Source organism: Pseudomonas sp. PDM01 (assembly GCF_014852325.1).
Classification (GTDB): Bacteria; Pseudomonadota; Gammaproteobacteria; order Pseudomonadales; family Pseudomonadaceae; genus Aquipseudomonas; species Aquipseudomonas migulae.
Map to the genome: position 1 here is coordinate 344,911 of NZ_JACVBK010000004.1, position 57,344 is coordinate 402,254.

The 57,344-nt window shown below is 58.8% G+C and carries 53 protein-coding genes (1 of these 53 running past the window's edge); 34 read left to right on the forward strand and 19 right to left on the reverse strand.

Translation table 11 applies throughout. The features are described from left to right. The first annotated feature begins 488 nt into the window (after nucleotides 1–488). From IB246_RS12360 to IB246_RS12390, 7 genes are all read left to right on the forward strand, one after another. On the forward strand, nucleotides 489–2,540 hold the full coding sequence (locus IB246_RS12360) for a putative bifunctional diguanylate cyclase/phosphodiesterase (RefSeq protein ID WP_008036514.1): 2,052 nt from the start codon (nucleotides 489–491) through the stop codon (nucleotides 2,538–2,540). Nucleotides 2,541–2,783: 243 nt separating this feature from the next. Then, complete coding sequence (locus IB246_RS12365; RefSeq protein ID WP_008032101.1) at nucleotides 2,784–4,133, forward strand: imelysin family protein; 1,350 nt, start codon at nucleotides 2,784–2,786, stop codon at nucleotides 4,131–4,133. Nucleotides 4,134–4,442: 309 nt separating this feature from the next. After that, complete coding sequence (locus tag IB246_RS12370) at nucleotides 4,443–5,870, forward strand: di-heme oxidoredictase family protein (RefSeq protein WP_008036513.1); 1,428 nt, start codon at nucleotides 4,443–4,445, stop codon at nucleotides 5,868–5,870. Between the two features lie 25 nt (nucleotides 5,871–5,895). Continuing rightward, nucleotides 5,896–6,960 (forward strand): imelysin family protein, encoded by a 1,065-nt coding sequence (locus IB246_RS12375; RefSeq protein WP_008036511.1) that lies wholly within the window; start codon nucleotides 5,896–5,898, stop codon nucleotides 6,958–6,960. 14 nt (nucleotides 6,961–6,974) lie between these two features. Next, nucleotides 6,975–8,072 carry a DUF1513 domain-containing protein gene (locus IB246_RS12380; protein ID WP_008036485.1) on the forward strand — a complete coding sequence of 366 codons (1,098 nt, stop codon included), beginning with the start codon at nucleotides 6,975–6,977 and terminating at the stop codon, nucleotides 8,070–8,072. A gap of 204 nt (nucleotides 8,073–8,276) precedes the next feature. Then, nucleotides 8,277–9,425 (forward strand): efflux RND transporter periplasmic adaptor subunit, encoded by a 1,149-nt coding sequence (locus IB246_RS12385; protein ID WP_008036476.1) that lies wholly within the window; start codon nucleotides 8,277–8,279, stop codon nucleotides 9,423–9,425. Nucleotides 9,426–9,439: 14 nt separating this feature from the next. Next, entirely contained in the window at nucleotides 9,440–12,466 is a 3,027-nt protein-coding gene (locus tag IB246_RS12390) for a multidrug efflux RND transporter permease subunit (RefSeq protein WP_008036474.1), read from the forward strand. A gap of 139 nt (nucleotides 12,467–12,605) precedes the next feature. Here the strand turns inward: IB246_RS12390 and IB246_RS12395 are convergent, their stop codons facing one another. The 5 genes from IB246_RS12395 to colR all read right to left on the reverse strand — a co-directional run bounded on the left by IB246_RS12395 (nucleotide 12,606) and on the right by colR (nucleotide 16,328). Next, nucleotides 12,606–12,833, reverse strand: a complete 228-nt coding sequence (locus IB246_RS12395; protein WP_032832295.1) for a hypothetical protein — start codon at nucleotides 12,831–12,833, stop codon at nucleotides 12,606–12,608. A gap of 2 nt (nucleotides 12,834–12,835) precedes the next feature. Then, nucleotides 12,836–13,549, reverse strand: coding sequence for a lipopolysaccharide kinase InaA family protein (locus tag IB246_RS12400; protein ID WP_008036472.1), 714 nt, complete (start codon nucleotides 13,547–13,549; stop codon nucleotides 12,836–12,838). 4 nt (nucleotides 13,550–13,553) lie between these two features. After that, nucleotides 13,554–14,222 carry a class I SAM-dependent methyltransferase gene (locus tag IB246_RS12405; protein ID WP_008036471.1) on the reverse strand — a complete coding sequence of 223 codons (669 nt, stop codon included), beginning with the start codon at nucleotides 14,220–14,222 and terminating at the stop codon, nucleotides 13,554–13,556. 152 nt (nucleotides 14,223–14,374) lie between these two features. Beyond that, the gene (locus IB246_RS12410; protein ID WP_008036469.1) at nucleotides 14,375–15,655 is read right to left on the reverse strand and encodes a sensor histidine kinase; all 1,281 of its coding nucleotides are present in this window, start codon (nucleotides 15,653–15,655) and stop codon (nucleotides 14,375–14,377) included. After that, entirely contained in the window at nucleotides 15,645–16,328 is a 684-nt protein-coding gene (gene colR / locus IB246_RS12415; protein ID WP_008032118.1) for a two-component system response regulator ColR, read from the reverse strand. Before colR ends, IB246_RS12410 begins: the two co-directional genes overlap by 11 nt. A gap of 219 nt (nucleotides 16,329–16,547) precedes the next feature. Here colR and IB246_RS12420 point away from each other — a divergent pair, with 219 nt between their 5' ends. Further along, on the forward strand, nucleotides 16,548–17,291 hold the full coding sequence (locus IB246_RS12420) for a phosphatase PAP2 family protein (protein WP_008036466.1): 744 nt from the start codon (nucleotides 16,548–16,550) through the stop codon (nucleotides 17,289–17,291). Between the two features lie 168 nt (nucleotides 17,292–17,459). Here IB246_RS12420 and groL read toward each other — a convergent pair whose 3' ends face one another. From groL to IB246_RS12440, 4 genes are all read right to left on the reverse strand, one after another. After that, nucleotides 17,460–19,103, reverse strand: coding sequence for a chaperonin GroEL (gene groL, locus IB246_RS12425; protein WP_008032122.1), 1,644 nt, complete (start codon nucleotides 19,101–19,103; stop codon nucleotides 17,460–17,462). Nucleotides 19,104–19,152: 49 nt separating this feature from the next. Beyond that, nucleotides 19,153–19,446, reverse strand: coding sequence for a co-chaperone GroES (locus tag IB246_RS12430; RefSeq protein WP_008032125.1), 294 nt, complete (start codon nucleotides 19,444–19,446; stop codon nucleotides 19,153–19,155). Nucleotides 19,447–19,693: 247 nt separating this feature from the next. After that, nucleotides 19,694–20,170, reverse strand: coding sequence for an FxsA family protein (locus IB246_RS12435; RefSeq protein WP_008032127.1), 477 nt, complete (start codon nucleotides 20,168–20,170; stop codon nucleotides 19,694–19,696). Nucleotides 20,171–20,236: 66 nt separating this feature from the next. Further along, a complete protein-coding gene (locus tag IB246_RS12440; RefSeq protein ID WP_032832293.1) occupies nucleotides 20,237–20,968 on the reverse strand; it encodes a HugZ family protein in 732 nt (243 codons plus the stop codon). A 164-nt stretch (nucleotides 20,969–21,132) separates the two neighbouring features. Between IB246_RS12440 and IB246_RS12445 the strand changes: the two genes are divergently transcribed. Next, on the forward strand, nucleotides 21,133–21,891 hold the full coding sequence (locus tag IB246_RS12445; protein ID WP_032832292.1) for an SDR family oxidoreductase: 759 nt from the start codon (nucleotides 21,133–21,135) through the stop codon (nucleotides 21,889–21,891). Between the two features lie 120 nt (nucleotides 21,892–22,011). Here IB246_RS12445 and apbC read toward each other — a convergent pair whose 3' ends face one another. Continuing rightward, nucleotides 22,012–23,106: an iron-sulfur cluster carrier protein ApbC gene (apbC, locus tag IB246_RS12450; RefSeq protein WP_008036460.1), complete on the reverse strand. Its 1,095-nt coding sequence runs from the start codon at nucleotides 23,104–23,106 to the stop codon at nucleotides 22,012–22,014. A gap of 267 nt (nucleotides 23,107–23,373) precedes the next feature. Between apbC and metG the strand changes: the two genes are divergently transcribed. The 8 genes from metG to IB246_RS12490 all read left to right on the forward strand — a co-directional run bounded on the left by metG (nucleotide 23,374) and on the right by IB246_RS12490 (nucleotide 30,378). After that, entirely contained in the window at nucleotides 23,374–25,425 is a 2,052-nt protein-coding gene (gene metG, locus IB246_RS12455; RefSeq protein WP_008036458.1) for a methionine--tRNA ligase, read from the forward strand. A gap of 129 nt (nucleotides 25,426–25,554) precedes the next feature. After that, on the forward strand, nucleotides 25,555–26,124 hold the full coding sequence (locus IB246_RS12460) for an electron transport complex protein RnfA (protein ID WP_008036456.1): 570 nt from the start codon (nucleotides 25,555–25,557) through the stop codon (nucleotides 26,122–26,124). Continuing rightward, nucleotides 26,121–27,341 (forward strand): electron transport complex subunit RsxB, encoded by a 1,221-nt coding sequence (gene rsxB, locus IB246_RS12465; protein WP_008036454.1) that lies wholly within the window; start codon nucleotides 26,121–26,123, stop codon nucleotides 27,339–27,341. Before IB246_RS12460 ends, rsxB begins: the two co-directional genes overlap by 4 nt. Beyond that, nucleotides 27,328–28,317, forward strand: a complete 990-nt coding sequence (locus IB246_RS12470) for an RnfABCDGE type electron transport complex subunit D (RefSeq protein WP_008036452.1) — start codon at nucleotides 27,328–27,330, stop codon at nucleotides 28,315–28,317. The genes rsxB and IB246_RS12470 overlap by 14 nt, the downstream gene beginning before the upstream one ends. Beyond that, entirely contained in the window at nucleotides 28,314–28,925 is a 612-nt protein-coding gene (locus tag IB246_RS12475; RefSeq protein WP_008036450.1) for an RnfABCDGE type electron transport complex subunit G, read from the forward strand. The genes IB246_RS12470 and IB246_RS12475 overlap by 4 nt, the downstream gene beginning before the upstream one ends. Further along, nucleotides 28,918–29,427, forward strand: coding sequence for an Rnf-Nqr domain containing protein (locus IB246_RS12480; protein ID WP_008036447.1), 510 nt, complete (start codon nucleotides 28,918–28,920; stop codon nucleotides 29,425–29,427). Before IB246_RS12475 ends, IB246_RS12480 begins: the two co-directional genes overlap by 8 nt. 25 nt (nucleotides 29,428–29,452) lie before the next feature. Next, on the forward strand, nucleotides 29,453–30,091 hold the full coding sequence (gene nth / locus IB246_RS12485; RefSeq protein ID WP_008032146.1) for an endonuclease III: 639 nt from the start codon (nucleotides 29,453–29,455) through the stop codon (nucleotides 30,089–30,091). Between the two features lie 107 nt (nucleotides 30,092–30,198). Beyond that, a complete protein-coding gene (locus IB246_RS12490) occupies nucleotides 30,199–30,378 on the forward strand; it encodes a PA3496 family putative envelope integrity protein (protein WP_007898493.1) in 180 nt (59 codons plus the stop codon). A 90-nt stretch (nucleotides 30,379–30,468) separates the two neighbouring features. Here the strand turns inward: IB246_RS12490 and IB246_RS12495 are convergent, their stop codons facing one another. Further along, the gene (locus IB246_RS12495) at nucleotides 30,469–31,095 is read right to left on the reverse strand and encodes a response regulator transcription factor (RefSeq protein WP_008032148.1); all 627 of its coding nucleotides are present in this window, start codon (nucleotides 31,093–31,095) and stop codon (nucleotides 30,469–30,471) included. 487 nt (nucleotides 31,096–31,582) lie between these two features. On the opposite strand from IB246_RS12495, the gene IB246_RS12500 reads away from it, so the two are divergent. Continuing rightward, entirely contained in the window at nucleotides 31,583–32,218 is a 636-nt protein-coding gene (locus IB246_RS12500) for a hypothetical protein (protein WP_008036444.1), read from the forward strand. A 137-nt stretch (nucleotides 32,219–32,355) separates the two neighbouring features. Here the strand turns inward: IB246_RS12500 and IB246_RS12505 are convergent, their stop codons facing one another. Together IB246_RS12505 and IB246_RS12510 are read right to left on the reverse strand one after the other, a co-directional pair. Next, entirely contained in the window at nucleotides 32,356–33,573 is a 1,218-nt protein-coding gene (locus IB246_RS12505) for an argininosuccinate synthase (protein WP_008032151.1), read from the reverse strand. 129 nt (nucleotides 33,574–33,702) lie between these two features. Continuing rightward, complete coding sequence (locus IB246_RS12510) at nucleotides 33,703–34,611, reverse strand: flagellar protein MotY (RefSeq protein WP_008036440.1); 909 nt, start codon at nucleotides 34,609–34,611, stop codon at nucleotides 33,703–33,705. Between the two features lie 159 nt (nucleotides 34,612–34,770). Here IB246_RS12510 and pyrC point away from each other — a divergent pair, with 159 nt between their 5' ends. After that, nucleotides 34,771–35,817: a dihydroorotase gene (gene pyrC, locus IB246_RS12515; RefSeq protein WP_008036439.1), complete on the forward strand. Its 1,047-nt coding sequence runs from the start codon at nucleotides 34,771–34,773 to the stop codon at nucleotides 35,815–35,817. Beyond that, nucleotides 35,814–36,491: a ribonuclease T gene (gene rnt / locus IB246_RS12520; RefSeq protein WP_008036438.1), complete on the forward strand. Its 678-nt coding sequence runs from the start codon at nucleotides 35,814–35,816 to the stop codon at nucleotides 36,489–36,491. The genes pyrC and rnt overlap by 4 nt, the downstream gene beginning before the upstream one ends. Nucleotides 36,492–36,656: 165 nt before the next feature. Here rnt and IB246_RS12525 read toward each other — a convergent pair whose 3' ends face one another. Next, nucleotides 36,657–37,259 carry a peroxiredoxin gene (locus IB246_RS12525; RefSeq protein ID WP_008032158.1) on the reverse strand — a complete coding sequence of 201 codons (603 nt, stop codon included), beginning with the start codon at nucleotides 37,257–37,259 and terminating at the stop codon, nucleotides 36,657–36,659. Between the two features lie 312 nt (nucleotides 37,260–37,571). Here IB246_RS12525 and IB246_RS12530 point away from each other — a divergent pair, with 312 nt between their 5' ends. The 5 genes from IB246_RS12530 (at nucleotide 37,572) to bfr (ending at nucleotide 41,994) form a co-directional block, all read left to right on the forward strand. Further along, nucleotides 37,572–37,790 carry a bacterioferritin-associated ferredoxin gene (locus tag IB246_RS12530; protein WP_008032160.1) on the forward strand — a complete coding sequence of 73 codons (219 nt, stop codon included), beginning with the start codon at nucleotides 37,572–37,574 and terminating at the stop codon, nucleotides 37,788–37,790. A 527-nt stretch (nucleotides 37,791–38,317) separates the two neighbouring features. Then, on the forward strand, nucleotides 38,318–38,713 hold the full coding sequence (locus IB246_RS12535; protein ID WP_008036437.1) for an EamA family transporter: 396 nt from the start codon (nucleotides 38,318–38,320) through the stop codon (nucleotides 38,711–38,713). 4 nt (nucleotides 38,714–38,717) lie between these two features. After that, a complete protein-coding gene (locus tag IB246_RS12540; RefSeq protein WP_008036436.1) occupies nucleotides 38,718–40,175 on the forward strand; it encodes a UbiA family prenyltransferase in 1,458 nt (485 codons plus the stop codon). Next, nucleotides 40,169–41,410 (forward strand): ArnT family glycosyltransferase, encoded by a 1,242-nt coding sequence (locus tag IB246_RS12545; RefSeq protein ID WP_032832290.1) that lies wholly within the window; start codon nucleotides 40,169–40,171, stop codon nucleotides 41,408–41,410. The genes IB246_RS12540 and IB246_RS12545 overlap by 7 nt, the downstream gene beginning before the upstream one ends. Before the next feature lie 107 nt (nucleotides 41,411–41,517). Next, nucleotides 41,518–41,994: a bacterioferritin gene (gene bfr / locus IB246_RS12550; RefSeq protein ID WP_008032161.1), complete on the forward strand. Its 477-nt coding sequence runs from the start codon at nucleotides 41,518–41,520 to the stop codon at nucleotides 41,992–41,994. A gap of 177 nt (nucleotides 41,995–42,171) precedes the next feature. Here the strand turns inward: bfr and grxD are convergent, their stop codons facing one another. From grxD to IB246_RS12565, 3 genes are all read right to left on the reverse strand, one after another. After that, nucleotides 42,172–42,513, reverse strand: a complete 342-nt coding sequence (gene grxD / locus IB246_RS12555; protein ID WP_008032163.1) for a Grx4 family monothiol glutaredoxin — start codon at nucleotides 42,511–42,513, stop codon at nucleotides 42,172–42,174. Nucleotides 42,514–42,610: 97 nt separating this feature from the next. Beyond that, on the reverse strand, nucleotides 42,611–44,716 hold the full coding sequence (locus IB246_RS12560) for a molybdopterin oxidoreductase family protein (RefSeq protein ID WP_192230044.1): 2,106 nt from the start codon (nucleotides 44,714–44,716) through the stop codon (nucleotides 42,611–42,613). A gap of 134 nt (nucleotides 44,717–44,850) precedes the next feature. Further along, complete coding sequence (locus IB246_RS12565) at nucleotides 44,851–45,141, reverse strand: hypothetical protein (RefSeq protein WP_008040858.1); 291 nt, start codon at nucleotides 45,139–45,141, stop codon at nucleotides 44,851–44,853. A gap of 407 nt (nucleotides 45,142–45,548) precedes the next feature. Here IB246_RS12565 and argF point away from each other — a divergent pair, with 407 nt between their 5' ends. Then, nucleotides 45,549–46,469, forward strand: coding sequence for an ornithine carbamoyltransferase (gene argF / locus IB246_RS12570; RefSeq protein WP_032832563.1), 921 nt, complete (start codon nucleotides 45,549–45,551; stop codon nucleotides 46,467–46,469). Continuing rightward, nucleotides 46,466–47,575 carry an ABC transporter ATP-binding protein gene (locus IB246_RS12575; protein WP_008040856.1) on the forward strand — a complete coding sequence of 370 codons (1,110 nt, stop codon included), beginning with the start codon at nucleotides 46,466–46,468 and terminating at the stop codon, nucleotides 47,573–47,575. The genes argF and IB246_RS12575 overlap by 4 nt, the downstream gene beginning before the upstream one ends. Nucleotides 47,576–47,701: 126 nt before the next feature. Here the strand turns inward: IB246_RS12575 and IB246_RS12580 are convergent, their stop codons facing one another. Further along, the gene (locus tag IB246_RS12580; protein WP_008032170.1) at nucleotides 47,702–48,484 is read right to left on the reverse strand and encodes a PhzF family phenazine biosynthesis protein; all 783 of its coding nucleotides are present in this window, start codon (nucleotides 48,482–48,484) and stop codon (nucleotides 47,702–47,704) included. Between the two features lie 15 nt (nucleotides 48,485–48,499). Beyond that, nucleotides 48,500–48,970, reverse strand: coding sequence for a Cys-tRNA(Pro) deacylase (gene ybaK, locus IB246_RS12585; protein WP_007971306.1), 471 nt, complete (start codon nucleotides 48,968–48,970; stop codon nucleotides 48,500–48,502). Between the two features lie 368 nt (nucleotides 48,971–49,338). Between ybaK and IB246_RS12590 the strand changes: the two genes are divergently transcribed. From IB246_RS12590 to IB246_RS12620, 7 genes are all read left to right on the forward strand, one after another. Beyond that, nucleotides 49,339–50,190 (forward strand): MIP/aquaporin family protein, encoded by an 852-nt coding sequence (locus IB246_RS12590; RefSeq protein ID WP_008032171.1) that lies wholly within the window; start codon nucleotides 49,339–49,341, stop codon nucleotides 50,188–50,190. A 75-nt stretch (nucleotides 50,191–50,265) separates the two neighbouring features. Next, nucleotides 50,266–51,771 (forward strand): glycerol kinase GlpK, encoded by a 1,506-nt coding sequence (gene glpK / locus IB246_RS12595; protein WP_008032172.1) that lies wholly within the window; start codon nucleotides 50,266–50,268, stop codon nucleotides 51,769–51,771. 239 nt (nucleotides 51,772–52,010) lie between these two features. Further along, complete coding sequence (locus IB246_RS12600; protein WP_008032173.1) at nucleotides 52,011–52,766, forward strand: DeoR/GlpR family transcriptional regulator; 756 nt, start codon at nucleotides 52,011–52,013, stop codon at nucleotides 52,764–52,766. Between the two features lie 295 nt (nucleotides 52,767–53,061). Beyond that, nucleotides 53,062–54,600, forward strand: coding sequence for a glycerol-3-phosphate dehydrogenase (gene glpD, locus IB246_RS12605; protein ID WP_008032174.1), 1,539 nt, complete (start codon nucleotides 53,062–53,064; stop codon nucleotides 54,598–54,600). A 435-nt stretch (nucleotides 54,601–55,035) separates the two neighbouring features. After that, nucleotides 55,036–55,950 (forward strand): glutamate/aspartate ABC transporter substrate-binding protein, encoded by a 915-nt coding sequence (locus IB246_RS12610; protein WP_008032176.1) that lies wholly within the window; start codon nucleotides 55,036–55,038, stop codon nucleotides 55,948–55,950. 195 nt (nucleotides 55,951–56,145) lie between these two features. Beyond that, nucleotides 56,146–56,892 carry an amino acid ABC transporter permease gene (locus IB246_RS12615; RefSeq protein WP_008032179.1) on the forward strand — a complete coding sequence of 249 codons (747 nt, stop codon included), beginning with the start codon at nucleotides 56,146–56,148 and terminating at the stop codon, nucleotides 56,890–56,892. Beyond that, nucleotides 56,892–57,344: the 5' portion of an amino acid ABC transporter permease gene (locus tag IB246_RS12620; RefSeq protein WP_032832562.1), read on the forward strand. It continues 219 nt past the right edge of the window; only the first 453 of its 672 coding nucleotides appear in the window; its start codon is at nucleotides 56,892–56,894; its stop codon lies off the right edge, out of view. Before IB246_RS12615 ends, IB246_RS12620 begins: the two co-directional genes overlap by 1 nt.

Genomic DNA, 57,344 nt, shown 5'->3' on the forward strand with positions numbered 1-57,344 from the left:
GCCTAAGCGAGGGGCCGGACGCTGGGGCAAGACTTTTTGGTTCCTTTTGTGGCGTTTGACAAAAGGGACTCGCCGTAAGGGCGAAACCATAAGCGGCCGTTACCGCAGGAATGGATATGTACACCCGAAAGAAAATGGTCCGCCATGAGGCCGCCATCGTCGGAACGCCGCCCGCAGCAAGCCGGCTCCTACAGGAGATCGAGGTGTTGCAGACAGGTGATTTCAGACAATAAAACAAGCGTTAAGCCCCTTGCCCCAACGCCACAGACGTCTACCATCAACCAAATGGAAAATAAGTCCAAATCCCCCTCAAGTTGAAGGACTCGACTACCGACACAGTACTAATAGGGCAAATACTCCAGGCAACAGCATTTCGGCCAACCCACAGGCAAATCCCCCTGTGTTTGATTGTCCCTTTGACTGCCATCACCGGATTGCCAATACTCATGGCAACTTGATGCTACCTGCACGGAACAAGGAATGACTCTTTGAAGCTGGAACTCAAGAACAGCTTGTCGGTGAAGTTGCTCCGGGTCGTGCTCCTGTCGGCATTGATCGTCGGCGTGGTCTTGAGCTGCGCGCAGATCGTTTTCGATGCCTATAAAACACGCCAGGCCGTGGCAGGCGATGCCCAGCGCATCCTCGACATGTTCCGCGACCCCTCGACCCAGGCCGTCTACAGCCTGGACCGGGAGATGGGTATGCAAGTGATCGAAGGCCTGTTTCAGGACGACGCCGTCCGCCAGGCCTCCATCGGCCACCCCAATGAAGCCATGCTGGCGCAAAAATCCCGCGAGTTGCAGCAATCCAACAGCCGCTGGCTGACCGACCTGATCCTCGGCAAGGAACGCACCTTCACCACTCAACTGGTGGGTCGCGGCCCGTACAGCGAGTACTACGGCGACCTGAGCATCACCCTCGACACCGCCACCTACGGACAAGGGTTCATCGTCAGCTCGGTGATCATCTTCATTTCCGGGGTATTGCGCGCCCTCGCCATGGGGCTGGTGCTGTATCTGGTCTACCACTGGCTGCTGACCAAACCGCTGTCGCGGATCATCGAGCACCTGACCGAAATCAACCCGGACCGCCCCAGCGAGCACAAGATTCCACAGCTCAGAGGTCACGAGAAAAACGAACTGGGCATCTGGATCAACACCGCCAACCAGTTGCTCGAGTCCATCGAGCGCAACACCCACCTGCGCCACGAAGCGGAAAACAGCCTGCTGCGCATGGCCCAGTACGATTTCCTCACCGGCCTGCCGAACCGCCAGCAATTGCAACAGCAACTGGACAAGATCCTCGTCGACGCCGGCAAACTGCAACGCCGGGTCGCGGTGTTGTGTGTCGGCCTCGATGACTTCAAGGGCATCAACGAACAATTCAGCTATCAGACCGGTGACCAACTGCTGCTGGCGCTGGCTGATCGCCTGCGGGGCCACAGCGGTCGCCTTGGCGCCCTCGCCCGACTGGGCGGCGATCAGTTCGCCCTGGTTCAGGCCGATATCGAACAACCCTACGAAGCCGCCGAACTGGCGCAAAGCATTCTCGATGACCTGGAAGCGGCATTCGCCCTCGATCATCAAGAGATTCGCCTGCGCGCCACCATCGGCATCACCCTGTTCCCCGAGGATGGCGACAGCACCGAGAAGCTGCTGCAAAAAGCCGAGCAGACCATGACCCTGGCCAAGACTCGCTCGCGCAACCGCTACCAGTTCTATATCGCCAGTGTCGACACCGAGATGCGTCGCCGTCGCGAACTGGAGAAGGACCTGCGCGACGCGTTGATCCGCGACCAGTTCTACCTCGTCTACCAGCCGCAGATCAGCTACCGCGATCATCGGGTGGTGGGCGTCGAAGCATTGATTCGCTGGCAACATCCCGAACACGGACTGGTGCCGCCGGACCTGTTCATCCCGCTGGCCGAGCAGAACGGCACCATCATTGCCATTGGCGAATGGGTGCTGGATCAGGCCTGTAAACAATTGCGCGACTGGCATGACCAGGGCTTCACCGACCTGCGCATGGCGGTGAACCTGTCCACGGTGCAATTGCACCACGCCGAGCTGCCGCGGGTGGTCAATAACCTGCTGCAAATGTACCGCCTGCCACCGCGCAGCCTGGAGCTGGAAGTCACCGAAACCGGCCTGATGGAAGACATCAGCACCGCCGCCCAGCACCTGCTGAGCCTGCGTCGCTCCGGTGCGTTGATCGCCATCGACGACTTCGGCACCGGTTACTCATCGCTGAGTTACCTGAAAAGCCTGCCGCTGGACAAGATCAAGATCGACAAGAGCTTCGTACAAGACCTGCTCGATGACGACGACGATGCAACCATCGTTCGGGCCATCATCCAGTTGGGCAAGAGCCTTGGCATGCAGGTCATTGCAGAGGGGGTGGAAACCATCGAGCAAGAGGCCTACATCATTTCCGAAGGCTGCCACGAAGGTCAGGGCTACTTTTACAGCAAGCCACTGCCGGCGCGAGAACTGGGCGCCTATCTCAAGCAGGCCCAGCGCAGCAACGCGGCTATTTTGTAGGGTTCCTGTAGGAGCGAGCCTGCTCGCGATGAACTCCAAGGCGACGCATTCTTTCAGTCTGCACGCGTTATCGTTCACGTTCATCGCGAGCAGGCTCGCTCCTACAAAGTGCAACATCCGCTATCTGAATAAGAAATATTTCCAAGAACAACTCTTTACACATAATGCGAAAGATTTGCATTATGTCGCAGTTTTGCGCGCTAGCTGCGCCATTCCACCCCCTCTCGAAGCAGGATGTTCGCCATGATTCGTATGCCTCTGGCTACCGCCAGTCTGTTGGCCATCGCTATTTCCCTCGCCGGTTGTGGCGAAGGCAAAGACAAAGCTGCCGCCCCAGCGCCTACGCCAGCCGCCACTACCACGGCCCCGGCCGCTGCGCCTGCGCCAGCTGCTGCCGGCAAAGTCGACGAAGCCGCTGCCAAAGCCGTTGTCGCGCATTACGCCGACATCGTCTTCGCCGTTTACAGCGATGCCGAATCCACCGCGAAAACCCTGCAAACCGCCGTCGACGCCTTCCTCGCGAAGCCGAACGCCGACACCCTGAAAGCCGCCAAGGCTGCCTGGATCGCTGCTCGCGTTCCTTACCTGCAGAGCGAAGTGTTCCGCTTCGGCAACACCATCATCGACGACTGGGAAGGTCAGGTGAACGCCTGGCCACTGGACGAAGGCCTGATCGACTACGTCGACAAATCCTACGAGCACGCACTGGGTAACCCGGGCGCGACCGCCAACATCATCGCCAACACTCAAGTTCAGGTCGGCGAAGACAAGATCGACGTGAAAGACATCACCCCGGAAAAACTCGCCAGCCTGAACGAGCTGGGTGGTTCCGAGGCCAACGTCGCGACCGGCTACCACGCCATCGAATTCCTGCTCTGGGGCCAGGACCTGAACGGCACCGGCCCTGGCGCCGGCAACCGTCCAGCCTCCGACTACCTGGAAGGCAAAGGCGCCACCGGCGGTCACAACGATCGTCGTCGCGCTTACCTGAAGTCCGTGACCCAACTGCTGGTCAGCGACCTGGAAGAAATGGTCGGTAACTGGAAGCCGAACGTGGCCGACAACTACCGCGCCACCCTGGAAGCGGAACCGGTGGATTCCGGCCTGCGCAAAATGCTGTTCGGCATGGGCAGCCTGTCCCTGGGCGAACTGGCGGGCGAGCGCATGAAGGTTTCCCTGGAAGCCAACTCCCCTGAAGACGAACACGACTGCTTCAGCGACAACACCCACAACTCGCAGTTCTACGATGCCAAAGGCATTCGTAACGTGTACCTGGGCGAATACACCCGTGTCGACGGCACCAAGATGACCGGCGCCAGCCTGTCGTCCCTGGTGGCCAAGGCTGACCCGGCGGCCGACACCGCGCTGAAAGCCGACCTGGCTGCGACCGAAGCCAAGATGCAGGTCATTGTCGATCACGCCAACAAGGGTGAGCACTACGACCAGTTGATCGCTGCCGGCAACACCGCTGGCAACCAGATTGTTCGTGACGCCATCGCTTCGCTGGTCAAGCAGACCGGTTCGATCGAAGCTGCCGCTGGCAAGCTGGGCATCAGCGACCTGAACCCGGACAACGCTGATCACGAATTCTGATCAACGCTGGCTGAGTGATTCAAAGAGGCGACCTTCGGGTCGCCTTTTTCATGCCAGCCCAACACAGATCATTGTAGGAGCGAGCGATGCGGCGACCCGACTTGCCCGCGAAGACGGCATCACACACGATATCCTCGTTGACTGACAAACCGCTTTCGCGGGCAAGCCTCGCTCCTACAACGATCGCATCCAACCAATGGACGCCCACCAAACCTGCGCCACATCAACCAAACGATAATTCCTCTTATTCAATCTCCCCTGCCCTGTTAGACTTTGCGCCCTTGTTTTGCTCGTCTTGCAGGATGTCTGATGCCCTCGCTGCCTCTTCGCTTGTCCGCACTGTTTCTGGCCCTGGGCCTGAGTGCCTGCGATGACGCCCCGCGTTTTACCCAGGCCGAACCCGGTGAAGCCAGGTCCGGTGGCAGCGCGACCGTGCGCAAGACTGATCAGAACGCCTTTTCCCTGCCCTCCGCCAACCTGCCGCCGTCACGGCGCGTGGATTTCAGCGTCGGCAACAGCTTCTTCCGCAACCCCTGGGTGATCGCCCCGTCGACCACCACGGCCCGCGACGGCCTCGGCCCACTGTTCAACACCAATGCTTGTCAGGGCTGCCATATCAAGGACGGTCGCGGTCACCCGCCTGCACCTGATGCGGTGAATGCCGTTTCGATGCTGGTGCGCCTGTCGATACCCGATTCACCGACCTACGCCAAAATCATCGAGCAGCAAGGTGTCGTGCCCGAGCCGGTCTACGGCGGCCAGTTCCAGGACATGTCGGTGCCCGGCGTGGTTCCCGAAGGCAAGGTTCGGGTTGATTACACGCCGGTGCCGGTGCGTTTCAAGGACGGCACCGAAGTCGAGTTGCGCAAGCCGACATTGCAGATCACCCAACTCGGCTACGGCCCGATGCACCCGGACACGCGTTTCTCGGCGCGCGTCGCCCCGCCGATGATTGGCCTTGGGCTGCTCGAGGCGATCCCGGAAGAAGCGATCCTCGCCAATGCCGCCGCGCAGGCCAAAGAGAAAAAAGGCATCAATGGCCGACCGAACCAGGTCTGGGATGACGCCCTGCAGAAAACTGTCCTCGGCCGATTCGGCTGGAAGGCCGGGCAGCCGAACCTCAATCAACAGAATGTTCACGCGTTTTCTGGTGATATGGGCCTCACGACCAGCCTGAGACCCTTTGATGACTGCACCGAGGCGCAAACCGCCTGCAAACAGGCGCCGAACGGCAACGGCCCGGACGGCGAACCGGAAGTCAGCGATAACATTCTGCGTCTGGTGCTGTTCTACAGCCGTAACCTTGCCGTACCGGCTCGCCGCGATGTCGGCACACCGCAAGTGCTGGCCGGCAAGACCCTGTTTTTCCAGGCTGGCTGCCAGTCCTGCCACACACCGAAATACACCACCGCCGCCAACGCGGCAGAACCTGAACTGGCCAATCAAGTGATTCGCCCTTACAGCGATCTGCTGCTGCACGACATGGGCGACGGCCTGGCCGACAACCGCAGCGAATTCCAGGCCAGTGGCCGCGACTGGCGCACGCCGCCGTTGTGGGGCATCGGCCTGACGCAGGCAGTCAGTGGCCACACCCAGTTCTTGCATGACGGCCGCGCCCGCAATCTGCTCGAAGCCGTGCTCTGGCATGGCGGCGAAGCAAAAGCGGCCCAGCAACAGGTTTTGTCTTTCAATGCCGAGCAGCGCGCGGCGTTGCTGGCGTTTTTGAATTCCCTTTAAACGTATTCCTTAGCGGGAGCCCTAAATGTTCCGTCCCAAGTTGTTGTTCACCAGCCTTGCCGCACTCGCCCTCGGCGCCTGCTCACCGCAGGATCCGCAGGCTGTCACGTCGGCGGCCATCGCCAAGTCGGTGATCCTGCCGACCTACACGCGCTGGGTTGAAGCCGACCGCCAGTTGGCCGTCAGCGCGCTGGCCTATTGCGAAGGCAAGGAAAACCTCGACACCGCCCGCGCCGATTTCCTGCATGCGCAGAAAGCCTGGGCCGAGCTGCAACCGTTGCTGATCGGGCCGCTGGCCGAAGGCAATCGCGCCTGGCAGGTGCAATTCTGGCCGGACAAGAAAAACCTGGTGGGCCGTCAGGTCGAGCAACTGGTGACCGCGCAACCGCAGATCGATGCCACCGCCCTGGCCAAATCCAGCGTTGTGGTGCAAGGCCTCTCGGCCTACGAATACATCCTGTTCGACAGCAAACCTGACGTGGCCAACGAGGCGCAAAAAGCCAAGTATTGCCCTCTGCTGAAAGCCATCGGCGAGCGTCAGAAACAGCTGGCCGAAGAGATTCTGCAAACCTGGAACAACACCGACGGCATGCTCGCGCAGTTGAGCAAATTCCCGAACCAGCGTTACGCCGACTCCCACGAAGCGATTGCCGATCTGTTGCGTGTACAGGTCACCGCTCTCGACAGCCTGAAGAAAAAACTCGGCACGCCGATGGGCCGCCAGACCAAGGGTGTGCCGCAACCATTCCAGGCTGACCAGTGGCGCAGCCAGTCGTCCCTGACGAGTATGGAAGCGAGCCTCGCCGCCGCCAAAACCGTGTGGGAAGGCGTCGACAACAAAGGCCTGCGCGGCTTGCTGCCAAGCGAGCAGAAACCCTTGGCCGACAAGATCGACGCCGCCTACGCCGCGTCCCTGAAACTGTTCGCCAGCAACCAGCGTTCGCTGACTGAAATGCTCAACGACGACGCCGGTCGCCAGCAGCTCAACGACATCTACGACAGCCTCAACGTCGTCCACCGCCTGCACGAAGGCGAACTGGCCAAGGCGCTGGGCATCCAACTGGGCTTCAACGCCAACGACGGTGACTGATGAGGGCGAGTGCCATGCTGCGACGACAGGCTCTGACGTTAGGTAGTTTGCTGCTGGGAGCAGTGACACTGGGCGGCTGGACGCTGTTCAAGCAAAAGGACAAGAGCCCGCTGCTGCTCTCGGCGCGGGACGATGGCGACGGCAAGCACTACGCCGTCGGTTATCGGCTGGACGGTACGCGGGTGTTCGCCACCCAGGTCGGCCAGCGCTGCCACGACATCATCAACCACCCGACGCTGCCGATCGCGCTGTTCGTCGCCCGGCGTCCAGGCACCGAAAGTTACCTGATCGATCTGCGCGACGGCACGCTGCTGCAAACCGTGGCCTCGCAACCGAACCGGCACTTCTACGGTCACGCGGTGATTCACCAGAGCGGCGACTGGCTGTACGCCACCGAGAACGACACGTCCGATCCCGGTCGCGGCTTGCTCGGTGTGTACAAGTTCGAAGGCGAGCGTCTGGTGCACAGCGGCGAGATTTCGACCCATGGCATCGGCCCGCATCAGGTGTCGTGGATGCCCGATGGCGAAACCCTGGTGGTGGCCAACGGCGGCATTCGCACCGAGGCTGAAAGCCGCGTCGAGATGAACCTCAACGCCATGGAACCAAGCCTGGTGCTGATGCAGCGCGACGGTACATTGCTGAGCAAGGAAACCCTCGCGCAACAGATGAACAGCGTGCGGCACCTGGGGATCGCCAGCGATGGCACCATCGTCGCCGGTCAGCAATTCATGGGGCCGTCCCATGAGTCGTCGGAGCTGTTGGCGATCAAGCGTCCGGGGCAACCGTTCGTGGCGTTCCCGGTGCCCGAGCATCAGTTGCAGGCCATGGGGCATTACACCGCCAGCGTCGCGGTGCACAGTGATTTGCGCCTGATCGCGTTGACGGCGCCGCGGGGCAACCGCTTTTTCATCTGGGACATGGACAGCGGTGAAGTGCGCCTGGATGCGCCGCTTCCCGATTGCGCCGGGGTGGGTGCGGTGGCCGACGGTTTTGTCGTGACCTCGGGTCAAGGCCGATGCCGGTACTACGATTGCCGCCAGACAAACCTTGTTGCAAAACCCCTCGAACTGCCTGCGGGGCTCTGGGATAACCACCTGCACCTCATCTGACTGCCCCGCTCTTGTAGGAGCTGAGCTTGCTCGCGAAGGCGGTGTGTCAGGCACATCCATTTTGCATGTGCCGCCGCTTTCGCGAGCAAGCTCTGCTCCTACAGGTTTTGCGCCTGCCTGTGAAAAGTGGCAGTTGGAATACCCGGCACACTCGGAGTAATGTGCCCGACTGTCTCACCTGATTTTCTCCAAGGAAGTGGAAATATGCTGCGTCGCCGCATGCTGATCATGTTGGGTGTTGTTTTGTTGATCGTGCTGGTTCTGGCCGGTTACAAAGCCTTCTCCATCTACACGATGATTCAAGGCTTCGCTGTGCCGAAACCGCCGATCAGCGTCGCCGTGGCTACTGCTACCGAGCAACCGTGGCAGGAACGCCTGCCTACCGTCGGCACGCTCAAGGCACTGCAAGGCGTAGACCTGAGCCTTGAAACCGACGGCACCGTCATCGATTTGCAGTTCGAGTCAGGGCAGAAGGTCAAGGTAGGTCAACCACTCCTGCGCCTCGACAGCGCCGTGGAAAGTGCCTTGCTGGAAACCGCCCAGGCCGACCTCGGGCTGGCCCAGCTCGATTACGGTCGCGGTAGCCAACTGGTGGGCAGCCAGGCCATTTCCAAAGGTGAGTTCGACCGACTTTCGGCGGTGCTGAAAAAAAGCAAAGCCACGGTCAATCAACTCAAGGCTGCACTCGGCAAAAAAAGCATCGTTGCCCCCTTCAGCGGGACCATCGGCATTCGACAGGTGGACGTTGGCGACTATCTTGCCAGCGGCACCATGATTGCCACCCTGCAAGACCTCAGCAGTCTCTACGTCGACTTTTTCGTCCCTGAACAGTCGGTGCCGAAGATCGCCATCGGCCAGCCGGTTGAAATCATCGTCGCGGCCTACCCGGCGCAGACCTTCCCCGGCACCATCAGCGCGATCAATCCGAAAATCGAGAACAGCACGCGCAACATGCAGGTCCGCGCGACCCTGGCCAACCCCGACGGCAAACTGTTACCGGGCATGTTCGCCAGCCTGCAGGTGATGCTGCCCGACCCGCAGCCACGCATCGTCGTGCCGGAAAGCGCGATCACGTACACGCTGTACGGCAATTCGTTGTATGTGGCAGCGCAGAAAAAAACCGAAGACGGCAGCGTCGAAAAAGACGACAAGGGCCAACCGATCCTGATCGCCGAACGCCGTTTCATCGAAACCGGCGAGCGACGCGATGGGCAGGTGATGATTACCAAAGGCGTGCAGAACGGCGAAAAAGTGGTCACCGCCGGCCAGATCAAACTGGACAACGGCGCGCACATCGCCATCAGCGACGACAAGACCCTGGCCGAGAAGAACAGTCAGCCACGCGCTGACTGATCAAGGAACCCCCAATGGCTTTTACCGACCCGTTCATCCGCCGCCCGGTGCTCGCCACCGTGGTCAGCCTGTTGATTGTGCTGCTGGGCTTTCAGGCCTGGAGCAAGCTGCCGCTGCGCCAATACCCGCAAATGGAAAACGCCCTGATCACGGTGACCACCGCGTACCCCGGGGCGAACGCCGAAACCATTCAGGGCTACATCACCCAACCGATGCAACAGAGCCTGGCGAGCGCCGAGGGCATCGACTACATGACCTCGGTCAGTCGCCAGAACTTCTCGGTGATCTCGATCTACGCGCGCATCGGTTCCAACAGCGACCGCTTGTTCACCGAGTTACTGGCCAAGGCCAACGAAGTGAAAAACCAGCTGCCTCAGGACGCCGAAGACCCGGTACTGAGCAAGGAAGCCGCCGATGCGTCGGCGCTGATGTACATCAGCTTCTTCAGCAAGGAAATGAGTAACCCGCAGATTACCGACTACCTGTCACGGGTCATCCAGCCAAAACTGGCGACCCTGCCAGGCATGGCCGAAGCCGAGATTCTCGGCAACCAGGTATTCGCCATGCGCCTGTGGCTGGACCCGGTGAAACTGGCGGGTTTCGGCCTCAGCGCCAGCGATGTGACCGATGCCGTGCGCAAGTACAACTTCCTCTCCGCCGCCGGCGAAGTGAAAGGCGAGTACGTGGTCACCAGCATCAACGCCAACACCGAGCTCAAATCCGCCGAAGCCTTCGCCGCGATTCCGCTCAAGGTCGACGGTGACAGCCGGGTGCTGCTCAGCGATGTCGCGCGGGTCGAGATGGGCGCGGAAAACTACGACACCATCAGCTCCTTCGGTGGCACGCCCTCGGTGTACATCGGCATCAAGGCAACGCCCGGCGCCAACCCGCTGGACGTGATCAAGGAAGTGCGCAAGATCATGCCGGACCTGGAAGCCCAGCTGCCGCCGAACCTCAAGGGTGAAATTGCCTACGACGCCACGCTGTTTATCCAGGCCTCGATCGACGAAGTGGTGAAAACCCTGTTCGAAGCGGTGCTGATCGTGATCGTCGTGGTATTCCTGTTCCTCGGTGCGCTGCGTTCGGTGGTGATCCCGGTGGTGACCATTCCGTTGTCGATGATCGGCGTGATGTTCTTCATGCAGATGATGGGCTACTCGATCAACCTGCTGACCCTGCTGGCGATGGTATTGGCCATTGGCCTGGTGGTGGACGACGCCATCGTGGTGGTGGAAAACATCCACCGCCACATCGAAGAAGGCAAGACGCCGCTGGACGCCGCCATTGAAGGTGCCCGGGAAATCGCCATGCCGGTGGTCTCGATGACCATCACCCTGGCGGCGGTCTACGCCCCGATCGGCTTCCTGACCGGCCTCACCGGGGCGCTGTTCAAGGAGTTCGCCCTGACCCTGGCAGGGGCGGTGGTGATCTCCGGCATCGTCGCCCTGACGTTGTCGCCGATGATGTGCGCCTTTCTGCTGCGCCACGACGAAAACCCCAGCGGCCTCGCTCATCGGCTGGACCTGATTTTCGAAGGCCTCAAGCGCCGCTACCAGCGCATGCTGCACGGCACGCTCAACACGCGGCCGGTGGTGCTGGTGTTCGCGGTAATCGTGCTGTGCCTGATTCCGGTGCTGCTCAACTTCACCAAATCGGAACTGGCACCGGACGAGGACCAGGGCGTCATTTTCATGCTGGCCAGCGCCCCGCAGCCGACCAACCTCGATTACCTGAACACTTACACCGACGAGTTCGTCAGCATCTTCAAGGCGTTTCCCGAGTACTACTCATCGTTCCAGATCAACGGCTTCAACGGCGTGCAATCAGGGATTGGCGGTTTCCTGCTCAAACCGTGGAACGAGCGTGAGCGCACGCAAATGCAGATCCTGCCTGCGGTCCAGAGCAAACTGGAAAGCATTCCAGGGTTGCAGATTTTCGGCTTCAACCTGCCTTCCCTGCCGGGAACCGGCGAAGGGCTGCCGTTTCAATTCGTCGTCAATACCGCCAACAATTACGAGTCGTTGCTGCAAGTGATGGACCGGGTGAAAAAACGCGCGATGGAGTCCGGCAAGTTTGCCTTCGTCGACGTTGACCTGGCCTTTGACAAACCCGAAGTCGTGGTCGATATCGATCGGGCGAAGGCCGCGCAAATGGGCGTGTCCATGCAGGATCTGGGCGGCACGCTGGCGACGTTGCTGGGCGAGGCGGAGATCAACCGGTTCACCATTGAAGGTCGCAGCTACAAAGTCATCGCGCAGGTCGAACGGCCCTTCCGGGACAACCCCGACTGGCTGAACAACTATTACGTGAAGAACACCAAGGGCGAACTACTGGCCCTGTCGACCCTGATTACCGTGACCGACCGGGCACGCCCACGGCAACTGAATCAGTTCCAGCAGCTCAACTCGGCGATCCTGTCCGGGGTCCCGCTGGTGAGCATGGGTGAAGCCCTCGACGCGGTGCGTCAGATTGCCCGGGAAGAGGCACCCGCAGGTTTTGCCGTCGACTATGCCGGTGCATCGCGGCAGTACGTGCAGGAAGGCAGTGCGCTGTGGGTCACTTTTGCCTTGGCATTGGCGATCATTTTCCTGGTGCTGGCGGCGCAGTTCGAAAGCTTCCGCGACCCACTGGTGATTCTGGTGACCGTGCCGCTGTCGATCTGCGGCGCTCTGATTCCGCTGTTCCTCGGCTGGTCGAGCATGAACATCTACACCCAGGTCGGGCTGGTGACGTTGATCGGATTGATCAGCAAGCACGGGATCCTGATCGTCGAGTTCGCCAACCAGTTGCGCAAGGACAAGGGCCTGACGCCGCGCGAAGCGGTTGAGGAAGCAGCGGCCATTCGTCTGCGTCCGGTGCTGATGACCACCGCGGCGATGGTGTTTGGCATGGTGCCGTTGATCATTGCCACGGGCGCGGGCGCTGTCAGCCGGTTCGACATCGGCACAGTGATCGCCACGGGGATGTCGATCGGGACGCTGTTTACGCTGTTTGTGCTGCCGTGCGTGTACACGTTGCTGGCTAAACCCGATAAACCATAAAAAGCTGTGTAGGAGCGAGGCTTGCCCGCGAAAGCGGTGTGTCAGGCACGACGCCTTCGCGGGCAAGCCTCGCTCCTACAATAACGGGCATAAAAAAGGCCTCGCATTTGCGAGGCCTTTTATTTGGGCTTCAATCTGGTCAACTCTGCGGCCTCAGTCCTTGAGAAAGTCCGAACATAAACAGTAATAAATCATGATCGGGTTGGGTTGCAACGGTCGCCTTCGCAACCCGTGGCATCGGACAACGCACGTCCCCGCTCACTGAACTGAGGACCTGCGTGCGGGGCTGCTCCCAAGCCGCCACCGCCAGTGAAGCAACTGCCAAGGCTCCTATCAGGAACAAACCTCTAGCAATTTCGAGTTTCATTGCTATAAACCTTTGATAGCGCTGCCAAACGCCATCTCATAAAGGTAGACGAGATTTTTCCAGTCCGTGTCGCTGAACGACGAGTGGCGGCGCAGTTGCCGCATGTCATGGGTAGCGGCGCGACGGGCGGTCAAACGCTTCCGGCTCTTCTCCAGATCGAGCATGGCAATCTCGACGTTGGCGGCCTCGCCCTCACCAGTGACGCGTACGAATACGTGCTTCATATAGAGGCAGCCGTGCTGCCAGCGGCCCTTGTGCATGCGAGCCAGATTCTCGGCCAGATCCTTCAGGACCCGATCATGCACCGCCTCGCCATGACGTTCGCGACCACCACCTGCATACCAGTGTTCGATTTCTTCGAAACCGTCCAGTGCCTTGGTCACCAGCAATGCGCGCCACTTGTGAACCGGGTCATGCTGCGCACCGCAGAAAACGATTTCCGGAACGCGCACGTCGATCAGGCGCATGCCCATGAGCGCATCTCGCTCACGCAACACCGTCGGCCGACCGAAAGGATGCAGCCAACTCCGATAGATATGTCCGGTCTGACGTTTGACGTAAAGCAGTTGTCCCTTGCTGCTCTTGATACGCTGCACGCCACTTTCGCCGCCGCGACGGACGTTGGGTTCTTCAACCCACTCACCGCGCTGATTCCAGAAATAGTCAAAGCGGTCTTGGGAAGCGACGTCCGTTTCTGCTGCACACTGCACTGCCATTGAGTTACCTCTTGCGTAATACATAAACCCGCCACATGGCATAGAGCGGTAAAAAGTCCAGTTGTTCCTGGACTCGAAAACCCGCCTGCTCGAACTCCTTTTCGACCGTAGCCGCCGGTAACACAAATCGGTTTTGGTAACCGAGATGCCCACGTGTTTTTTCAAGCCGCCTGCGTTTCCAGGCTTTGAAATTGCCGTCCACCCACAACGAAATAATCACGCTGTCACGCGTGACGCGTTCGAACTCACGCAAAATGGCCTGTCGATGCTCGGCTTCACCGATGTGGTGCAGCAAACGCATACAAAAAATGCTGTCGACGGCGTTATCAGGCAAGGCAATGTCGAACGCAGATGTGTGCAAGGGTTGTACCCGTTTCACCACATCGGCCGGTTGCGCCTTCAAAGCGATTTTCAGCATGGACTCGGAGTTGTCCGCACCGATAATCACCCGATTGGCTTTTTCCGCCAGTAGTGGCCAGAAGCGCCCGGCACCGCAGGGTAAATCGAGAACCAGGCCAGGTTCACCGGCCAATGTCAAAGCCTTGCGCGCCAGTTGCTCGTCACGCCAATGGGACAGTCGGCGACCGAGTCCGTCCTGATGTTTGCGCAGGTATTTCTGAGCGTGTTGATCGTCGTATTTTTCGGAAAAATCAAGTTTGATCGGGCCAGCCATCACGAAGGGCTCCTGCGTTTCTGATGACCACTACCCTAAGGAATGGTGTGTCAGCGCCAGGTCATGCCTTCGTGAAAAAATCGTGGTGTAAAACCCCGACTTATTTCGAGGTTTTACAGGTTGATGGCAGTGGCCGAGGGCCACCAACGAAATCAACTATCGCGCTGACTCAACGTCACCTGAAAACGACAGCCATTGGGCTCCATGTTCGTCAGGCTGACATTCCACCCCTGGTTCTCGCAGATCCGCTGCACCAGCGACAGGCCCAGCCCCAGTCCTTCACCGCGCTTCTCGTTGCCACGCACGAACGGCTCGAACATCGCCTCGCGTTTTTCCTCGGGAATGCCCACACCACTGTCCTCGACCGTGAAACCGGCGGTCGTCAGCGTCAAGCGGATGAAGCCCCGTTCGGTGTAATGCAGCGCGTTACGCAGCAGGTTCCCCATGACTGCGTGCAACAGGGTTGCGTTGTAGCAGGTGCTGGCCGGATTGCCCGGTTCAAATATCAGCGACAGCCCTTTTGCCTCGATCGGTTCTCGCCATAAATTGAGCAGCCCGCCGGCGACCTGGCTCAAGGACTGCTGCGGCGCCATGCTGGCGTCTTCATGTTGGGCGCGGGCCAGCATCAGGAAGGTTTGCACCAGCTCACGCATCTCTTCGCAGGCGCGGGCGATTCGTTCAACCTGAGCCCGACCCCGCTGGTCGATGCCGGGGTTTTCCAGCAACAGCTCACAGGAACTGGCCAGCACCATCAACGGCGTGCGCAATTCGTGGCTGACGTCGCTGGTGAACAATCGCTCCCGGGTCAATGCCTGCCGCAAGCGCCCGAGGGTGGCGTCGAAGGCGACCGCCAGCTCGCCCACTTCATCAGCGGCGTAGTCCGGTGCCAACGGGGGCGCCAGCCCCAGGAGCTGATCGCGGTGACGCACCTGCCGAGCGAGGCGCACCACCGGCGCCATCACTTTGCGCGCGAGGACCCAGCCGAGGAACACCGCCAACGCCAGGCTCAAGACGAAGCCCACCAGCACCACCGCAAACAGCACCCGCTCACGCTCTTCGAAATCACTCTGGTCTTGCAGCAGCACATAATGCCGGCCGTCGACGACTTCGACCATCGCGTGATACGACAGCTGCTCCCGGAACACCTCGTGAAAACCCGGCTCCAGATGACGCAAATCCTTGGGCAAGTCGAAATCGCCCGGCCCGCCGCTGAAGTAGAACAGCTGGTCTGGTTCGGGGCGATGGCTCCAGTCCGAGACACTGTCCATCAACAACAGGCGTTGCAGATCGCCACCCAGACCTGCAGAAATCAGTTTTTCTTCCACCAGGTGCACGGTTGCCACAATGCCCATGGCGAAGGCGCCTGCCACCAATGCGCTCATCAGCGCAAAGGCGATGATGATCCGTTGAGCAAGGCTCTGTTTAAACTCCATCACGGCCCTCGGCCAAGCGATAACCCACACCGTGTACGGTTTGCAGCAACGGCTTGGCGAACGGCTTGTCGATCACCTGACGCAATTGGTGGACGTGGCTGCGCAGGCTGTCGCTGTCCGGGCAGTCATCGCCCCACAGGGCCTCTTCGAGAATTTCCCGGCGCAAGACGTGCGGGCTTTTCTGCATCAGCACGGCCAACAGTTTCAGGCCGACCGGGTTGAGTTTCAGCAAGCGCCCTTCGCGGGTGACTTCCAGGGTATCGAGGTCGTAGCTCAGATCGCCGACTTGCAGGGTACGACGACCGCCGCCCTGCGCCCGGCGCATCACCGCTTCGATCCGCGCGGCGAGTTCAGACAGGGCGAAAGGTTTGATCAGGTAATCATCGGCCCCGGACTTGAAGCCTTGCAGCCGGTCGTCCAGTTGATCGCGAGCGGTCAGCATGATCACCGGGGTGTCACGACGAGCGTCTTCGCGCAGGCGTTTGCACAACGTATAGCCGTCGATGCCGGGCAACATGATGTCGAGCACGATCAAGTCGTAGTGCTCGGTGGCTGCCAGGTGCAGGCCAGACAAACCGTCCTGCGCGCAATCCACGGTGTAGCCTTTGAGCCCCAGGTAATCGGCCAGATTGGCCAGGATATCGCGGTTGTCTTCAACCAATAGAATTCGCATGGGCACCTCCTCCGTACACAGTAACGGCCGTCTTGGCCCGCGCAGCTTAAGGCCTGGCGTGGCGCAGAGCCAGAACTGTGTGCAGTGGCCAAACCCATTGATAAACCCGGTGTGACGTTGACGATTTTTTCACTATCGGTTCACACGGCAGCGACAGAAACAGGCCCAAACTCCGCGCGGCTGCGCTCTCAAGAACATTTAACCGACCAAGGAACTGCCATGGTTTCGACCACTGCCCGCCCCGCCTCTCGCCCTCTGAACTTCTGGGTGTGCCTGGGTGTGCCCGCCGTTGCGGCGATCATTCTGGTGCTGCTCGAACTGACGTCCGTGGACATGGACCTGGCGAGGATGTTCTACGACCCGGCTGCGGGGGATTTCATCGGACGGCACAGTTACTTCCTCGAAAACATCCTGCATGACCGCGCCAAACAGGTGGTCATCGCGTTTTCAGTGTTGGCCATCTTCGGCTTCATCGGCGCCTTTTTCATCGACCGGCTCAAACCGTTCAAACGGGAACTGGGCTGCCTGGTGCTGTCCCTTGGCCTGGCGACCTCTTTTGTCACGCCCGTCAAAGCGGTGACCGCGGTTCAATGCCCATGGAGCCTGGAGCAATTCGGCGGTCATGAAACCTACAGCGAACTGCTCAGCCCGCGCCCACCTACCGAAAAACCCGGCCGTTGCTGGCCGGGGGGTCATGCCGCCACCGGTTTCACGTTGTTTGCGCTGTTTTTCGTGCTGCGCGACCGACGTCCGCGTCTGGCGCGCAAGGCGCTGGTGTTCGCGTTCGCGCTGGGCACGGTGTTTTCCATCGGCCGGATGCTGCAGGGCGCGCATTTTTTCTCGCACAACGTGTGGACAGCGATTTTCTGCTGGCTGATTTGTCTGGGGTCGTATTACTACATCCTTTATCGACCTGCGTTGAAGGCTGATCGAGTAACCAAGGCAGAACCTGTCGGCGTCTGATCTGACGCCTTCGCGGGCAAGCCTCGCTCCTACAGGTTCTGCGTGATCCTTGTAGGAGCGAGGCTTGCCCGCGAAGGGGCCCTCAAAAGCAACACAACTTTCCGGCACGCAATAAAAAACCCCGCCTGCTTTCGCAGGCGGGGTTTTTTCGTACGGGGTAAGGCTGGCTTACATCATGCCGCCCATGCCGCCCATACCGCCCATGTCTGGCATGCCGCCGCCAGCTGGTGCGTCTTCCTTGATCTCGGCGATCATGGCTTCGGTGGTGATCATCAGGCTGGCAATCGACGAAGCCGCTTGCAGAGCCGAACGAGTCACTTTGGCCGGGTCCAGGATACCCATTTCGATCATGTCGCCGTATTCGCCGGTGGCAGCGTTGTAACCGTAGTTACCCGAACCCTGCTTGACCTTGTCCACAACTACGCTTGGCTCGTCGCCGGAGTTGGCAACGATCTGGCGCAGTGGAGCTTCAACAGCGCGACGCAGCAACTGGATGCCAACGTTCTGGTCATCGTTGTCGCCTTTCAGCTCGGAGATAGCCTGCAGAGCGCGAACCAGTGCCACGCCGCCGCCAGGTACCACGCCTTCTTCAACGGCTGCACGGGTAGCGTGCAGGGCGTCTTCAACGCGGGCTTTCTTCTCTTTCATTTCAACTTCGGAACCAGCGCCAACCTTGATCACTGCAACGCCGCCGGACAGCTTGGCCAGACGCTCTTGCAGTTTTTCACGGTCGTAGTCGGACGAAGTGTCGGCCACTTGCTGACGGATCTGCAGAACGCGAGCCTGGATGTCAGCCTCAACGCCGGCACCGTCGATCACGGTGGTGTTTTCTTTCGACAGGATCACGCGCTTGGCATTACCCAGGTGTTCCAGGGTAGTGCTTTCCAGGCTCAGACCGATCTCTTCGGAGATAACGGTACCGCCAGTCAGAACAGCGATGTCCTGCAGCATGGCCTTGCGACGGTCGCCGAAGCCTGGAGCCTTGACGGCTGCGACTTTGACGATGCCACGCATGTTGTTCACAACCAGAGTCGCCAGGGCTTCGCCTTCAACGTCTTCGGCCACGATCAGCAGTGGACGGCCGGCTTTGGCAACGGCTTCCAGTACTGGCAGCATTTCGCGGATGTTCGAGATCTTTTTGTCGACCAGCAGGATCAGCGGACCGTCCAGCTCGGCAGTCATGGTCTCTGGCTTGTTGACGAAGTACGGGGACAGGTAGCCACGGTCGAACTGCATGCCTTCAACAACCGACAGTTCGTTTTCCAGGCCCGAGCCTTCTTCAACGGTGATCACGCCTTCTTTACCGACTTTTTCCATGGCTTCGGCAATGATGTCGCCGATGGAGTTGTCGGAGTTGGCCGAGATGGTGCCGACCTGAGCGATTGCCTTGGTGTCAGCGCATGGCTTGGACAGGGCTTTCAGCTCTTTGACGATAGCGATGGTCGCTTTGTCGATACCGCGCTTGAGGTCCATCGGGTTCATGCCGGCAGCGACGGCTTTCAGGCCTTCGTTGACGATCGATTGAGCCAGAACGGTAGCGGTGGTGGTGCCGTCGCCTGCGTCATCGTTGGCACGGGAGGCAACGTCTTTGACCAGCTGCGCGCCCATGTTTTCGAAGCGATCTTTCAGCTCGATTTCTTTGGCAACGGACACGCCGTCCTTGGTGATGGTCGGAGCGCCGAAGCTCTTCTCGATGATCACGTTACGGCCTTTAGGGCCCAGGGTCGCTTTTACTGCGTCAGCCAGGACGTTTACACCGGCGAGCATTTTCTTGCGGGCGGAGTCGCCGAATTTAACTTCTTTAGCAGCCATGATCGATATTCCTTAAATACTTTGTAGTAGCGGGAAAATGAGCGGGGAATCAGCCTTCGATAACAGCGAGAATCTCGTTCTCAGCCATTACCAACAGGTCTTCGCCGTCGACTTTCACGGTGTTGCTGCCGGAGTACGGGCCGAACACAACCTTGTCACCCACTTTCACGGCCAGCGCACGCACTTCACCGTTGTCCAGCACGCGGCCGGTACCTACAGCGAGCACTTCGCCGCTGTTGGCTTTTTCAGCAGCCGAACCTGGCAGGACGATACCGCCAGCGGTTTTCTTTTCTTCTTCGCTGCGACGGATGACGACGCGGTCATGCAGAGGACGAAGCTTCATTGTCGATCTCTCCTAATTGTGGTTTTCATCGGCCGGTGTAGTCCCGGCGGGTTTAACAAATCCGGCGGTGCCGGGTGCGGTTCGTCAAGCGAACCGCGGAAGTCTGTCTGGCGTGATTGCCAGAAACCTTGCGGTGACCGTTACATAAGGGCGCATAAGCTTATTACAAGGGCGCGGATCGAAATTTTTTACGTTGATGCCCCGAAAACGAACACGGCACCCGAAGGTGCCGTGCAGGTGAAACGATTTACTTGGAATCGCGGTGTTCGAACTCGCCTTCGATCACGTTCGGCTCTCGGCCCAACGGCTCGCGCGGAGCAGGACCGCCACGCGGCTGAAGATCATCGGCGAACGCACGCTGACGGATCGCCGCCTCTTCGGCGCGCTGGCGCATTTTATTGGCCAGCAGTCGACGCGAGATCGGCAGCAGCATGATCAGGCCCAGCACGTCGGTGACGAAGCCCGGCAGAATCAACAGACCACCGGCCAGGGCCAGCATCAGGCCTTCGAGCATGGTCTGGGCTGGCAGTTCGCCGCGGTTCAGGCTTTCACGCGCACGCAGCGCAGTTGCCAGGCCGGCGATGCGCAGCACGAACACGCCGAGCATCGAGCCGAGAATGACCAGCAGCAGCGCCGGGAAAAACCCGATCGCACCGCTGACCTTGACGAATACGAACAGCTCCAACACCGGAAACAGTACAAAGAGCAATAAAAAAGGGCGCATCAAATGGTTCCTCAACGCAAGAATGCCTTGCCAGTCTTCCCTAGATGACGTCGCCCTTTCGTGAATTCAAGCGCCGGCCACTTCATTTTTCGGCCAATGTTCGGCGTGAGCCAGGAAAACCAAGGCCTCCCGAACTTGTGTCGGCGTATTACACGGGGCTTGAAACGGTAGCCAGTACAGCGCCTGACCAATGCGCAGGTGCATGCCTTCAGTGTCGATCCCGGCCAGTTGCGCCGGCTCGGTTTTCGGCAGCCCCGCCAGTTCGACGTAGTGGGCGATGGCTTTGGCGTGATCGGCGTTCATGTGCTCGACCATGCTCACCTCGGCCTTGCCGGCGAACGGATTGGCCAACGTCAGTTGATCGACCCAATGAATCGCGCCGAAGCCGCCGATGTAGCGATGACGCACGGGTTTGAGCACCCAGAAATCGAAATCGTGGGCCTTGTGATAATTCTGCGAATCCGGGAAGTAACGGTAGTAGCGCTCAGCGGCCACTTCAATCGCAGCCGCGTCCTCGAGTTTTTCTGCTTCGGCGAGGTACGTCAGGCGACCGACCGCTTGCACGTCCTCGGCCCCGCGCTCACCGACGAACAGCGAACACTTCGGGTCTTTCTGCAGGTTGTGGGTGTGCTGGGCGATGCGGCTGATCAGGATCAGCGGCCGGCCCTGCTCGTCCAGACAGTAAGGAACCACGGAGCCAAACGGGAAACCGGGCATCGCCTTGGAGTGCGTCGACAGCACTCCGCGGTATTCCTTGAGAAGCAATTCTCGGGCATTCTTGGCCGCTTCAACGCTCAATTTATGACTCCTTATATAGAATCCGTCGAAAAAACGGACAGGCGACTGCTGAAAGTTCCAGTCCGCCATCGGGGCAGTTCTCATGTGCAGCCAGGCCACATCAGGTGCAGATCGAGAGGCTCTCTAGAAGGAAGACCACTCCAACCTGCAACTGGGGCACGCGAATGCAACTCACTGACAAAGTAATCATTATCACTGGCGGTTGCCAGGGTTTAGGCCGTTCGATGGCCGAGTATTTAGCCGGCAAAGGCGCGAAGCTTGCGCTGGTTGACCTGAACCAGGAAAAGCTCGATGACGCCGTTGCCGCGTGCAAGGCCAAGGGCGTCGAGGCCCGCGCCTACCTGTGCAACGTGGCCAATGAAGAGCAAGTGACGCACATGGTCGCTCAGGTGGCCGAAGATTTCGGCGCGATCCATGGCTTGATCAACAACGCCGGGATCCTGCGTGACGGGCTGCTGTTGAAGGTCAAGGACGGCGAGATGACCAAGATGAGCCTGGCCCAATGGCAGGCGGTCATCGACGTCAACCTGACCGGCGTGTTCCTGTGCACCCGCGAAGTCGCGGCGAAAATGGTCGAGCTGAAGAATAGCGGCGCGATCATCAACATCTCGTCGATCTCCCGCGCCGGCAACGTCGGCCAGACCAACTACTCGGCAGCCAAGGCCGGGGTTGCTGCGGCGACCGTCACGTGGGCAAAGGAATTGGCGCGTTACGGCATCCGGGTTGCGGGCATTGCACCGGGCTTTATCGAGACCGAGATGACGCTGGGCATGAAGCCTGAAGCGCTGGAGAAAATGACGTCCGGGATTCCGCTCAAGCGCATGGGCAAGCCAGAAGAGATCGCCCATTCGGCGGCGTACATTTTCGAGAACGACTACTACACCGGCCGGATCCTGGAAATGGATGGCGGGTTGCGCATCTAACCAACACCGCAAAACCAATGTGGGAGCGAGCCTGCTCGCGATAACGGTGTGCCAGTCAACGCATCCGTTGAATGTTAATCCGCTATCGCGAGCAGGCTCGCTCCCACAATTGGATCGCGTTTAATCGTCGCTGATGGTGATGTTCGGCATCGCCGGGGTCGCCGCTTCCTGCAACACGATCCGCGCGCCGACGTGGCGGGCGAGTTCCTGATACACCAGCGCGATCGGGCTGTCCGGCTCGGCAATGACCGTTGGCTTGCCGCCATCGGCCTGTTCACGAATGGCCATCGCCAGCGGCAACGACGCCAACAGTTCGACGCCGTACTGATTGGCCAGCTTCACCCCACCGCCCTCACCGAACAGATGCTCGGCATGCCCGCAGTTCGAGCAGATGTGCACCGCCATGTTTTCCACCACGCCCAGCACCGGGATGTTGACCTTGCGGAACATCTCCACGCCTTTGCGCGCGTCCAGCAACGCCAGGTCTTGTGGGGTGGTAACGATGACAGCGCCGGCCACCGGGACTTTCTGCGCCAGGGTCAGCTGGATGTCGCCGGTGCCAGGCGGCATGTCGATGACCAGGTAATCCAGATCGCCCCAGGCGGTTTGTGTCACCAGTTGCAACAGTGCGCCAGAGACCATCGGCCCGCGCCAGACCATCGGCGTATTGTCGTCGGTCAAAAACGCCATGGACATCACTTCGACGCCATGGGACTCAATCGGCACGAACCACTTCTGATCCTTGACCTTTGGTCGGGTGCCTTCGGGAATGCCGAACATGATGCCTTGGCTCGGACCGTAAATGTCCGCGTCGAGAATCCCCACCTTCGCGCCTTCGCGGGCCAGGGCCAACGCGAGGTTGGCGGCGGTGGTGGACTTGCCCACGCCGCCCTTGCCGGATGCCACGGCCACGACGTTCTTGACGTTGGCCAGGCCCGGGATCTGTGCCTGAGCCTTGTGTGCGGCGATCACACTGGTGATATCAACGCGAGCGCTGGTGACGCCGTCGAGGCCTTCGATGGCCATCTGCAGCATCTGCGCCCAGCCACTTTTGAACAGGCCGGCGGCGTAACCCAACTCCAGCTGGACGCTGACGCGATCACCCTGGATGTCGATGTTGCGCACGCACCCGGCGCTGACCGGGTCCTGGTTCAGGTAAGGGTCGGTGTATTGGCGAAGGACGGCTTCCACCGCTGCGCGATTGACGGCGCTCATGGGCAACTCCGATAGCAAGACTGGAAAATCAGGCGGGTATCGTACCTGTTCTGATCGTTTGGCGGCACGCCGAAAAGATCTGTAGGAGCCGGCTTGCCGGCGATAGCTGACTTGAAGGCGCCATCGCCGGCAAGCCGGGCTCCTACAGGAACGCGGCGCATCACATGAATCCACGTCAGTCATCCAATGAAACAGGCGCACGGGGTGAAAAATATGCGCCGGCGCTTTATAGTGGCCGACCTCCGTTTCATCAAGTAGCCGAGCCCCATGTCCGAGCCACGCAAGATCCTCGTCACCAGCGCCCTGCCCTATGCCAATGGTTCGATCCATCTTGGCCACATGCTGGAATACATCCAGACCGATATGTGGGTGCGCTTCCAGAAGCACCGCGGCAACCAATGCATTTATGTCTGCGCCGACGACGCCCACGGTTCGGCGATCATGCTGCGCGCGGAAAAGGAAGGCATCACCCCGGAACAACTGATCGCCAACGTCCAGGCTGAACACAGCGCCGACTTTGCCGAGTTCCTGGTGGACTTCGACAACTTCCACTCCACTCACGCCGAAGAAAACCGTGAGCTGTCGAGCCAGATCTACCTGAAGCTGCGCGACGCCGGGCACATCGCCACGCGCTCGATCACGCAGTATTTCGACCCGGAAAAGAAAATGTTCCTGGCCGACCGCTTCATCAAGGGCACCTGCCCGAAATGCGGCACCGAAGACCAGTACGGCGACAACTGCGAGAAATGCGGCGCGACCTACGCACCGACTGACTTGAAGGATCCGAAGTCGGCCATCTCTGGCGCCACCCCGGTGCTCAAGGATTCCCAGCACTTCTTCTTCAAACTGCCGGACTTCCAGGAAATGCTGCAAACCTGGACCCGCAGCGGCACGTTGCAAGACGCCGTCGCGAACAAGATCGCCGAATGGCTGGATGCCGGCCTGCAACAGTGGGATATCTCCCGTGATGCGCCGTACTTCGGTTTCGAAATCCCAGGCGAGCCGGGCAAGTACTTCTACGTCTGGCTGGACGCGCCAATCGGTTACATGGCCAGCTTCAAGAACCTGTGCAACCGCACGCCGGAGCTGGATTTCGATGCGTTCTGGGGCAAGGATTCCACTGCCGAGCTGTACCACTTCATCGGCAAGGACATCGTCAACTTCCACGCCCTCTTCTGGCCAGCGATGCTCGAAGGCGCCGGTTTCCGTAAACCGACCGGCATCAACGTGCACGGCTACCTGACCGTCAACGGTCAGAAAATGTCCAAGTCCCGCGGCACCTTCATCAAGGCCCGGACCTACCTGGATCACCTGTCGCCGGAATACCTGCGTTATTACTACGCGGCCAAACTGGGACGTGGCGTCGACGACCTCGACCTGAACCTCGAAGACTTCGTGCAGAAGGTCAACTCCGACCTCGTCGGCAAAGTCGTCAACATCGCCAGCCGCTGCGCCGGTTTCATCCACAAAGGCAATGCCGGCGTGCTGGTAGCCGGTAACGCCGCGCCAGAACTGACCGAAGCTTTCCTCGCCGCAGCGCCAAGCATCGCCGAAGCCTACGAGGCTCGCGACTTTGCCCGTGCCATGCGCGAAATCATGGGCCTGGCCGACCGCGCCAACGCCTGGATCGCCGACAAGGCGCCTTGGTCGCTGAACAAACAGGAAGGCAAGCACGACGAAGTCCAGGCGATCTGCGCGCTGGGCATCAACCTGTTCCGCCAACTGGTGATCTTCCTCAAACCGGTGCTGCCACTGCTGGCCGCCGATGCCGAGGCGTTCCTCAACGTCGCGCCGCTGACCTGGAACGATCACGCGACCCTGCTCAGTAACCATCAGTTGAACGAGTTCAAGCCGCTGATGACCCGCATCGACCCGGTGAAAGTGCAAGCCATGACCGACGCTTCGAAAGAAGACCTGACCGCCAGCCAGACCGACACCGGCGACGCGGCACCTGCCGGCAACGGCGAACTGGCGAAGGATCCGCTGTCGCCAGAGATCGAATTCGATGCGTTTGCCGCCGTCGACCTGCGCGTTGCGCTGATCGTCAAGGCCGAAGCCGTGGAAGGCGCCGACAAGCTGCTGCGCCTGACTCTCGACATCGGTGACGAGCAACGCAACGTGTTCTCCGGGATCAAGAGCGCTTACCCGGACCCGTCCAAGCTCGATGGTCGCCTGACCATGATGATCGCCAACCTCAAGCCACGGAAAATGAAGTTCGGCATCTCCGAAGGCATGGTGATGGCGGCCGGTCCTGGCGGTGAAGAAATCTACCTGCTCAGCCCCGACAGCGGTGCCAAGCCAGGCCAGCGTATCAAGTAAGATCCTGCGGCAAACCGATCCCACAGTCGTGCCCGACGCGACTGTGGGATTTTCATGTCTGGCCCCCCCTCCTTCCTTGCCGGATAATGCCTAACCTTGTTAGCAAGGCTTCTTTCTTCCGGCACGATCATGACCGAGATGCTTCTTACGCTTATCAGCGCTGCCCTGATCAACAACGTCGTGTTGCACTGGCCGCTGGGCGTCGATCCGCTGCTGGGCTCCGAGCGCCGTCAGGTGCATGCGCTGGGCATTGCGACGACGTGCCTGATGCTGATCGTCGGAATGCTCGGCTACGCGCTCTACCACTGGCTACTGGCGCCGCTGGAGCTGACTTCGCTGCGTTTGTTCGCGTTACTGCCCGTGAGCGTGTTGTTGATCACACCGCTGCTGAAGCTGCTGCCGAAAGTGTTTTCGACGTTTTCGTTCGAAGGGCTCTGGCCGCTGCTGCTCGGCAATGCCGGCGTGCTCGGTCTGGCGCTGATCAACGCCCAGGAAAACCGCGGATTTTTCCACGCCACAGCCCTGAGCCTCGGCGCCGGGCTGGGGTTCTGGCTGGTGCTGAGTCTGTTCAGCGACTTGCGCCAGCGCACCCTCGATAACGATGTTCCCCTGCCCTTTCGCGGCCTGCCGATCGACCTGATCGGCGCCGGACTGATCGCAGTGGCTTTTCTCGGTTTCAGCGGACTGATCAAAACATGAGTCTGATTCAACGCATCGACGCCCTCTTGCCGCAGACCCAGTGCGGCAAATGTGGCCATCCCGGATGCAAGCCGTACGCAGAAGGCATCGCCAGCGGCGAGCCGATCAACAAGTGCCCGCCCGGCGGCAGCGAAACCATCGCAGCCCTGGCTCAATTGCTGAAAGTGCCGGTGCTGGAGCTGGACGTCAGTCGCGGTTCGGCCCCGGCGCAAATCGCCTACATCCGCGAAGCCGAGTGCATCGGTTGCACCAAGTGCATTCAGGCCTGCCCGGTAGACGCCATCGTCGGCGCAGCGAAATTGATGCACACGGTGATCATCGACGAATGCACCGGTTGCGACCTTTGCGTGGCTCCTTGCCCGGTGGACTGCATCGAAATGCGGCCGTTGCCGCTGGCCACGGTGTTGCCGATTGTCGGTGGCCTGGCATTCAGCCCTGAAGAACAACAGGCGCGTACCGCCAAACGCAATCACGCCCGGCGTCGCTTTGAACAGCGCAACGCCCGCTTGCACCGCGAAGAAGAACAGAAACTCGCCGAGCGTCAGGCCCGGGCACATCGCGCTGCGCAACAGCAGCACAGTGAAGTGACAACGCTCGACCCGGTTCAAGCCGCGCTGGAAAGAGTTCGTGCGCAGAAAGCGGCCAATGCCGACGCGGCGTTGAAAAAAGCCAAAATCGATCTGGCGATGAGCCGCGCGCAACTGAACAAATCGCTCAAGGCGTTCGGCCATCCGCCGACCTTCGAACAGCAGTCGCAACTGATCGTCCTGCAACAGCAATTCGACGCCGCTGAACACGCCTTGGCGCAGTTGGAAAACAGCGCACCACCCGCCGCTGCGCCTGCGGCGCCAGTGAAAGACGCGGATCTGAAGCGGGCGAAAATACAGTTGGCCATGCGCCGCGCCGAACTCAAGAAAGCGCAAACCAGTGACGCGCCGGCCGAGCAGATCGAAGCCCTGGAGCGCGCACTCGGCGACGCTGAAAAAGCCCTGCACGCGGCAGAAACTGCGAGCGAGCAGCCTTTACCTGACCTGGCGCGTATCGAAAAACGCCCCATCGACAGCCAGCTTCGACAGCTGAAAACTGAATTGGCCTACGCTCGCGCGGATGTCAGCAAACTCGAACGTCGCACTGACACCCCCGCTGAGTTATTGGACAAGGCGCGCGCTCGCCTGCAAGAAGCCGAGCGCCAGGTGGATGCCTATGTCGCCCCTTGAATCGGTCGACGAGCGCCTTCAGCAGGCCATGAAGCTGGTGTTGCTGGCCACCGTGCCGGGGATGCTGGTGCTGTTCTGGCTGTATGGCTGGGGCGTGTTGATCAATTTGATCCTGGCCGGCGTTACCGCGTTGGCCGTTGAAGCGGCAGTGTTATGGCTGCGCAAACGCCAGATCAAACCGACCTTGAGCGATGGCAGCGCGCTGGTCAGTGCGACGCTGCTGGCCCTGGCTTTGCCGCCGTATTGCCCATGGTGGCTGACGGTCTGCGCCGCGGCATTCGCACTGCTCGGCAAACAACTGTATGGCGGTGTAGGGAAAAACCCGTTCAACCCGGCGATGCTCGGTTTCGCTTTGGTACTGGTGACCTTTCCCCAACCAATGACTCACTGGCCTTCGTCCCACGGCATGGACCTGCTCGGTGGCCTGCAGCAAGTGTTCGGTTTCAGCCTCAGCCAGACGCCGGATGCGTGGGTCCAGGCCACGGCGCTGGACAGCTTGCGAATCAACAAAAGCCTGACCATGGACGAACTCTTCGCCGGTAATCCGGCGTTCGGTCACTTCGGCGCGCGCGGCGTGGAATGGGTCAACCTGGCGTTTCTGGCGGGCGGTTTGTTTCTGCTGCAACGGCAGGTGTTCAGCTGGCATGCGCCGGTGGGCATGCTTGCCAGCCTGTTCGTCATCAGCCTGCTGTGCTGGAACGGCTCGGGCTCCGACTCGCATGGTTCCCCCCTGTTTCATCTGCTCACGGGCGCGAGCATGCTGGGCGCATTCTTTATCGTCACGGAGCCGGTGTCCGGTGCAAAAATCCCAGGCGCCCGACTGCTGTTCGGCGCGGGCGTGGGATTGCTGACTTACCTGATTCGCACTTGGGGCGGCTATCCGGACGGCGTTGCGTTTGCAGTGTTGTTGATGAATCTTTGCGTGCCGGCGCTGGAGCGGTTTGTCGCGTCCAGGCAGGAGCAGCTTTCGCCATGAGCCGAACGTCGAGCGTTGTGATTCTGCTGTTGCTGGCAAGCCTGGGGATTGGCGCGACCTACCTTGTGCAGTACAGCAGCGCGCCACGTATCGCAGCCGAACAACGACGGATCGACAGCCGCAACCTGCTCGATTTGCTGCCTTCCGACAGTTACGACAATCAACCGCTGGAGCAGCCGCTGCAACTCGGTAACCTGGCGTTGACCAACAGCACCTTGCTGGGCGGCTACCTCGCCACCAAGGCCGGCCAACCCGTTGCGGTCCTGCTGCGCAGCCAGACGATCGGGTATGCGGGCTCCATCGATTTGCTGATCGCCATTGACGCGAACGGCAAGTTGCTAGGGGTCAAGACCCTGAAACAATCGGAAACCCCGGGCCTGGGTGCGCGTATCGCCGACTGGCCCAATACCTGGCTTCAGGCGTTCACTGGCAAATCCTTGAATGAACCCGCCGACAGCGGTTGGGCGTTGAAAAAGGATCAGGGGCAATTTGATCAAATCGCTGGCGCGACCATTACCTCCAGAGCCGTGATCAATGCGATCCACGAGGCTCTGCGCTACTTCGATGAACACTCGCGTCAGCTGATCGGGAGCGGCCGCCATGAATAAGTCCGCGAATTTACAGAACTCGCTGATGCTCGCGCCGCTGATCGGCGCCACTGACTCGTTAGTGACCGCACTGGGTGTGTGGTTGATATTCATCGTGGTGATCAGTGCGTTTGGTGCGAGCATGGCTGCCTTGCGATCCCGACTGATCCCGGCGGCTCGCTTGTTCGCAGGCGTCCTGCTGGCGGCCACGCTGACCGGTTGTGCAGAACTCGCCGCGCAGGTCTGGTCACTTCAATGGCACCAGCATTCGGGGTTTTATGCAGCACTGATCGCTTTGCAGTGCGTCGTGTTGGAACACACCGGTTTTTTCCAGAGTGCATGGCGTGAACGCCTGCGCCTGTGTGTCCTGTTCGGCGCGCTGATGGTCGGCCTGGGCCTGCTGCGCGAGTTCCTCGGCGACGCCGGCTTGCGCCTGGCCACGTTGGCACCTGGCGGATTCATTCTGCTGGGCCTGCTGATCGCCGCCTGGCAAGCCTGGCCCCGCCCGACTCCCTCACATTGATCGCTTTCGAGGAAACGCACTGCCCATGAATGCCGCAAAACGTCTGGAAATTTTCCGCAGGCTGCATGAAGACAACCCGGAGCCGAAGACCGAACTGGCCTACTCCTCGCCATTCGAATTGCTGATCTCGGTGATTCTCTCGGCACAATCGACCGATGTCGGCGTCAATAAAGCCACCGCCAAGCTCTACCCGGTGGCCAATACGCCGCAAGCGATTTACGCGCTGGGCGTGGAAGGTCTGTCCGAGTACATCAAGACCATCGGCCTGTTCAACAGCAAGGCAAAAAATGTAATCGAAACCTGCCGCTTGCTGGTGGAACGCCATGGCGGGGAAGTGCCGCAGACCCGTGAAGAGCTCGAAGCGTTGCCCGGTGTCGGCCGCAAGACTGCCAACGTGGTGCTCAATACTGCGTTCCGCCAACTGACCATGGCCGTGGACACGCATATTTTCCGGGTCAGCAATCGTACTGGCATCGCTCCCGGCAAGAATGTGGTCGAGGTCGAGAAAAAACTGATGAAGTTCGTTCCGAAGGAATATCTGCTCGATTCCCATCACTGGCTGATTCTTCATGGGCGTTACGTTTGCCTGGCTCGCAAGCCTCGCTGCGGCAGTTGCCGGATAGAAGACCTGTGCGAATACAAGCACAAGACTTCGGACGATTGAGGCGCTATTAGGTTTTTTGATTTATCGATTGAAAAAATCTTTTTTACCCGCGAGGCGATTATCGATATAAGGAGCGCCAAAGGCAGTCTTAGCCTGGAGTTAACCTTATGAGCACTGGCAAAGAGCAATTGGACGTAGAAGACGACTTCACACCCGTTGAGGCCGATGACGCGGAACCGGTGGTTGAAGTGGCAAAGACCAACCTGAGCAAACGCCGCACCATCGACAATCTGCTGGAGGAGCGCCGACTGCAAAAGCAATTGGCCGATTACGATTTTGACCTATGACACCTGAAAGCCTCCCGAAACGGAGGCTTTTTACTAGGTGCGAAACCTTGAAAACGCCCACTCTTTACGCCCCGTCAAGCACTGGCCCAGTCATACCAACCCATTGCGTTGAGCCAGTTCGATCAGGTCAACCAGGGACCGCGCATTGAGTTTCAACAACAGCCGCGTCTTGTAAGTACTGACGGTTTTATTGCTGAGGAACATTCCATCGGCAATTTCCTTGTTGGTCTTGCCGCGAGCCAACTGTTGCAAGACCATCATCTCCCGCCCCGAAAGACGATCCACCATATCGGCTTCACTGGCATTCCCCAGACTGGAGCGCACGGTATGCAAGGCTTGATTGGGAAAGTAACTGTAGCCCGACAATACCGCCTTTATTGCACTGAGCAACTCAGTGAGGTCCTGTTGTTTGCAAACATATCCTGCAGCACCGGATTGCATGCAACGCATCGAAAAATGCCCGGGAGCCTGTGAAGTCAATATCAGTACTTTCATTGGCATCGCTGCCGATGCCAGACGTGCAATGACTTCCAGCCCATCCAGTTTGGGTATTCCAATATCCAGGATGACAATATCCGGCATATGTTCACGAGCTAGTTGCAATGCATCCACGCCATTATCTGTTTCTGCAATGACTTCGTAGCCATGACGCTCCATCAGCATACGTACCGCAAGACGAATGACGGGGTGATCATCCACGATCAGCACTTTATTCATGGGCAAGTCCAATTTTCGCTGTTCGAATTTTTAGAGCCCGCACAATAGCCTAGTCGTTTCACCCATGGCATGCCGCTCCCCCCGGCCACCCACACCGAGAGACATTCCCTACAAACATCGCGGAATAATCTTACAAAAAATCTTGAAACACAGCGCGCCAGAAACTTTATCTGTCTCATGATATTTCAGTATTCAACAGTTTTTTGTTTCGACTTACAACCAGCGCGCCACACAACAACAGTTGACCAAGATGATCCGACACACGCCGACGATTAGTCTACCCTTGTAGGGTAATTGATATTTCCCGGCCTGCCCACCACACCAGAAACATCAAACACAAAACCTTACATCAAAAGTCAATTAACAATAAATGAATAGCAAAACTGATATATCCGAACTATAAATCCATCGCTACCATATAAACTCTACACCCCAACAACCACCAACTAACACAATGAGAAAAGACGAACTAATATGAGTAAAAAATATGATAAAACTCAAACAACGAATCACCAACCCCATGACAGTCATCGCGATATTCGCAACACTGTCTGAAACATCGGCCGCCATCTCTCTACCCTTCCTCGATGACGAAGATAAAGAGATCTACATCTGGTTTTTGATCAGTTTTCCCTTTTATTTGCTTTTTCTTTTCTTCGCCACCCTTAACTTCAATTATCGATCGCTTTACGCGCCTTCCGACTTTGAAAAGGGAAAGCATTTCATAAAGGTGATGGACAACGCAGAGCGTTCAGGTAACGCGCAAGATCCGCCCGACGAGATCGGCTTACAGCCAAGTCTCTCGGCTCAGTACCCTATTCGGCTGCCTGAGTCACTCAAGGATCTGCACATCATTGATGCACGAAGGATGAACAAAAAAAATGAGTTCCGCGCCCTTCTGGAGAAGCTTCGCCAGCCCAAGGGGAATCCGGCACACGTTGTCGTGTTTCTCGTTGTTGGCGAGTCGGAGACGTTACTGAAAGAAAGCGCACTCAAGTTTTGCCGAAACGCAAAAAAACGCAGCAGCGCAACGTTCTGTATTGCTTACAATTTGAGTTCACGTGACGTGACGGTCATTGATCAATATTGCCGGGCTGACACACAGCAGGCAGTTGCTCTTTAGGATCAATGGGGGGCGGACAGGAAGGAATTTAAAACAACAAGAATGTTGAATCGCAATATCAGACAGAAAATCCCTGTTTTCAAATGTGTGGCCTTGTCCTGGACAAGGCCACACATTCCATCAGCGTGTCAAAGATCTCAGAACAGCTTGCGACCTTTGTTTGCCGCGATACGCATGCGCAGCGCGTTGAGCTTGATGAAGCCCGCCGCGTCGGCCTGGTTGTAGGCGCCGCCATCTTCCTCGAAGGTCGCGATGTTGGCATCGAACAACGATTCGTCGGACTTGCGGCCAGTGACGATCACGTTGCCCTTGTACAGCTTCAGGCGCACGACGCCGTTCACGTGAGCCTGGGACGCATCGATCATCTGTTGCAGCATCAGACGCTCAGGGCTCCACCAGTAACCGGTGTAGATCAGGCTGGCGTATTTAGGCATCAGCTCGTCTTTGAGGTGAGCCACTTCGCGGTCCAGCGTGATCGATTCGATCGCACGGTGGGCGCGCAGCATGATGGTGCCGCCAGGGGTTTCGTAGCAGCCACGGGACTTCATGCCCACGTAACGGTTCTCGACGATGTCGAGACGGCCGATACCGTGTTCGCCACCGATACGGTTCAGGGTCGCCAGCACGGTGGCCGGAGTCATTTCGACGCCGTCCAGTGCAACGATGTCGCCGTTACGGTAAGTCAGTTCGAGGTACTGCGCCTTGTCAGGAGCCTTCTCCGGGGAGACGGTCCATTTCCACATGTCTTCTTCGTGCTCGGTCCAGGTGTCTTCCAGCACGCCGCCTTCATAGGAGATGTGCAGCAGGTTGGCATCCATCGAGTACGGGGATTTCTTTTTGCCATGACGCTCGATCGGGATCGCGTGCTTTTCAGCGTAATCCATCAGCTTTTCACGGGAGAGCAGGTCCCATTCGCGCCACGGAGCGATCACTTTCACACCTGGCTTCAAGGCATAAGCGCCCAGTTCGAAACGAACCTGGTCGTTACCCTTGCCGGTGGCACCGTGGGAAATGGCGTCAGCGCCGGTTTCGTTGGCGATTTCGATCAGGCGTTTGGCGATCAACGGACGAGCGATGGAAGTACCCAGCAGGTACTCGCCTTCGTAAACGGTGTTGGCGCGGAACATCGGGAATACGAAGTCACGCACGAATTCTTCGCGCAGATCGTCGATGTAGATTTCTTTTACGCCCATGGCCTGAGCCTTGGCGCGAGCCGGCTCGACCTCTTCGCCCTGACCCAGGTCAGCGGTAAAGGTCACCACTTCACAGTTATAAGTATCCTGCAGCCACTTGAGGATCACCGAAGTGTCCAGGCCGCCGGAATACGCCAGAACGACCTTGTTTACGTCCGCCATGCCATCACTCCACGGGGTTCTACGGAAAGCCGTCAAGTCTACCGGTCATGCAGGATAATTTACAGAGGCGCGACAGCTTATGACGACGAAGCGACAGATTATGTCGAGCGGGCGACGATGACAGCCGGTTCAGTATGTCTTCGCGGGGCTCGCCGATGCGGTTGTCTGAGGCGCCGGTTGCTCGGTGGGTGCGACCCGCGCCAGGTGCACATTGACCCGACGGTTCTTCGCCCGATTGGCGGCATTGGTGTTAGGTGCCAACGGATAACGCTCGCCGTGAAAGCGCACGGTGATCTGCGATTCCTGAAAACCGTTGGCCTTGAAGAACTCCATGACCGCCAGGGCCCGACGCCGCGACAGGTCACGATTGGCCAGGCGATTGCCGCTGTTGTCGGAGTGGCCGTCGAGTTCGATGTGATTGACCGTCGGATCGGCCTTCATGAATTCCAGCATGACCTGCAACTGGGCCTTGGCCTGTGCGTCGAGATCCAGGCCGTCGCCGGGAAAGCCGATCTGCGTTTGTTTGACTTGCTCGAAATTCTTCGGCAGCAGCTTCGCCACACAGCTTTGATAATCGTTGAACGCCTTGCTGAACTTGACCGGCAACAACCGCACTTCCGACACCCGGCCATCGCCCGAAGAATGTCGAATGACCGGGCTGCGCCCATCCATCAGGCCACTGATCAGGCGTCCGGCCTGAACTTGCGAACTGTTGAACAGCACATTGCCGCTACCAATCCGCACGGAGCCCAGATTGATGTCGCCCCGCCCCGGCTGCCAAGGCGCTGCGGCTGCCAGCAGGGTCGCCGAGCCGCCGCCGACCATCGAGTTATAGGCTTTCAGACGAAACGTCGCCTGCTCGCCGGCGCGGCGCACGAACTCACCCGAACCGAAATCGGTGATCGGTTGAGTCAGGCGGCACTCGAACTTGTCCCCTTCGACCGTCCACTCGATGCTCTCCAGACGGGTCTGGAAAGTGAGCGCCATCGCGGGAAGGCTGGCAAACACGCTGAGCAAGGCTAAATAACGCTGGCGCACGGGAGGCTCCACTGGCTTCTACAACAAAAAGACCGACACACACATGTTTACGGCATACCTGTTGGATATCGGAAGCTTCCCGCAAAACTTGATAGCGAGTGCCTGAGAGAGTCTTTTCCGGTAGCATTCCCTTCAGTTTGACCCGCCTGGAATCCCCTCATGTCCGACCGCCTGACCCTGCTGCGTCCCGACGACTGGCATATTCATCTTCGCGATGGTGCCGTGTTGACCAATACCGTTGCGGATGTCGCGCGCACCTTTGGTCGCGCCATCATCATGCCCAACCTGGTACCTCCGGTGCGCAACGCCGCTGAAGCCGACGGCTATCGCCAGCGGATTCTCGCTGCACGTCCGGCTGGCAGCCGTTTCGAACCGTTGATGGTCCTTTACCTGACCGACCGCACCCAGCCCGAAGAAATTCGTGAGGCCAAGGCCAGCGGTTTCATTCATGCCGCCAAGTTGTATCCGGCCGGCGCGACCACCAACTCGGACTCTGGCGTCACCAGCATCGACAAGATCTTCCCTGCGCTTGAGGCCATGGCCGAAGTCGGGATGCCTTTGTTGGTTCACGGTGAAGTCACCCGTGGCGATGTAGACGTGTTCGACCGCGAAAAAATCTTCATCGATGAGCACATGCGTCGAGTGGTCGAGCGTTTCCCGACGCTCAAAGTGGTGTTCGAACACATCACCACCGCGGACGCCGTGCAGTTCGTCAACGAGGCTTCGGCCAACGTTGGCGCGACCATCACCGCGCATCACCTCTTGTACAACCGCAACCACATGCTGGTGGGCGGGATTCGGCCGCATTTCTACTGCCTGCCGATCCTCAAGCGCAATACGCACCAGGAAGCCCTGCTCGACGCCGCCACCAGCGGCAGCGAAAAGTTCTTCCTCGGCACCGACTCGGCGCCTCACGCCCAGCATGCCAAAGAAGCCGCGTGCGGCTGTGCCGGTTGCTACACCGCTTATGCGGCGATCGAGATGTACGCCGAAGCGTTCGAACAACGTAACGCACTGGACAAGCTCGAAGCCTTCGCCAGCCTCAACGGCCCGCGCTTCTATGGCCTGCCGGTGAACACCGATCGCATTACTCTGGTCCGCGACGAGTGGACCGCCCCAACCAGCCTGCCATTTGGCGAGCTGACCGTTATCCCGCTGCGCGCCGGTGAAAAACTGCGCTGGCGCCTGCTGGAGGAACACGCGTGAGTGAAGACCATTACGACGACGAACAGGACGGTCAAGGCGGCGGAGGTGGTCCACGCCACCCGATGGCAGCTCGATTCCGTGGATACCTGCCAGTCGTTGTCGACGTTGAAACCGGTGGTTTCAACTCTGCCACTGACGCTTTGCTGGAAATAGCCGCTACCACCATTGCCATGGACGAGAAGGGTTTTGTCTACCCTGACCACACCTACTTCTTCCGCGTCGAGCCTTTTGAAGGCGCCAACATCGAAGCGGCCGCGCTGGAGTTCACCGGGATCAAACTCGATCACCCGCTGCGCATGGCGGTGAGTGAAGAAGCGGCGCTGACCGATATCTTCCGCGGCATCCGCAAGGCGCTGAAAGCCAACGGCTGCAAGCGGGCGATTCTGGTCGGGCACAACAGCAGCTTCGATCTGGGCTTCCTGAATGCGGCGGTTGCGCGCCTGGACATGAAGCGCAATCCGTTTCATCCGTTCTCCAGCTTCGACACGGCTACCCTGGCCGGTCTGGCATATGGTCAGACGGTGCTGGCGAAAGCCTGTCAGGCTGCCGATATCGACTTCGACGGTCGCGAGGCTCACTCGGCTCGCTACGACACCGAGAAGACGGCCGAGCTGTTCTGCGGCATCGTCAATCGCTGGAAACAGATGGGCGGCTGGGAAGACTACAACGACTGATCGGCTTTTCGTAGGAGCCGGCTTGCTGGCGATTCAGCCACCGCGGTTTGTCTGATTACCGAGGTGCCTGGATCGCCAGCAAGCCGGCTCCTACAGGAATCACCGCTTCTCCGCCCATAAAAAAACCGGCCTCAACGGCCGGTTTTTTTGTGCCTCGAATGCGCCTTACAGGGCAGCAGCATTCTCGGTCAGGTAAGCCGCGACGCCTTCGGTCGAAGCGGTCATGCCTTTGTCGCCTTTTTTCCAGTTGGCAGGGCAAACTTCGCCGTGCTCTTCGTGGAATTGCAGAGCGTCGACCAGACGGACCAGCTCTTCGATGTTACGGCCCAGTGGCAGGTCGTTGATGATCTGCGAACGGACAACGCCTTTGTCGTCGATCAGGAACGCGCCACGGAAAGCCACGCCGCCTTCGGATTCAACATCGTAGGCCTTGGCGATTTCGTGTTTCAGGTCAGCTGCCATGGTGTAGCGAACTTCGCCGATGCCACCATTGTTGACCGGGGTGTTGCGCCACGCGTTGTGGGTGAAGTGCGAGTCGATCGAAACAGCGATCACTTCAACGTTGCGGGCCTTGAAGTCGGACATGCGGTTGTCCAGAGCGATCAGCTCGGATGGGCAAACGAAGGTGAAGTCCAACGGGTAGAAGAACACCAGGCCGTATTTGCCTTTGATGGCCGACGACAGGGTGAAGCTGTCGACGATTTCGCCATTGCCGAGTACGGCTGGTACGGTGAAGTCAGGGGCTTGCTTGCCTACGAGTACGCTCATTGAATATCTCCTGGTGTAAAAACGTGAAGTTCCGGGTTTGCGCCAGCCTGCCACCCTCAGGCGACAGCCCTGTGACACCCACCCGCTTCATAAGGACCGGCCATCATACACTGCGTTTTTGAGCTGTCCTCAACGGATTTTCACCGACAGGCCAAATTCCCGGCGACACGCTTACTGGCAGATGGCCCTAGGAAAACCGTTCGTCAGTCACCCTCGCTTATAACGCAAAGCTTTCAGAAACCACTTTGACAATCATTCTCGTTAACATTAAGATCCATCGCAATTGAGTCATAACCAGCGACGGTTTCAGTTATGTATGTCTGCCTCTGCACTGGCGTCACCGACGGACAAATCCGCGAAGCAATCTATGAAGGTTGCTGCAGCTACAAGGAAGTCCGCCAAGCTACCGGCGTAGCCAGCCAATGTGGCAAATGCGCCTGCCTTGCCAAGGAAGTGGTGCGTGAAACCCTGACCAAATTACAAACAGCCCAGGCTGCGATTCCTTTCCCGGTAGAATTTACTGCCGCGTAAATACCCCATTCCAAAGAACCGGACTTCATGTCCGCCTATATTTAGCTTTATATTTTAAAGAATTCTATACAAAACAAGGGCTTGCAGCGATGCAGGCCCTTGTCGTTTCTGGTCGTGGTTACTCATGGCTTACGCTGGCACTTCATGCAAACGTACGATATTCGGTTGCCCTCGGTGTTCGGCCTGCCACAAGTCATAGGCTGCCTTCATGGCCAGCCACTGGCGGCCGGTGCTTATACCGGCGAGTTCCAAGCGCAGCGCTAGGTCAGCAGAAATCGCTGCATGACCGTTGAGCACGGTCGATAGGTGGCCACGCGAATAGCGTCCCCGCTTTCGACTTTGCTGACATTTCTCGTTCTCCTTCTCCTTGCTCAAGGGCCGACCAAAGTTGTTTGGCTACTGGGAGCTAAAATTTCCTGTTCCCTCCTGCTTTGATTTTCCGGCCGAGAGCGTTTCCTGCCGAATTGACGCAATCCAATGTCACTGCTACACAAATAGAATGCGACACAAACTCGGGGGAGGGCGCTTTGTTAAATCTCAGCCTAGTAAAAAACGTTTATGCGCTCATCCTGATTAGCGTCACGATATCCGCCTTTGCGCAGATCGCCCTCAAGGCCGGCATGGACTCCCCTTCCGCCCAGAGGGTGATCGCAGAAGGAGGGGCACGAGCATCAGCATTGCTCGATATTGCCCTCAACCCCCTAATATTGCTCGGCCTTTTCCTGTATTTCAGCAGTGCGGCGGTCTGGCTGATGGTGCTATCCAAGGTGCAGGTCAGTTTCGCCTATCCGTTCGTGGCACTGGGCTTTGTGCTTACGGCCGTGCTCGGCCGCCTCGTCTTCAATGACACCTTCTCCGCGGCCAAGGTCATCGGCACATTGCTGATCATGAGCGGGGTTGTCGTGATGGCGAGGGGGGCGTGACGTCATGACGAACATGAACGAAATCGATGACGCGCCGATTCCGCTTTGCGTGGATCTGGATGGCACACTGGTGCGCACCGACATGCTGCTCGAAACATTTCTGTTGCTTGCAAAGACCTCGCCTCTCTCGCTCGCCTCCCTGCCGGGCTGGCTCATGAAGGGCAAGGCGAGCCTCAAGCACCGCATCGCCGAGCGAGTAACGATCGATGCAGCTAGCCTCCCCTATCGCACCGATGTGCTAGTCCTGATCGAAACCGCCCGCGCAGCGCAGCGCCCTATCATTCTTGCCACGGCATCTTGCGCCGGCGTCGCCAATGGTATTACGGACCATCTGGGCCTCTTCGACGAGGTACTGTGCAGCGACGAAGGCACCAATCTTTCCTCCCACGCCAAGGCTAGTATGCTCGTCGAACGCTTTGGCGAACGAGGCTTCGACTATATCGGCAACGACAAAGCGGACTTGCCCGTATTCGCACGGGCGCGCCGGGCGTTTCTGGTTTCCTCACAGGACGGTCTGAGGCAAGCGGCGCGGGATCGCAATCACGACATTGATTTTATAGAGGATCCAAGCGGTGGTTTTCGTGTCTGGTGGAGAGCCCTGCGCATTCAGCAGTGGCTGAAGAATCTCCTTGTCTTCGTCCCCCTGCTAGCAGCGCATCAGGTGACGAATCCGCAACTATTGTTCTGGGCGATCCTTGCCTTCATCTCGTTCAGCCTGTGCGCCTCGTCCGTCTATCTGCTGAATGATCTGCTCGACCTGCCCGCAGATCGCAAGCATCACCGCAAGAAGAACCGGCCTTTTGCCGCTGGGACCTTGTCCGTGAAATCGGGCATCGCCGCCATCCCCTTGCTGCTTGGTTCATCCCTGATACTTGCGCTGCAATTGCCGCCACGCTTTCTCGTTGTGCTCGGTGTCTACTATTTTCTGACCGCTGCCTATTCCTTCCTGCTGAAGAAGCAGGTGATCGTCGATGTGATGATACTGGCCAGCCTTTATTCGATTCGTGTCATAGCGGGCGCCGCCGCGACGGATATCAAACCGTCCTTTTGGTTACTCGCTTTTTCCATGTTCATCTTCCTCAGTCTTGCCCTGGTGAAGCGTTACTCGGAGCTGCGGGATACTGCCTTTTCGGTCAAGTTGTTGCCTGGTCGCGGTTATCGTCCTGAAGATCTGCCGGTGGTGCTGGCGCTTGGCTCATCCAGCGGCATGATCAGCGTTCTGATCCTCGCCATGTACACGCAGGCCGAGATTGTGCCCGTCATGTATCCTTCGCACGAATGGTTGTGGTTTGCGCCTTCGCTCATGCTCTATTGGACTGCACGCCTGTGGATGAAGACTGTGCGAGGCGAGGTGGATGAAGACCCCGTGCTCTTCGCGGCGCGGGACTGGCAGAGCATCGTCGTGGTAGCACTGATGGGCTGCACCTTCTTCATGGCAATAAGTGGTCCTTCCTTATGGTGAACACAACATGGCTACTCGCACAGGCCAGCTTCAAGTCAGGTGTCTTGCCCATTCTGATGCTGACTTTTGCGATCCGGTTGATATGGGGACTATTGGTTCCAGTAAGCCCTGTATCGGACGCGAACATGTATCACAGCTTCGCGCAGGAAATCGCCGCAGGCCGAGGCTATGTCTATCCTGGTGGTGAAGCCACGGCTTACTGGCCTGTTGGCCCGTCCGCCCTTTACGGCGCCTTTTATGCGTTGTTGGGCGTGCATGGCTGGGTAGTCATTCTTGTCAACCTGATTCTCAGCTCTATATCGGTAGCTGGAATCTATCAACTCGGCCTTTTGTATTTTGACAGGACGATCGCACGCATCGCGGCGCTGCTATTCGCCTTCTGGCCCGCATGGATCGCCTTCACCACCGTTCCAAACAGCGAATTGCCTCTCATGACGCTGGTGATCTGGGCTTTTGTGGCTCGTGGTACGGGGAAGTTGCCGCACTGGGCTCGCACCGTTCTGTCGACTGCTCTTCTGGTCGCCGCCGCATTCATGCGGCCGACGGTTCTACCGCTTATTGTTTTGCTACCGCTTCTGGATCAGCCCTTCCGTAAACCCGCGCAAACTGTTCTGCACGTCATTCTGGCGCTGGTCGTCGCAGCAATATTGCTGACTCCTTGGGCAGAGCGTAATCGCGCTTTATTTGGCGAGCCGGTACTTATTTCTGCGAATTTCGGTATCAATCTGTGGATGGGCAATAACCCCCAGGCAAATGGGGCCTATATGTCGGTGCCCGAGATAAATCTCAATACAAAAAACGAAGTAGTCCGCGATAACCATTACAAAGGTCTCGCGCTCGACTTCATTCGCGAAAATCCAGGTCTCTATCTTCGGTTATGCCTGAACCGGGTCGCCCACAGCTTTGATCGCGAAAGCATCGGCATAGCATGGAACCAGAACTCGCTAGCTCCTGCATTGCAACCGATACTCAAGGCTGGCTCTGCCGCCTATTGGTTAGCAATTTTCTCCCTCTCTCTCATTGGCGTCGGAGTATTTCTCCGGGAAAATCCTTTGCGTTTTTTCGATCCGCTGGTGGTAACGCCCGCCTTGTTTGCAGCCGTGGCTCTGCTGATCGTCGGCCAGGATCGCTATCATATGCCGATGACGCCGTTCATCGCCTTGTTTGCTGCCTTTTTCATCAATCACATCCTGCACCGTCGATCATCTCGATCAGTGCCGGATACTGCTGCTTAGTTATGATTCGTATGTTCATTTAAGTTTCAATAAGTTAGGTTTGACACTCTTAGTTGTGCGGCTCAAACTCTGGTTTATAGACAGCTATTACAGGGCAGGACCCCATCATGAAAGGCGACATTACAGTCATCCAGCATCTCAACAAGATCCTTGCCAATGAGCTGGTCGCGATCAATCAGTATTTTCTGCATGCGCGCATGTATGAAGATTGGGGTCTGAACAAGCTCGGAAAGCACGAATACCACGAGTCCATCGACGAGATGAAACACGCGGACAAGCTGATCAAGCGCATCCTGTTCCTGGAAGGCCTGCCTAACGTGCAGGACCTGGGCAAGCTGCAGATCGGCGAGCACACCCAGGAAATGCTTGAGTGCGACCTGCGCATCGAACGCACTGGCCACGCTGACCTGAAAGTCGCGATCGCTCATTGCGAAACCGTTGGCGACTACGGTAGCCGTGAACTGCTCGAAGATATTCTTGAATCCGAAGAAGAACATATCGACTGGCTGGAAACCCAACTGGGCCTGATCGATAAAATCGGTCTTGAGAACTATCTGCAATCGCAGATGGGCGACGACGAGTAAGTTAGCGTCCGTTAGATTCAAGACAATAAAAAGCCCCGCTCTCTTTTAAGAGGCGGGGCTTTTTTGTGCCTGCTACTAATGTAGGAGCCGGCTTGCTGGCGATCAACGATAACGCGGTGTTTCAGGTAAACCGCGGTGATGCCATCGCCAGCAAGCCGGCTCCTACAAAGGACCGGGTCAGGCTTCGGTCTTGGCAGCAGCGGCGGCTTCAACAGCCGCTTTGATGGTGCTTTGCAGCGAACCGTCTGCAGCCATCTCGGTCATGATGTCGCTACCGCCGACCAGCTCACCACCAACCCACAGTTGCGGGAAAGTTGGCCAGTTGGCGTATTTTGGCAGGTTGGCGCGGATTTCCGGGTTCTGCAGGATGTCCACGTACGCAAACTTTTCACCACATGCCATCACGGCCTGTGCGGCTTTCGCGGAGAAGCCACACTGCGGGGCATTCGGCGAACCTTTCATGTAAAGCAGAATGGTGTTGTTGGCAATCTGCTCTTTAATCGTTTCGATGATATCCATGAAGCACCTCGGCTGAACTTTCCGACTCGGGGGTCGGCACGGTGGCGCATTGTAACGGAAAGCCGAGCGCCATGCTCGGTCTCCCCGACAGACTCAATCAAGCCGCCGCTACGGTCACCGGCACACCGTTCAATGCCGCATTCCCCGACAACTCATCGAGCTGACACTCGTCGGTCAGGTCATTGGCACTGGAACCTGGCTGGCCGCTGGCAATCGTCATCTGCACGCCAGGCCGCGCATGGCCCCAACCGTGCGGCAGGCTGACCACACCTTTCATCATATCCTGACTGCCCAGCACTTCCACTTCGATCATGCCGACCCGGGAACTGACCCGCACCCGCTGCCCATCGCTGAGCCCGCGACTGGCAAGGTCGTCCGGATGCATCAGCAACTGATGACGCGGCTTGCCCTTCACCAGTCGGTGATAGTTGTGCATCCACGAGTTATTGCTGCGCACGTGACGACGGCCAATCATTAGCAGCTCATCGGCCGCCGGAGCTTGCAGCGCCGCAAATCGCGAGAGGTCGGCAAGGATCGCCGCCGGTGCTGCCTGAACGCGCTGGTTGGCGGTTTTCAGGCGTGGCGCCAGGTTCGATTTCAGCGCGCCAAGGTCGACGCCATGCGGTTGATCGAACAACGTCGCCAAAGACAGCTTGTGCGGCGAGGCGTAGCCATACAGCCCCATTCGCAAACCACGATCGATCATCTGCGCAGGGGGAATCGTCGGTTTCAGTTCCTTGCCGGTCTTCGCGGCAAAGGCCTTGGCCAGCCCGACGAAAATCTCCCAGTCGTGCAACGCGCCTTCCGGCTTGGCCAGGATCGCACGGTTGAACCGGCTGACGTTACGCACCGCAAACATGTTGAACGTGGTGTCGTAGTGATCGTTTTCCAGGGCTGAAGTAGACGGCAGGATCAGGTCGGCATAGCGCGTGGTTTCGTTGATGTACAAGTCAACACTGACCATGAACTCCAACCCGTCCAGCGCCTGCTCCAGTTGCCGGCCATTGGGCGTCGACAACACCGGATTGCCGGCCACGGTAATCAACGCGCGAACCTGCCCTTCCCCTTCGGTGAGCATCTCTTCGGCCAGCGCCGACACCGGCAGCTCGCCGCTGTATTCCGGACGCCCGGATACGCGGCTCTGCCACAGATTGAAATGTCCGCCCGAGGTAGATGCCACCAGGTCCACCGCCGGTTCGGTGCACACCGCACCACCGACGCGATCAAGGTTGCCGGTGACCAGGTTGATCAACTGCACCAGCCAATGGCACAACGTACCGAACGCCTGGGTAGAAACGCCCATACGGCCATAACAAACCGCTGTCGGCGCCGCCGCGAAGTCCCGCGCCAATTGGCGGATCTGCTCGGCCGGCACGGCACACAGCGGGCTCATGGCTTCGGCGGTGAAAGCCGCGACGGCCTTGCGCACGTCATCCAGGCCGTCGACCGGCAAATGGCTGTCGCGGGTCAGGCCTTCAGCAAACAACGTGTTGAGCAGCCCGAACAGCAATGCTGCGTCGCCGCCCGGACGGACGAACAGATGCTGATCGGCAATCGCAGCCGTTTCGCTGCGACGCGGATCGACCACCACCACTTTACCGCCCCGGCCCTGTATCGCTTTCAGGCGCTTTTCGACATCCGGTACGGTCATGATGCTGCCGTTGGAGGCCAGCGGATTACCACCAAGAATCAGCATGAAATCGGTGTGATCGATGTCCGGGATCGGCAACAGCAAGCCGTGGCCGTACATCAAATGGCTGGTCAGGTGATGAGGCAACTGATCGACCGAGGTCGCGGAAAACCGGTTGCGGGTTTTCAGCAGGCCAAGAAAGTAATTGCTGTGGGTCATCAGCCCGTAGTTGTGCACGCTGGGGTTGCCTTGATAAACCGCCACCGAGTTCTGCCCGTGGCGCTCCTGTATCCCTGCCAGGCGTTCAGCGACCAGGTTGAAGGCATCTTCCCACTCGATGGGTTGCCATTCGCTGCCAACGCGCAGCATCGGCTGACGCAGGCGGTCAGGATCGTTCTGGATGTCTTGCAAGGCAACGGCCTTGGGGCAGATGTGCCCGCGGCTGAACGTATCGAGGGCATCGCCCTTGATCGAGGTGATCTGCACATCGCCATCGAGCTCGGTGGTCTCGATGGTCAGGCCGCAGATGGCTTCACACAGGTGGCAGGCACGGTGATGGAGAGTCTTGGTCATGGCCAGTCTCTGTCTTGTTCTGGGCGGGCAATAGCGGCCGCGGGAACAAAACTATGGCGCGTGCCCCGCCACTGCGCCAGCGACGTTCGTCTTGTGAATCGGCGGCCATCAGGCCAGCCGATGACCGCTCGGGATCAGTTCGACGGCAACCTCGGCGGCGCCTGCAACTGAATCTCCTGGATGGTTTCAATCTGTTCGTGGGATACATGCACGCCGGTGAGCTCGCCGATCAGCCGCCAGTGCTCGTCGAGCCCTGTGCTGATGGTGGCCATGCGGTCGATCATCCGCCGGCCAGCCGCCTTGGTCACCTCGTCGTTACTTCGCAAAAGCTCAAAGGACATTGAGGTCATGGAAGCGGTGAGATGCGTCAGTGAGCGGGCCGTGAGACCTAGTAATTCCATCAATTGCTGTTCTTTCGATTCCATTCCGAAGGCTTCCTGCGTCGCTCGTGACTTAGTTATAACCCAGCACATTGCATTAGCAAGTGTTACAAACGAGGCACATTGCCATCAGCGGGCTGGAATGCCGGGTCAGAAACCGACCATCAGCACACCATGCCCGCCCTGTTTGATTGCAAAGCCCCGCAGCCGCAGTGTACAAATGAGCAGCTGCTGTCAGGAAACAGGCTTCAAAAGCGCTACTGCGGTCACCCCATAGCCCCTCTGAAATCCCCTAAAAACCGTAGCCCTATTGGTAAGACGCGACATTTAATTATAAGATCGCGCCTTCCCCTATTTCGTCGCCCTGTGCGGCTTACGCCGCAGGTCTCGCCCGTTTTCCAGTTAAACAAGGCTTTGAGCATCTGCGGTTTGTAGCAAAAAGGTAGTCAATGATGAGCGCAAGGCACTTTCTCTCCCTGATGGATTGCACGCCCGAAGAGCTGGTCAGCGTGATCCGTCGAGGCGTTGAGCTCAAAGACCTGCGTAACCGCGGCGTACTGTTCGAGCCTCTGAAAAACCGCGTGCTCGGGATGATTTTCGAGAAGTCCTCGACCCGTACCCGGATCTCGTTCGAGGCCGGCATGATCCAGCTCGGTGGCCAGGCGATCTTCCTGTCGCCGCGCGACACGCAACTGGGCCGTGGCGAACCGATCGGCGACGCCGCCATTGTCATGTCGAGCATGCTCGATGCGGTGATGATCCGTACGTTTTCCCACAGCACCCTGACCGAATTCGCCGCCAATTCGCGCGTCCCGCTGATCAACGGCCTGTCCGATGACCTGCACCCGTGCCAGTTGCTGGCCGACATGCAAACCTTCCTCGAACATCGCGGCTCGATCCAGGGCAAGACCGTTGCCTGGATCGGCGACGGCAACAACATGTGCAACAGCTATATAGAAGCGGCGATCCAGTTCGACTTCCAGTTGCGCATTGCGTGCCCTGAAGGCTATGAACCCAATCCTGAGTTCGTGGCCAGCGCCGGTGACCGGGTGACCATCGTCCGGGATCCGAAGGACGCCGTGCGCGGCGCTCATCTGGTGAGCACCGACGTCTGGACCTCCATGGGCCAGGAAGAGGAAACCGCCAAGCGCCTGAAGCTGTTCGCGCCGTTCCAGGTCACCCGTGCCCTGCTCGACCTGGCCGCCGATGACGTGCTGTTCATGCATTGCCTGCCCGCCCACCGTGGCGAGGAAATCAGCCTCGACCTGCTCGATGACCCGCGCTCAGTCGCCTGGGATCAAGCGGAAAACCGTCTTCACGCACAAAAGGCCCTGCTCGAGTTTCTCGTTCCGCCTTCGTACCACCACGCATGAGCCAGCCATTACTGCTTAACCTGCGCAACCTCGCTTGCGGCTATCAAGACCAGCGCGTCGTGCAGAACCTCAACCTGCATTTGAATGCCGGTGATATCGGTTGCCTGCTCGGCTCTTCGGGCTGCGGCAAAACCACGACGCTGCGGGCGATTGCCGGTTTTGAACCGGTGCACGAAGGTGAAATCACCCTGGCGGGCGAGACGATCTCCAGCGCCGGCTTCACCCTCGCACCGGAGAAACGCCGGATCGGCATGGTGTTCCAGGATTACGCGCTGTTTCCGCATTTGAGCGTGGCCGAAAACATCGCGTTCGGGATTCGCAAGCATCCGCAAAAGGATCGCGTGACCGAAGAACTGCTGGAACTGGTCAACCTGAAAAACCTCGGCAAACGCTTTCCGCACGAGCTTTCCGGCGGTCAGCAACAGCGTGTTGCCCTGGCTCGCGCCCTGGCGCCGGAACCGCAACTGTTGCTGCTCGACGAACCGTTTTCCAACCTCGACGGCGAACTGCGGCGCAAGCTCAGCCACGAAGTGCGCGACATCCTCAAGGCCCGTGGCACCAGCGCGATTCTGGTGACCCACGACCAGGAAGAAGCCTTCGCGGTAAGCGATCATGTCGGGGTTTTCAAGGAAGGTCGCCTGGAACAGTGGGACACGCCCTACAACCTGTATCACGAACCGCTGACGCCCTATGTGGCCAGTTTCATCGGTCAGGGATACTTCATTCGTGGTCAGCTGAGCAGCCCGGAATCGGTGCAGACCGAGCTGGGTGAGTTGCGCGGCAATCGGGCCTACACCTGGCCGATTGGTGGCGCCGTGGACGTATTGTTGCGCCCGGACGATATCGTTTATGCACCGGACAGTGGCTTGAAGGCGCGGATTGTCGGCAAGTCGTTCCAGGGTGCGTCGACGTTGTATCGGTTGCAGATGCCGACGGGCGCGCAGCTGGAGTCGATTTTCCCGAGCCATGCCGATCATCTGGTCGGTGCAGAAGTTGGCATCCGGGTTGCCGCTGAACACCTGGTGTTGTTCCAGGCGTCCGGCAGCATCGCCGCGCAGATTCCGACGGTCGAATCCGGCGTTCGGCGTTACAGCACTGCCAGCTGATACCTGAATCTGTAGGAGCGAGCGGTGCGGCGATCCGACTTGCCCGCGAAGGCGTAGTGTCAGTCGATATTTGCATTGCCTGACACTACGCCTTCGCGGGCAAGCCTCGCTCCTACGGGATTGGGGTTAACCCAGGATCAGCATTCCGCTCGCAACCAGCGTTGCATTCCCGCCGATCTTCACCCGATCGCCTTCCAGCCGACAGAACAACTCCCCGCCTCGCTTCGAACACTGATACGCCGTCAGGCTCGACTTGCCCAAACGCTTCGACCAATACGGGATCAAACTGCAATGGGTCGAACCGGTCACCGGATCCTCATTGATACCGATCGCCGGCGCGAAGTACCGCGACACAAAATCATGCTTGCTGCCCTTGGCGGTGACGATGGCGCCCGGCCATGGCAGTTTGGCCAACGCGACCATGTCAGGCTGACAGTCGAGCACGGCCTGCTCCGACTCCAGCACCACGAATAATTCATTCGAACCCAACACATCAACCACGTCGACGCCCAAGGCACGTTCGACATCCAGGGTCACGCCGACTGCAGACGGCACGATTGCCGGGAAATCCAGCCACAAGCGACCGCCCTCACGACTCACGCTCAGCGGGCCGGACTTACAAATGAAGTCCAGGCGTTCGACCGGCTCTTTATAGATCTCGAACAAGACATAAGCGCTGGCCAGGGTGGCATGCCCACACAAAGGCACCTCGGTGGTCGGAGTGAACCAGCGGATGTGCCACCCCTGCCCTTCACGCACCACAAAGGCCGTTTCGGCGAGGTTATGTTCAGCGGCGATTTTCTGCATCAACTCATCGGCGAGCCACGCATCGAGGCGATAGACCATCGCCGGGTTACCACTGAACGGTCGCTCACTGAACGCGTCGACCTGATGGAACTCAAGCTGCATAACCTTCTCCCTGATTCAGGCGCGGCCGATATCGGCGAACTTGGCCTGGGTATGTTCGGCCAGTACCGCGGGGGCCAGTTCCACTTCCAGGCCACGTCGACCGGCACTGACAAAAATGCTGGCAAAGGGTTGGGCCGAATTATCGATAAACGTGCGCAGGCGCTTTTTCTGTCCCAGCGGGCTGATACCGCCCAACAGATAACCCGTCGAGCGCTGTGCAGCGGCAGGGTCGGCCATTTCGACTTTTTTCACCCCGGCCGCATGCGCCAGGCCCTTCAAGTCCAGACTTCCGACGACCGGCACCACCGCCACCAGCAATTCCCCTTTTTCACTGGCCGCCAGTAACGTCTTGAACACTTGCGCCGGGTCCAGCCCCAGTTTCTCCGCGGCCTCCAAGCCATAGGACGCCGCCTTCGGATCATGTTCGTAACTGTGCACGCGATGTTCGGCACGAACTTTTTTCAACAAATCCAATGCGGGGGTCATGACAGCTCCAGACTGGGCGGCAGAGAAAAATACTGCGCTGGATTCTAGGACATTGCTCCACAAAAGGCTCTATCACGGCAGCGTTTCCAGCGCTTGGCGCGATTTTTTACCGCTCGTCAGAGTTCGTCCGGTTCGCCAAACAAAACGATCATTCATGTGACTAATAGTTGCATTGTGACCGACAGTTCACTTTCGACCTTTGACAGCAGTGTTTCTTGTCTATATTTTTTCGAATCTGAATACAGTACAACGTGACAACGCAGTACCCAGCAGTAAGCCAGGAACAGGATGGGGATCCTGCCCTGGTGAAAATCGCGCTTTGGCCATGACGAAAAAAGCGCCAGACAACAAAAACAAAGAGGTTTTCAATGACAACTGCTTTACAACAACCGTCGCTTTCGAGCCAATGCATGGCCGAGTTTCTGGGCACTGCACTGCTGATCTTTTTTGGTACCGGTTGCGTTGCCGCGCTCAAGGTCGCGGGTGCCAGCTTTGGCTTGTGGGAAATCAGCATCATCTGGGGCGTCGGCGTCAGCATGGCGATCTACCTGACCGCCGGGGTTTCGGGTGCTCATCTCAATCCTGCCGTAAGCATCGCGCTGAGCATTTTCGCTGACTTCGAAAAACGCAAACTGCCGTTCTATATTCTTGCCCAGGTGGCCGGCGCCTTCTGCGGCGCGTTGTTGGTTTACACGCTGTACAGCAATCTATTCTTCGATTACGAACAAACTCACCATATGGTTCGTGGCACTCAAGCCAGCCTTGAACTGGCGTCGGTGTTCTCCACGTTCCCCAACCCGGTCTTGTCCACGGCCCAGGCCTTCCTGGTTGAAGTGATCATCACCGCCGTCCTGATGGGCGTGATCATGTCCCTGACCGATGACAACAACGGTCTGCCAAACGGGCCGATGGCGCCGCTGCTGATCGGCCTGCTGATCGCGGTGATCGGCAGCTCGATGGGCCCGCTGACCGGTTTTGCGATGAACCCGGCGCGTGACTTCGGTCCCAAACTGATGACTTTCTTCGCTGGCTGGGGTGAAATTTCCTTCACTGGTGGCCGCGATATCCCGTATTTCCTGATCCCGATTTTTGCACCGATTGTCGGTGCCTGCCTCGGTGCTGCAGCGTATCGCGGGCTGATTGCCCGTCATCTGCCCAGCGCCGAACCTGCTACAAAGGACGCAACACCGGCCATTGACGGCAAACCAAGAACTTCTTGATACCGTAGGCGCGTGATCCTGCCCATTTGGTCCCGCGCCTGACCTCACTCCCTTTTTTCGTCCAAGGCAATCGACATGACCGACATTCAGAATAAGAACTACATCATTGCCCTCGATCAGGGTACGACCAGCTCCCGCGCGATCATTTTCGACCGCGACGCGAACGTGGTTTGCACCGCCCAGCGCGAATTCGCCCAGCATTACCCGCAAGCCGGTTGGGTCGAACACGACCCGATGGAAATCTTCGCCACCCAAAGCGCCGTGATGGTCGAGGCCCTGGCGCAAGCCGGCCTGCATCACGACCAGGTCGCGGCCATCGGCATCACCAACCAGCGCGAAACCACTGTGGTCTGGGACAAGACCACCGGCCGCCCGATCTACAACGCGATCGTCTGGCAGTGCCGCCGCAGCACCGAGATCTGCCAGCAGCTCAAACGTGACGGCCACGAGCAATACATCAGCGACACCACCGGCCTGGTCACCGACCCGTACTTCTCCGGCACCAAACTCAAGTGGATCCTCGACAACGTCGAAGGCAGCCGCGAGCGTGCGCGCAAAGGCGAACTGCTGTTCGGCACCGTGGACAGCTGGCTGATCTGGAAATTTACCGGCGGCAAAGTCCACGTCACCGACTACACCAACGCCTCGCGCACCATGCTCTTCAACATCCACACCCTGGAGTGGGATGCGAAGATGCTGGAGGTGCTGGATATTCCGCGCGAGATGCTGCCGGAAGTTAAATCCTCGTCGGAAATCTACGGCCACACCAAAAGCGGCATCGCCATTGGCGGTATCGCCGGTGATCAGCAGGCTGCCCTGTTCGGCCAGATGTGCGTCGAGCCAGGCCAGGCGAAAAACACCTACGGCACCGGCTGCTTCCTGCTGATGAACACCGGCGACAAAGCGGTGAAGTCCAAGCACGGCATGCTGACCACCATCGCTTGCGGTCCGCGTGGCGAAGTGGCCTACGCGCTGGAAGGCGCGGTGTTCAACGGCGGCTCCACTGTTCAGTGGCTGCGTGACGAACTGAAAATCATCAACGACGCGCACGACACCGAATACTTCGCCAACAAGGTCAAGGACAGCAACGGCGTGTACCTGGTGCCAGCCTTCACCGGCCTGGGCGCTCCGTACTGGGACCCGTATGCCCGTGGCGCACTGTTCGGCCTGACTCGCGGCGTACGCGTGGATCACATCATTCGTGCAGCGCTGGAGTCGATTGCCTACCAGACCCGCGACGTGCTCGACGCCATGCAACAGGATTCCGGCGAACGCCTCAAAGCATTGCGTGTGGATGGCGGCGCGGTGGCAAACAACTTCCTGATGCAATTCCAGGCCGACATCCTCGGCACTCAGGTTGAGCGCCCGCAAATGCGCGAAACCACCGCACTCGGTGCGGCGTACCTGGCCGGTCTGGCGTGTGGCTTCTGGGGCAGCCTGGAGGAGTTGCGCGGCAAGGCGGTAATCGAGCGCGAATTCGAGCCGACACTGGACGAAACCGCCAAGGAAAAACTCTACGCCGGCTGGAAAAAAGCGGTCAGCCGCACGCGTGACTGGGAACCTCATGAAGGCGCTGAATAAGCCAACGTAAGTACTCGTATCTGTATGTCCAAACAACGTGAAAGCGTAGCGAGCGAAGGCAAGACAAGGCAAAAACAGGCGAGGACGCGGAGTTTACGAGGTTGTAAATGAGCAGTCCGAGCCTGTTTTTAACGCAGGATTGCCGAGCGCAGTAGCTTTCACGTTGTTTGGAAACTGGTAGGGAGCAGATTCCTGCGTCATCATGGGCAAATTTTGCACGGCAGCCCAAAGGAAGCCCCATGAATCTGCCTCCCCGTCAGCAGCAAATCCTCGAACTGGTCCGCGAACGCGGCTATGTCAGCATCGAGGAAATGGCCACGCTGTTCGTCGTTACACCGCAGACCATCCGCCGCGACATCAATCAGCTCGCGGAATCCAATTTATTGCGTCGCTACCACGGTGGCGCAGCCTACGATTCCAGTGTCGAAAACACCGCCTACGCCATGCGTGCCGATCAGATGCGCGATGAAAAGCAGCGTATCGGCGAAGCCATTGCCGCACAGATTCCCGATCACGCCTCGCTGTTCATCAACATCGGTACCACGACCGAATCGATCGCACGGGCGCTGCTCAACCACAACCATCTGAAGATCATCACCAACAACCTGCATGTGGCTTCGATGCTCAGCGCCAAGGACGACTTCGACGTTCTGCTGACCGGTGGCAATGTGCGGCGCGACGGTGGCGTGGTCGGCCAGGCGAGTGTCGACTTCATCAACCAGTTCAAGGTCGACTTCGCCCTCGTCGGTATCAGCGGTATTGATGAAGACGGCAGCCTGTTGGACTTCGATTATCAGGAAGTGCGGGTGTCGCAGGCGATCATCGCCAATGCACGACAGGTGATTCTGGCAGCGGACTCCAGCAAATTCGGGCGCAATGCCATGATTCGCCTGGGGCCGATCAGCTTGATCGATTGCCTGGTGACGGATCAGCAGCCAGTGCCGGCGCTGGCGCAGTTGTTGAGTCAGCACAAGATTCGGTTGGAAGTCGTTTAAACACCGTTGACATCTTAGTCGTTCATACCGACGCCATCGTGAGCAGGCTCACTCCCACAGGTTTAGCGTAACCCTGTGGGAGCGAGCCTGCTCGCGATGACGATCGTCGAAGCAACACATCTCTTGCTCTCTATCGCCTGTTTAAATGTTCGTAAATTTTCCTTTAACGGCCCTTCGATCAGTATTTTCAATCGAAGTTAACTGGCTGTGGGCGGCTTTATGGGCTACCATTTTCGCAAATGAACATTAATGTTCGAAATCCAATATCGACAATCAAAAAAACCGAGGCCAGCCGATGCCCACTTCTACCTTGCCTACGCCCCCACTCGCCGAGGTCTACGATATCGCCGTCATCGGTGGCGGGATCAATGGCGTGGGGATCGCAGCGGATGCCGCCGGTCGCGGTCTTTCGGTGTTCCTTTGCGAAAAGGATGATCTGGCCAGCCACACCTCGTCGGCCAGCAGCAAACTGATCCACGGTGGCCTGCGCTACCTCGAACATTACGAATTCCGCCTGGTCCGCGAAGCCCTCGCCGAGCGCGAAGTGTTGCTGGCCAAGGCGCCGCACATCGTCAAGCAAATGCGCTTCGTCCTGCCGCACCGTCCGCACCTGCGTCCGGCCTGGATGATCCGCGCCGGCCTGTTCCTGTATGACAACCTGGGCAAACGGGAAAAACTGGAAGGTTCGAAAAGCCTGAAGTTCGGCCCGGACAGCCCGTTGAAAAGCGAAATCACCAAAGGCTTCGAATACTCCGATTGCTGGGTCGACGACGCTCGCCTGGTGGTCCTGAACGCCATGGCGGCCCGCGAGAACGGCGCCCATGTGCACACCCAGACCCGTTGCGTCAGCGCCCGTCGCACCAAAGGCCTTTGGCATCTGCACCTGGAACGCGCCGACGGCAGCCTGCTTTCGATCCGCGCCAAGGCGCTGGTGAATGCGGCCGGCCCATGGGTTGCCAAGTTCATTCGTGATGATTTGAAGATGGAATCGCCGTACGGCATCCGCCTGATCCAGGGCAGTCACCTGATCGTGCCGAAACTGTACGAAGGCGATCACGCGCACATTCTGCAAAACGAAGATCAGCGCATCGTCTTCACCATTCCGTACCTGAACCATTTCACCCTGATCGGCACCACCGACCGCGAGTACACCGGCGACCCGGCTAAAGTGGCGATCACCGAAGGCGAAACCGATTACCTGTTGAAAGTGGTCAACGCCCACTTCAAGAAGCAGATCAGCCGCGACGACATCCTGCACAGCTATTCCGGTGTTCGTCCGCTGTGCAACGACGAATCCGACAATCCGTCGGCCGTCACCCGCGACTACACCCTCGCGCTTTCGGGCACGGGCGAAGAAGCGCCGTTGCTGTCGGTGTTCGGCGGCAAGCTGACCACCTACCGCAAACTGGCCGAGTCGGCGCTGGCGCAACTGGCGCCTTACTTCACGCACATCAAGCCGAGCTGGACTGCCAGCGCCACCCTGCCGGGCGGCGAAGACATGACCACCCCGCAGGCGCTGAGCTCGCGCATCCGTGACCAGTTCGACTGGGTGCCGACCGAAATCGCCCGTCGCTGGGCCACCACTTACGGCAGCCGCACCTGGCGCATGCTTGAAGGCGTACAAAGCCTCAGCGACCTGGGCGAGCACATCGGCGGCGGTCTCTACACCCGCGAAGTCGATTACCTGTGCAGCGAAGAGTGGGCAACCACGGCGCACGACATTCTGTGGCGTCGCAGCAAGCTGGGCTTGTTCACCACCCCGGCCGAGCAGCAAGCGCTGGCGGAGTATCTGAGCAAGGTCGAGCAGAACCGCAGCAAGATTGAAGCGGCCTGATCGGTAATCCGCTTGAACGAAAGCCCCTGAATCTCACGATTCAGGGGCTTTTTGCTATTCGGGAAACACCATCAACCCCCTGTAGGAGCTGGCTTGCCAGCGATGAGGCCCTTGGCTTTTGCACCTATCTAAGGGACGCCATCGCCGGCAAGCCAGCTCCTACAAGGTTAGCGTGCGTCCGGCATTCGGTTTTCCGAACGCGACTCCTCGGTCTATTCGGTTAACCGGATTATCTCTCTCCAAAAAACGCGCCACAAATATTTAATATCCTTATAAATCAATGCTTTAAACTATATCGACTGGTCTGGCACGAGTCATGCTCTACACTCTTGGACGAATGCTTGTCGCGCGGACCTTGAGAAGCCGACAGACATTCGAAGCACAAAAGGGCCGATGAACTGGCTCCATAAAAAAAACAATGTCGAGGAAAATTTGATGCGCATCGTTCCCCATATCCTGGGCGCAGCCATTGCTGCAGCTCTGATTACCACTCCAGTTTTCGCTGCCGAACTCACCGGCACACTGAAGAAGATCAAAGAGTCCGGCACCATCACCCTCGGGCATCGTGACGCTTCCATTCCGTTTTCCTATATCGCGGACGCTTCCGGCAAGCCGGTTGGCTACTCCCACGATATTCAGCTGAAAGTCGTTGAAGCCCTGAAAAAAGACCTCGACATGCCGAATCTCCAGGTCAAATACAACCTGGTGACCTCGCAAACCCGCATCCCGTTGGTGCAGAACGGCACCGTGGACCTCGAGTGCGGTTCCACCACCAACAACGTCGAGCGTCAGCAGCAAGTTGACTTCTCCGTCGGCATTTTCGAAATCGGTACTCGCCTGCTGTCCAAGGCAGACTCCAAGTACAAGGATTTCGCTGACCTGGCCGGCAAGAACGTCGTGACCACCGCCGGCACCACGTCCGAACGCATCCTCAAGGCGATGAACGCCGACAAGCAGATGGGTATGAACGTCATCTCCGCCAAAGACCACGGCGAATCCTTCCAGATGCTGGAAACCGGCCGTGCCGTGGCTTTCATGATGGACGACGCCCTGCTGGCAGGTGAAGCAGCCAAAGCCAAGAAGGCAACTGACTGGGCCGTGACCGGCACTCCACAGTCCTACGAAATCTACGGCTGCATGGTCCGCAAGGGCGACGAGCCGTTCAAGAAGGCTGTAGACGACGCCATCGTGGCAACCTACAAGTCGGGCGAGATCAACAAGATCTACGACAAATGGTTCATGCAGCCAATCCCGCCAAAAGGTCTGAACCTGAACTTCCCGATGAGCGACGAGCTCAAGGCCCTGATCGCCAATCCGACCGATAAAGCGGCTGACGACAAGAAGTCCTGATTTTCTGACTAACCTTATCTCCTGAGAGGGCCGTCGCCCTTTCAGGAGGTGGTCACTTCCTGCTGGTATTTTTTGGAAACACTCGAACCGGTGGCTGTCGAGCCGGGAGCGTGTGCCTGATCGAAAAGGTCAGGCGGGAACGGAGCTTCCCCCAAGCGGGCACTTGCACATCGATTGAACTGAGGGGAGACCCTAATGAATTACAACTGGGACTGGGGCGTGTTCTTCAAGTCCACCGGCGTGGGCAGCGAGACCTATTTCGACTGGTACGTGTCCGGTCTGGGCTGGACCATCGGCATCGCCATCGCGGCCTGGATCATCGCCCTGACACTGGGCTCGATCCTGGGCGTCATGCGCACCGTGCCGAACCGCATCGTATCGGGCATCGCCACCTGCTACGTCGAACTTTTCCGTAACGTACCGCTGCTGGTGCAGCTGTTCATCTGGTACTTCCTGGTGCCCGACCTGCTGCCGCAAGACCTGCAGGAATGGTACAAACAGGACCTGAACCCGACCACTTCGGCGTTCCTCAGCGTTGTTGTCTGCCTGGGCCTGTTCACCACGGCTCGCGTTTGCGAACAGGTGCGCACCGGTATTCAGGCACTGCCAAAAGGCCAGGAATCCGCTGCTCGCGCCATGGGCTTCAAGCTGCCGCAGATCTACTGGAACGTGCTGCTGCCCCAGGCCTACCGGATCATCATTCCGCCGCTTACCTCGGAATTCCTGAACGTATTCAAGAACACCTCCGTCGCCTCGCTGATCGGCCTGATGGAGTTGCTTGCACAAACCAAACAGACCGCCGAGTTCTCCGCGAACCTGTTCGAAGCGTTCACCCTGGCAACCCTGATCTACTTCACCTTGAACATGAGCCTGATGCTGCTGATGCGCCTGGTCGAGAAGAAAGTGGCCGTACCGGGCCTGATCTCCGTAGGGGGTAAATGATGGAATTCGACTTCTCGGGCATCATCCCGTCCCTGCCGGGCCTGTGGAACGGCATGATCATGACCCTGCAACTGATGGCGCTCGGCGTCATTGGCGGGATCATCCTCGGCACGATCCTCGCGCTGATGCGCCTGTCCCACAGCAAAGTGCTGTCGAACATCGCCGGCGCCTACGTTAACTACTTCCGTTCGATTCCACTGCTGCTGGTCATCACCTGGTTCTACCTGGCGGTGCCGTTCGTGCTGCGCTGGATCACCGGCGAAGACACACCGATCGGCGCATTCGCCTCGTGCATCGTGGCGTTCATGATGTTCGAAGCGGCGTACTTCTGCGAAATCGTCCGCGCCGGCGTGCAGTCGATTCCCAAAGGCCAGATGGGCGCTGCCCAGGCCCTGGGCATGTCGTATGGCCAGATGATGCGCCTGATCATCCTGCCGCAAGCGTTCCGCAAG

Excerpts from the sequence above, each read along its gene's own strand:
- IB246_RS12365 (WP_008032101.1), top strand. The coding sequence starts at position 2,784 with ATGATTCGTATGCCTCTGGCTACCGCCAGTCTGTTGGCCATCGCTATT.
- IB246_RS12370 (WP_008036513.1), top strand. The coding sequence starts at position 4,443 with ATGCCCTCGCTGCCTCTTCGCTTGTCCGCACTGTTTCTGGCCCTGGGC.
- IB246_RS12375 (WP_008036511.1), top strand. The coding sequence starts at position 5,896 with ATGTTCCGTCCCAAGTTGTTGTTCACCAGCCTTGCCGCACTCGCCCTC.
- IB246_RS12380 (WP_008036485.1), top strand. The coding sequence starts at position 6,975 with ATGCTGCGACGACAGGCTCTGACGTTAGGTAGTTTGCTGCTGGGAGCA.
- IB246_RS12385 (WP_008036476.1), top strand. The coding sequence starts at position 8,277 with ATGCTGCGTCGCCGCATGCTGATCATGTTGGGTGTTGTTTTGTTGATC.
- IB246_RS12390 (WP_008036474.1), top strand. The coding sequence starts at position 9,440 with ATGGCTTTTACCGACCCGTTCATCCGCCGCCCGGTGCTCGCCACCGTG.
- IB246_RS12395 (WP_032832295.1), bottom strand. The coding sequence starts at position 12,833 with ATGAAACTCGAAATTGCTAGAGGTTTGTTCCTGATAGGAGCCTTGGCA.
- IB246_RS12400 (WP_008036472.1), bottom strand. The coding sequence starts at position 13,549 with ATGGCAGTGCAGTGTGCAGCAGAAACGGACGTCGCTTCCCAAGACCGC.
- IB246_RS12405 (WP_008036471.1), bottom strand. The coding sequence starts at position 14,222 with ATGGCTGGCCCGATCAAACTTGATTTTTCCGAAAAATACGACGATCAA.
- IB246_RS12410 (WP_008036469.1), bottom strand. The coding sequence starts at position 15,655 with ATGGAGTTTAAACAGAGCCTTGCTCAACGGATCATCATCGCCTTTGCG.
- colR (WP_008032118.1), bottom strand. The coding sequence starts at position 16,328 with ATGCGAATTCTATTGGTTGAAGACAACCGCGATATCCTGGCCAATCTG.
- IB246_RS12420 (WP_008036466.1), top strand. The coding sequence starts at position 16,548 with ATGGTTTCGACCACTGCCCGCCCCGCCTCTCGCCCTCTGAACTTCTGG.
- groL (WP_008032122.1), bottom strand. The coding sequence starts at position 19,103 with ATGGCTGCTAAAGAAGTTAAATTCGGCGACTCCGCCCGCAAGAAAATG.
- IB246_RS12430 (WP_008032125.1), bottom strand. The coding sequence starts at position 19,446 with ATGAAGCTTCGTCCTCTGCATGACCGCGTCGTCATCCGTCGCAGCGAA.
- IB246_RS12435 (WP_008032127.1), bottom strand. The coding sequence starts at position 20,170 with ATGCGCCCTTTTTTATTGCTCTTTGTACTGTTTCCGGTGTTGGAGCTG.
- IB246_RS12445 (WP_032832292.1), top strand. The coding sequence starts at position 21,133 with ATGCAACTCACTGACAAAGTAATCATTATCACTGGCGGTTGCCAGGGT.
- apbC (WP_008036460.1), bottom strand. The coding sequence starts at position 23,106 with ATGAGCGCCGTCAATCGCGCAGCGGTGGAAGCCGTCCTTCGCCAATAC.
- metG (WP_008036458.1), top strand. The coding sequence starts at position 23,374 with ATGTCCGAGCCACGCAAGATCCTCGTCACCAGCGCCCTGCCCTATGCC.
- IB246_RS12460 (WP_008036456.1), top strand. The coding sequence starts at position 25,555 with ATGACCGAGATGCTTCTTACGCTTATCAGCGCTGCCCTGATCAACAAC.
- rsxB (WP_008036454.1), top strand. The coding sequence starts at position 26,121 with ATGAGTCTGATTCAACGCATCGACGCCCTCTTGCCGCAGACCCAGTGC.
- IB246_RS12470 (WP_008036452.1), top strand. The coding sequence starts at position 27,328 with ATGTCGCCCCTTGAATCGGTCGACGAGCGCCTTCAGCAGGCCATGAAG.
- IB246_RS12475 (WP_008036450.1), top strand. The coding sequence starts at position 28,314 with ATGAGCCGAACGTCGAGCGTTGTGATTCTGCTGTTGCTGGCAAGCCTG.
- IB246_RS12480 (WP_008036447.1), top strand. The coding sequence starts at position 28,918 with ATGAATAAGTCCGCGAATTTACAGAACTCGCTGATGCTCGCGCCGCTG.
- nth (WP_008032146.1), top strand. The coding sequence starts at position 29,453 with ATGAATGCCGCAAAACGTCTGGAAATTTTCCGCAGGCTGCATGAAGAC.
- IB246_RS12490 (WP_007898493.1), top strand. The coding sequence starts at position 30,199 with ATGAGCACTGGCAAAGAGCAATTGGACGTAGAAGACGACTTCACACCC.
- IB246_RS12495 (WP_008032148.1), bottom strand. The coding sequence starts at position 31,095 with ATGAATAAAGTGCTGATCGTGGATGATCACCCCGTCATTCGTCTTGCG.
- IB246_RS12500 (WP_008036444.1), top strand. The coding sequence starts at position 31,583 with ATGATAAAACTCAAACAACGAATCACCAACCCCATGACAGTCATCGCG.
- IB246_RS12505 (WP_008032151.1), bottom strand. The coding sequence starts at position 33,573 with ATGGCGGACGTAAACAAGGTCGTTCTGGCGTATTCCGGCGGCCTGGAC.
- pyrC (WP_008036439.1), top strand. The coding sequence starts at position 34,771 with ATGTCCGACCGCCTGACCCTGCTGCGTCCCGACGACTGGCATATTCAT.
- IB246_RS12525 (WP_008032158.1), bottom strand. The coding sequence starts at position 37,259 with ATGAGCGTACTCGTAGGCAAGCAAGCCCCTGACTTCACCGTACCAGCC.
- IB246_RS12530 (WP_008032160.1), top strand. The coding sequence starts at position 37,572 with ATGTATGTCTGCCTCTGCACTGGCGTCACCGACGGACAAATCCGCGAA.
- IB246_RS12540 (WP_008036436.1), top strand. The coding sequence starts at position 38,718 with ATGACGAACATGAACGAAATCGATGACGCGCCGATTCCGCTTTGCGTG.
- IB246_RS12545 (WP_032832290.1), top strand. The coding sequence starts at position 40,169 with ATGGTGAACACAACATGGCTACTCGCACAGGCCAGCTTCAAGTCAGGT.
- bfr (WP_008032161.1), top strand. The coding sequence starts at position 41,518 with ATGAAAGGCGACATTACAGTCATCCAGCATCTCAACAAGATCCTTGCC.
- grxD (WP_008032163.1), bottom strand. The coding sequence starts at position 42,513 with ATGGATATCATCGAAACGATTAAAGAGCAGATTGCCAACAACACCATT.
- IB246_RS12560 (WP_192230044.1), bottom strand. The coding sequence starts at position 44,716 with ATGACCAAGACTCTCCATCACCGTGCCTGCCACCTGTGTGAAGCCATC.
- IB246_RS12565 (WP_008040858.1), bottom strand. The coding sequence starts at position 45,141 with ATGGAATCGAAAGAACAGCAATTGATGGAATTACTAGGTCTCACGGCC.
- argF (WP_032832563.1), top strand. The coding sequence starts at position 45,549 with ATGAGCGCAAGGCACTTTCTCTCCCTGATGGATTGCACGCCCGAAGAG.
- IB246_RS12575 (WP_008040856.1), top strand. The coding sequence starts at position 46,466 with ATGAGCCAGCCATTACTGCTTAACCTGCGCAACCTCGCTTGCGGCTAT.
- IB246_RS12580 (WP_008032170.1), bottom strand. The coding sequence starts at position 48,484 with ATGCAGCTTGAGTTCCATCAGGTCGACGCGTTCAGTGAGCGACCGTTC.
- ybaK (WP_007971306.1), bottom strand. The coding sequence starts at position 48,970 with ATGACCCCCGCATTGGATTTGTTGAAAAAAGTTCGTGCCGAACATCGC.
- IB246_RS12590 (WP_008032171.1), top strand. The coding sequence starts at position 49,339 with ATGACAACTGCTTTACAACAACCGTCGCTTTCGAGCCAATGCATGGCC.
- glpK (WP_008032172.1), top strand. The coding sequence starts at position 50,266 with ATGACCGACATTCAGAATAAGAACTACATCATTGCCCTCGATCAGGGT.
- IB246_RS12600 (WP_008032173.1), top strand. The coding sequence starts at position 52,011 with ATGAATCTGCCTCCCCGTCAGCAGCAAATCCTCGAACTGGTCCGCGAA.
- glpD (WP_008032174.1), top strand. The coding sequence starts at position 53,062 with ATGCCCACTTCTACCTTGCCTACGCCCCCACTCGCCGAGGTCTACGAT.
- IB246_RS12610 (WP_008032176.1), top strand. The coding sequence starts at position 55,036 with ATGCGCATCGTTCCCCATATCCTGGGCGCAGCCATTGCTGCAGCTCTG.
- IB246_RS12615 (WP_008032179.1), top strand. The coding sequence starts at position 56,146 with ATGAATTACAACTGGGACTGGGGCGTGTTCTTCAAGTCCACCGGCGTG.